This is a genomic window from Lacticaseibacillus pantheris DSM 15945 = JCM 12539 = NBRC 106106, from assembly GCF_001311175.1.
GTDB lineage: Bacteria > Bacillota > Bacilli > Lactobacillales > Lactobacillaceae > Lacticaseibacillus > Lacticaseibacillus pantheris.
Genome location: NZ_BBAI01000020.1, coordinates 1 through 45,355, shown reverse-complemented (window position 1 = coordinate 45,355; position 45,355 = coordinate 1). Strand labels below are relative to the sequence as shown.

Annotated in this window: 39 protein-coding genes and 9 pseudogenes; 7 read left to right on the top strand and 41 right to left on the bottom strand. The window is 51.7% G+C overall.

All coding sequences use genetic code 11. The features are described 5' to 3' along the window. Positions 1–301 precede the first annotated feature (301 nt). The 3 genes and pseudogenes from JCM12539_RS07680 (at position 302) to trpX (ending at position 3,854) form a co-directional block, all read left to right on the top strand. On the top strand, positions 302–946 hold the full coding sequence (locus JCM12539_RS07680; RefSeq protein WP_054650478.1) for an HAD family hydrolase: 645 nt from the start codon (positions 302–304) through the stop codon (positions 944–946). Between the two features lie 18 nt (positions 947–964). Beyond that, entirely contained in the window at positions 965–1,921 is a 957-nt protein-coding gene (locus JCM12539_RS07675; protein ID WP_054650476.1) for an NADP-dependent oxidoreductase, read from the top strand. Between the two features lie 934 nt (positions 1,922–2,855). Next, positions 2,856–3,854 (top strand): annotated as a pseudogene (trpX, locus tag JCM12539_RS07670) (tryptophan ABC transporter substrate-binding protein). A gap of 97 nt (positions 3,855–3,951) precedes the next feature. Here trpX and JCM12539_RS07665 read toward each other — a convergent pair. From JCM12539_RS07665 to JCM12539_RS07555, 26 genes and pseudogenes are all read right to left on the bottom strand, one after another. Then, entirely contained in the window at positions 3,952–4,782 is an 831-nt protein-coding gene (locus tag JCM12539_RS07665) for a DNA/RNA non-specific endonuclease (RefSeq protein WP_054650474.1), read from the bottom strand. A 100-nt stretch (positions 4,783–4,882) separates the two neighbouring features. Continuing rightward, positions 4,883–6,031, bottom strand: coding sequence for an acetylornithine transaminase (gene argD, locus JCM12539_RS07660; RefSeq protein WP_054650472.1), 1,149 nt, complete (start codon positions 6,029–6,031; stop codon positions 4,883–4,885). Between the two features lie 13 nt (positions 6,032–6,044). After that, positions 6,045–6,785, bottom strand: a complete 741-nt coding sequence (argB, locus tag JCM12539_RS07655) for an acetylglutamate kinase (RefSeq protein WP_054650470.1) — start codon at positions 6,783–6,785, stop codon at positions 6,045–6,047. 304 nt (positions 6,786–7,089) lie between these two features. After that, positions 7,090–8,283 carry a bifunctional glutamate N-acetyltransferase/amino-acid acetyltransferase ArgJ gene (argJ, locus tag JCM12539_RS07650; RefSeq protein WP_054650468.1) on the bottom strand — a complete coding sequence of 398 codons (1,194 nt, stop codon included), beginning with the start codon at positions 8,281–8,283 and terminating at the stop codon, positions 7,090–7,092. A gap of 10 nt (positions 8,284–8,293) precedes the next feature. Further along, positions 8,294–9,324, bottom strand: a pseudogene (gene argC / locus JCM12539_RS07645) (N-acetyl-gamma-glutamyl-phosphate reductase). A gap of 320 nt (positions 9,325–9,644) precedes the next feature. Further along, a complete protein-coding gene (gene rplT / locus JCM12539_RS07640) occupies positions 9,645–10,001 on the bottom strand; it encodes a 50S ribosomal protein L20 (RefSeq protein ID WP_054650466.1) in 357 nt (118 codons plus the stop codon). A 53-nt stretch (positions 10,002–10,054) separates the two neighbouring features. Continuing rightward, complete coding sequence (rpmI, locus tag JCM12539_RS07635; protein WP_054650464.1) at positions 10,055–10,255, bottom strand: 50S ribosomal protein L35; 201 nt, start codon at positions 10,253–10,255, stop codon at positions 10,055–10,057. Between the two features lie 27 nt (positions 10,256–10,282). Continuing rightward, on the bottom strand, positions 10,283–10,813 hold the full coding sequence (gene infC, locus JCM12539_RS07630; RefSeq protein WP_202812992.1) for a translation initiation factor IF-3: 531 nt from the start codon (positions 10,811–10,813) through the stop codon (positions 10,283–10,285). 834 nt (positions 10,814–11,647) lie between these two features. After that, on the bottom strand, positions 11,648–12,478 hold the full coding sequence (locus JCM12539_RS07625) for a YitT family protein (RefSeq protein ID WP_054650462.1): 831 nt from the start codon (positions 12,476–12,478) through the stop codon (positions 11,648–11,650). Positions 12,479–12,728: 250 nt separating this feature from the next. After that, entirely contained in the window at positions 12,729–12,947 is a 219-nt protein-coding gene (locus JCM12539_RS15565) for a sortase family protein (RefSeq protein WP_420835974.1), read from the bottom strand. Continuing rightward, complete coding sequence (locus JCM12539_RS14110; protein WP_056957169.1) at positions 12,914–13,579, bottom strand: hypothetical protein; 666 nt, start codon at positions 13,577–13,579, stop codon at positions 12,914–12,916. The genes JCM12539_RS15565 and JCM12539_RS14110 overlap by 34 nt, the downstream gene beginning before the upstream one ends. A 239-nt stretch (positions 13,580–13,818) precedes the next feature. Then, positions 13,819–15,803 (bottom strand): annotated as a pseudogene (gene thrS, locus JCM12539_RS07610) (threonine--tRNA ligase). Between the two features lie 639 nt (positions 15,804–16,442). Continuing rightward, positions 16,443–17,374: pseudogene (gene dnaI, locus JCM12539_RS07605) on the bottom strand (primosomal protein DnaI). Positions 17,375–17,376: 2 nt separating this feature from the next. Further along, entirely contained in the window at positions 17,377–18,582 is a 1,206-nt protein-coding gene (locus JCM12539_RS07600; RefSeq protein ID WP_054650456.1) for a DnaD domain protein, read from the bottom strand. Continuing rightward, positions 18,582–18,785, bottom strand: coding sequence for a hypothetical protein (locus tag JCM12539_RS07595; RefSeq protein WP_054650454.1), 204 nt, complete (start codon positions 18,783–18,785; stop codon positions 18,582–18,584). The genes JCM12539_RS07600 and JCM12539_RS07595 overlap by 1 nt, the downstream gene beginning before the upstream one ends. A 132-nt stretch (positions 18,786–18,917) precedes the next feature. Next, positions 18,918–19,391: a transcriptional regulator NrdR gene (gene nrdR, locus JCM12539_RS07590; RefSeq protein WP_054650480.1), complete on the bottom strand. Its 474-nt coding sequence runs from the start codon at positions 19,389–19,391 to the stop codon at positions 18,918–18,920. 2 nt (positions 19,392–19,393) lie between these two features. Continuing rightward, complete coding sequence (coaE, locus tag JCM12539_RS12725) at positions 19,394–19,999, bottom strand: dephospho-CoA kinase (protein ID WP_156302136.1); 606 nt, start codon at positions 19,997–19,999, stop codon at positions 19,394–19,396. Then, positions 19,996–20,097: a dephospho-CoA kinase gene (locus JCM12539_RS14735; RefSeq protein ID WP_156302135.1), complete on the bottom strand. Its 102-nt coding sequence runs from the start codon at positions 20,095–20,097 to the stop codon at positions 19,996–19,998. Before JCM12539_RS14735 ends, coaE begins: the two co-directional genes overlap by 4 nt. Positions 20,098–20,100: 3 nt before the next feature. Next, positions 20,101–20,946, bottom strand: a complete 846-nt coding sequence (mutM, locus tag JCM12539_RS07580) for a DNA-formamidopyrimidine glycosylase (RefSeq protein ID WP_054650452.1) — start codon at positions 20,944–20,946, stop codon at positions 20,101–20,103. A 32-nt stretch (positions 20,947–20,978) separates the two neighbouring features. Beyond that, positions 20,979–23,602 (bottom strand): annotated as a pseudogene (gene polA, locus JCM12539_RS07575) (DNA polymerase I). Positions 23,603–24,792: 1,190 nt separating this feature from the next. Next, positions 24,793–25,047: a Bax inhibitor-1 family protein gene (locus JCM12539_RS15685; RefSeq protein WP_500778463.1), complete on the bottom strand. Its 255-nt coding sequence runs from the start codon at positions 25,045–25,047 to the stop codon at positions 24,793–24,795. 20 nt (positions 25,048–25,067) lie between these two features. Next, on the bottom strand, positions 25,068–25,250 hold the full coding sequence (locus JCM12539_RS15680; RefSeq protein WP_500778462.1) for a hypothetical protein: 183 nt from the start codon (positions 25,248–25,250) through the stop codon (positions 25,068–25,070). After that, complete coding sequence (locus JCM12539_RS14105; RefSeq protein WP_225350294.1) at positions 25,222–25,494, bottom strand: hypothetical protein; 273 nt, start codon at positions 25,492–25,494, stop codon at positions 25,222–25,224. Before JCM12539_RS14105 ends, JCM12539_RS15680 begins: the two co-directional genes overlap by 29 nt. Before the next feature lie 92 nt (positions 25,495–25,586). Next, positions 25,587–26,898: pseudogene (gene murC, locus JCM12539_RS07565) on the bottom strand (UDP-N-acetylmuramate--L-alanine ligase). A 328-nt stretch (positions 26,899–27,226) separates the two neighbouring features. Further along, positions 27,227–28,565: pseudogene (locus JCM12539_RS07560) on the bottom strand (glucose-6-phosphate isomerase). Between the two features lie 165 nt (positions 28,566–28,730). Further along, entirely contained in the window at positions 28,731–29,582 is an 852-nt protein-coding gene (locus JCM12539_RS07555; protein WP_054650450.1) for a GRP family sugar transporter, read from the bottom strand. Positions 29,583–29,966: 384 nt separating this feature from the next. On the opposite strand from JCM12539_RS07555, the pseudogene JCM12539_RS07550 reads away from it, so the two are divergent. Further along, positions 29,967–31,009 (top strand): annotated as a pseudogene (locus JCM12539_RS07550) (tagatose 1,6-diphosphate aldolase). A 63-nt stretch (positions 31,010–31,072) separates the two neighbouring features. Here the strand turns inward: JCM12539_RS07550 and JCM12539_RS07545 are convergent. Further along, the gene (locus JCM12539_RS07545) at positions 31,073–31,708 is read right to left on the bottom strand and encodes a VanZ family protein (protein ID WP_054650448.1); all 636 of its coding nucleotides are present in this window, start codon (positions 31,706–31,708) and stop codon (positions 31,073–31,075) included. 147 nt (positions 31,709–31,855) lie between these two features. Here JCM12539_RS07545 and JCM12539_RS07540 point away from each other — a divergent pair. The 3 genes and pseudogenes from JCM12539_RS07540 (at position 31,856) to JCM12539_RS07530 (ending at position 35,981) form a co-directional block, all read left to right on the top strand. Further along, a pseudogene (locus tag JCM12539_RS07540) lies at positions 31,856–34,116 on the top strand (LTA synthase family protein). A gap of 532 nt (positions 34,117–34,648) precedes the next feature. Beyond that, complete coding sequence (locus tag JCM12539_RS07535; RefSeq protein ID WP_054650446.1) at positions 34,649–35,314, top strand: hypothetical protein; 666 nt, start codon at positions 34,649–34,651, stop codon at positions 35,312–35,314. Between the two features lie 97 nt (positions 35,315–35,411). Continuing rightward, positions 35,412–35,981, top strand: coding sequence for a hypothetical protein (locus tag JCM12539_RS07530; RefSeq protein ID WP_054650444.1), 570 nt, complete (start codon positions 35,412–35,414; stop codon positions 35,979–35,981). Positions 35,982–36,051: 70 nt separating this feature from the next. Here the strand turns inward: JCM12539_RS07530 and JCM12539_RS07525 are convergent, their stop codons facing one another. From JCM12539_RS07525 to JCM12539_RS07460, 14 genes are all read right to left on the bottom strand, one after another. Continuing rightward, a complete protein-coding gene (locus tag JCM12539_RS07525) occupies positions 36,052–37,419 on the bottom strand; it encodes an amino acid permease (protein WP_054650442.1) in 1,368 nt (455 codons plus the stop codon). A 241-nt stretch (positions 37,420–37,660) separates the two neighbouring features. Further along, positions 37,661–38,020: a hypothetical protein gene (locus JCM12539_RS07520; RefSeq protein ID WP_054650440.1), complete on the bottom strand. Its 360-nt coding sequence runs from the start codon at positions 38,018–38,020 to the stop codon at positions 37,661–37,663. A gap of 105 nt (positions 38,021–38,125) precedes the next feature. After that, a complete protein-coding gene (locus tag JCM12539_RS07515) occupies positions 38,126–39,319 on the bottom strand; it encodes an acetate/propionate family kinase (RefSeq protein ID WP_054650438.1) in 1,194 nt (397 codons plus the stop codon). 5 nt (positions 39,320–39,324) lie between these two features. Beyond that, a complete protein-coding gene (locus JCM12539_RS07510) occupies positions 39,325–40,344 on the bottom strand; it encodes a class I SAM-dependent methyltransferase (protein WP_054650436.1) in 1,020 nt (339 codons plus the stop codon). 332 nt (positions 40,345–40,676) lie between these two features. After that, a complete protein-coding gene (locus tag JCM12539_RS07500; protein WP_054650432.1) occupies positions 40,677–41,108 on the bottom strand; it encodes a prepilin-type N-terminal cleavage/methylation domain-containing protein in 432 nt (143 codons plus the stop codon). 282 nt (positions 41,109–41,390) lie between these two features. Further along, complete coding sequence (locus JCM12539_RS07490) at positions 41,391–41,666, bottom strand: hypothetical protein (protein WP_054650428.1); 276 nt, start codon at positions 41,664–41,666, stop codon at positions 41,391–41,393. A gap of 11 nt (positions 41,667–41,677) precedes the next feature. Continuing rightward, entirely contained in the window at positions 41,678–41,842 is a 165-nt protein-coding gene (locus JCM12539_RS12720) for a prepilin-type N-terminal cleavage/methylation domain-containing protein (RefSeq protein WP_082405403.1), read from the bottom strand. A 2-nt stretch (positions 41,843–41,844) separates the two neighbouring features. Then, positions 41,845–42,120 carry a hypothetical protein gene (locus JCM12539_RS07485; protein ID WP_054650426.1) on the bottom strand — a complete coding sequence of 92 codons (276 nt, stop codon included), beginning with the start codon at positions 42,118–42,120 and terminating at the stop codon, positions 41,845–41,847. Then, positions 42,117–42,185: a prepilin-type N-terminal cleavage/methylation domain-containing protein gene (locus JCM12539_RS15200; RefSeq protein WP_082405407.1), complete on the bottom strand. Its 69-nt coding sequence runs from the start codon at positions 42,183–42,185 to the stop codon at positions 42,117–42,119. The genes JCM12539_RS07485 and JCM12539_RS15200 overlap by 4 nt, the downstream gene beginning before the upstream one ends. 1,375 nt (positions 42,186–43,560) lie before the next feature. After that, positions 43,561–43,881, bottom strand: coding sequence for a hypothetical protein (locus JCM12539_RS07480; RefSeq protein ID WP_054650424.1), 321 nt, complete (start codon positions 43,879–43,881; stop codon positions 43,561–43,563). Positions 43,882–43,926: 45 nt separating this feature from the next. Then, positions 43,927–44,193, bottom strand: a complete 267-nt coding sequence (locus JCM12539_RS07475; RefSeq protein ID WP_156302133.1) for a hypothetical protein — start codon at positions 44,191–44,193, stop codon at positions 43,927–43,929. A gap of 10 nt (positions 44,194–44,203) precedes the next feature. Next, a complete protein-coding gene (locus JCM12539_RS07470) occupies positions 44,204–44,488 on the bottom strand; it encodes a type II toxin-antitoxin system HicB family antitoxin (RefSeq protein WP_054650420.1) in 285 nt (94 codons plus the stop codon). A gap of 46 nt (positions 44,489–44,534) precedes the next feature. Continuing rightward, positions 44,535–44,699 (bottom strand): type II toxin-antitoxin system HicA family toxin, encoded by a 165-nt coding sequence (locus tag JCM12539_RS15195; RefSeq protein WP_225350296.1) that lies wholly within the window; start codon positions 44,697–44,699, stop codon positions 44,535–44,537. Positions 44,700–44,944: 245 nt separating this feature from the next. Then, on the bottom strand, positions 44,945–45,355 hold a 411-nt coding region (locus JCM12539_RS07460), incomplete at its 5' end, for a LysM peptidoglycan-binding domain-containing protein (RefSeq protein WP_156302132.1).

Genomic DNA, 45,355 nt, shown 5'->3' with positions numbered 1-45,355 from the left:
GGATACACGTCATTTTTCGGGCTCTAAAATCCGTGGGAAACCCGGAACGGGCTGGAGCGTGCGGGTGAAGCAATCACGGCGCAGGACACGTAAATCGCAACCCCAAACTCCACCCGCGCGTTCTCGCCGCCCCATCCGACGCTGCCGTCTGTGGACAATCACTCCTCCTACAACAATTACCGCAATCTAACCAAATTTAGGCCGTTGCCACCGGAAAGCCTTGGCGGTGCGCGTCCGATAGGTTATGATGATAGTAAGCGGTTACAGTAACTCAAAAACCGCCCTAGGAGGTGTACCTTTTATGTATGCGACCATTTTATTCGACATCGACGGCACCATTATCGACACGGAAGACGTTATTATCGGTGCGCTACAGGACGCGCTGGTTCAAACTGTCGGTATGCACAAGACCCACGATGAATTAACCTACTCATTGGGCATCCCCAGCGACCAAACTTTGGCCGCTCTAGGCCTGACAGCAGCGCAACAGGACAAGGTAGCCTCGTTGTGGACCGAACTGACCAAGGAACGGCAGACCCAGGTCCATGTCTTTGCCAATATGCGCCGGACTCTAGCTCACCTGCAACACCGTGGCATCATGATGGGTATCATTACCGCCAAAACGGCTTCCGAATTGGCGCATGAATTCACGTGGTTCGGGTTGAACGACTACTTTGACACTATCGTCACCTACGCGAGCGACATCGCTCCCAAGCCGGCGCCCGATCCCATTCTGCGTGCTCTGGCCGAACTGCCTGCTAATCACGGGCGCACCTTGTATATCGGGGACACTGTAACGGACATGCAAGCCGCCAAAGCCGCCCACGTGGACTTCGCCGTGGCAACCTGGGGGGCACATAACCTCGCAGGATTTACCGAGGCCGACCATTTTCTGACCCGACCAGAAGCAATTCTTGATTTAGCAAACATTAGTGCACTTGCGTAAATTATTGAGGAGGTAGCCATGAACCGGTTTGGATTTAACCAATTTGGCGGTCCGGAGGTATTTACCACCATCGAGGCCGCAACACCAGAACCCCACGACGGTCAGGTACAAATCCACGTGCTGGGATTCGGGATTAACCCGTACGACGCAACGTTGCGGTCAGGCGCCGCCGCTAAGGACCGCCCACTCGACTTTCCGATTGTGCCAGGGGTGGACGTTGCCGGCGTGATTACCGCTGTCGGTCCCAACGTCAGCGACTTTGCTGTGGGCGACCGCGTGATGAATTACCGCCCCATTGGGGGATACAGCGAGTATGTGCGGGCTAGCACCAGCAAAGTTGCGCATATCCCCGACGCCATTTCAATTGCCGAGGCAGCTGGACTGCCCCAATCTACCGTGGTCGCCTACAGTATCCTCACCGACCTATTACGGACGGAGGCTGGTAAAACCATTGCGGTGATTGGCGCGGCCGGTGGTGTTGGTAGCGTTGTACTTCAGTTTGCCCAGTACTTGGGCCTTAAAACCAGCGCCATCGCTAACAGCCATCATCACGAAACACTAGCCAGCTTCAATCCAGGTGAAATCGGTCATTACGATCTGGAAGATGTGGGAGCCCGCTTTGCCGACCAGGCGGACTACGTGGTGAACGCCAGCGCCGGGGGCAACGATCACGGGATTGGTGTGCGGATGTTACAACGGCATGGCCAGTACGTGAGCGTGGCGTTTAGCACGGTCGATAAAACCATCAAGCCTAACGCAACTTACCTACAGGTGGGCGCGGGCCCCCGTCCGAACGTACCATCTGCGTTTGCGCTGCTCAATTCTGCGTGCGCAAATGACAACGGATTTCATCTACCCATTGCCACAAAGTTGCCCATGACCCTTGCCGGTGTTATCGCCGCCCACGAGCTAATTCTCACCCGCCACGGGGCCGGGAAGATTGTCTGCGTGGCGGAGGAATTGGAAGAAGATTAACGATTAGGACGGGAGATGACTTGTAAATGGCTTTAGCCGTATGCTAGTGCCAATGGAGTTGCTATTGCGGAGAATGCTAGAGCGCTCCCGCGTTAGTCTTACTTATTAAAACCAAAAACATGATAATACCGGGAACAACGCTTGACTTACGGCAGAAGACGAGCTGCGCGGACTTGTTACTGTGTTGGAGAATGCGGCAGTGGGCCCGATTTACTCGTGCGTATAAAAACGAGCTGCGCAGGCCAGAAAGCGACGTATAAGGGGTCCCAACCAAATGGCCAAGCCCACTAGCGCTTCAATCGCGAAAATACTACAGCGCTCCCGCGTTAGCCTTGCTTATTAAAACGAGCTGCGCGGGTCAGAAGACGCCACATAAGGTACTCCAACCAAAAGGCCAAGCCCACTAGCGCTCAATCGCGGAGAATGCTACAGCGATCCCGCGTTAGTCGTGCGTATGGAAACGAGCTGCGCAGGCCAGAAAGCGACGTATAAGGGGTCCCAACCAAAAGGCCAAAACCGGGCCTTTCGGTTGGGACCCTTATACTCTGCTTTCTAAACGGCCTGCTCCGCTCTCTCTCAAATTTCCCCTTGACAACCTTAAAACTCCATGGCTATACTTACACCAACAAATGACAGAGGAGGACGCCAAAATGAGTATTTTCACACAAAGTTCACTAAACCAATCATGCAAAGCTGGCGCTAGTCGGTTGTATTCGTTTCGGACGATACAACCTGGCAAACAGGATTGTATCCGCGCCGGCAACTTTTGTGTGATATACGCACAAGCCTGTCCGCGGAATCCGCGGCAGACTTTGGCGGCCCAACTAACTAGGGGCAAACCAGAGTAACTGCTGGTTTGCCCCTTTTTTTTGTACCCACTCAACCAGTCACACAGCTCGTGGGGTGTCCACCCCCACCAATGGAGGAAATATTTATGAAGAAGATTTATACCGCACTACTCACCGTTGCCACCCTCGCCACCGCCGCCCTGATCAGCGTTCGTGGTCCCCAAGCCCAGTCCGTTAAAGCCGCTAGCGTGCCCAAGGTCGGCATCCTGCAACAGCTTGAACACCCCGCCCTCGATGAAATCCACAAAGGTGTAGTCAAGGGACTGGCCGAAGAGGGCTACAAGGGTAAAAAAAGTCAAAATTGTTTTCCAAAACGCCCAGGGCGACCAGAGTAACATCAAAACCATGAGCGATCGCTTTGAAAGTCAAAACGTCGACCTGACCGTCGGTATCGCTACCGCTGCCGCTCAGGGATTGGCCACCGCCGCAAACGGCAAGCACCCCGTTATCTTGGCCGGTATTACCGACCCCGTTGGCGGGAAACTGGTGAAATCCAACAAGCGTCCCGGTGGCAACATCACCGGTACCTCCGGCGATTCACCAATTAAACAACACCTCAACCTGATCAAGCCATCGTGCCAAAGCCTAAGCAAATCGGAATTATTTACACTACTTCCGACCACGGTGGCACCTTCAACGCCAAACGAATGGCCGCCTTGTGCAAGAAGGAAGGCCTGAAGTACAAGCTGTACTCGATTACGAATACCAACGATATGCAACAGGTCGCTAGCAAGATGGCCAGCGAGTCCGACGTCATCTACGCCCCACAAGATAATGGTGTCGCCGCGGCCATGAAAACACTCGTGAACACTGCCAACAATGAAAAGGTACCCGTGATTCCTGCTGCCAACACGATGGTCAAAGACGGCGGCGTGGCGGCATACGCCGTGAGCCAATTCAAGCTGGGTGAAGAAGCCGGGAAGATGGCCGGCAAGGTGCTGAAGGGTAAGAACCCTGCCACCTACCCAGTCAAGATGGTGACTAAGGGCCACTACGTAATCAACAAAGCCGAAGCCAAAAAGATTGGCCTGAAGCTGCCCGCTAAAGTCGTTAATGGCGCCGAGAAGAACGGTGAAGTTTACTAATTAAGCGCCAAAATTACAACAAATGCCGCAACGCGTGCGACTACCAACCCCTACTGGTAGTTGCACGCGTTGCGGCATTTTGTTTGTTGCAAATAATCTAATTGTCCAAACCGGATTCATCAACCTTCATGGCTGAATCCGCCTGTGCGCTACCGTCAGTATAATTAAACTGATAGCCAGGCTGAACGTTATAAATATACACGTTGAAATTCACCGTACCATCAGTTGAAATTGCCTGCGCCCAGTAGCCCCGCGGCATTAATTCATCCCCGCGGAAAACTGTCGTCACCTGATAAATAACCTGTTTCCCGTCAACCAACGCTTGGCGAACTTTACCCTCATAGATCTGCATCAGCACCTGGTTGGAGTACGCCGATTGTGTGGCCAGGTTCTTCGGGTTGTCAGAACTGCCCTCCGCCCCCTGTTCGTGCTTACCATCACTATTAATGTTAAAGGTTAACGTGTAAGCAATCAGGTGCCCACGATTGTAGATTTCCGTCTGGCCACTACGATTATAATGCCAGCCGGTGGGAGTCCACTCCTGACTGGGACGGCCCTCACTTTTACCCAGATTGTCCTTACTCAAATACGCAGTCGCCGTAGTTGTGCGGTTGAGCCGGTCCAAGTTGCCATAGTCAATGTGACTGCTCTGCCAGGTACTGGCAGTCAGTGTGCTCTTACCGCCATTCACCTGAACAACTGGTGCCGATCCGGAACTAAAGGTGAGCTGAGTAAGTTGCTTGTACGCATCTTGGTCAACCGCGTTATTGCCACTAGTCTTGGCGGTAATGCTTTGGGTAATGCCCACGCGGTCCATAACACCATCCAGTGCGCCGGTCCGGTATAACCCCAGTAGGGCAATGACAATTACCGCCAGCACCCCACCAATCTGACTTTTGCGTACTCGCGTCTTGCGCTTGCGTGCCATGTTGTGTTTCCCCCAGATTCATTCTAATAGAACCATGATATCACGGGAGCACCGACAACACGTCCCTCTTTGCACAAAAATGCCACGGTCGCGACGACAATTAGTCGTTGGTTGCGAACATTATCGCGTTACGAATCATATCCACGCCGCGCTCCAGGTCGGCCTCCGACATGATTAACGGGGGTAATAGCCGCAAAGTATTATGCTTGGCGGACAGCGCCAGCATTCCCTGCTGCCGCAGTTTAGCCAGCACCGTGTTCACGGGTAACTCTGCTTTCAGATGAATGCCGACCATCAAACCACGCCCCGTCACGCCCGTCACCACAGACAAATTAGCCACGGCGGTGTCGAGCTCATTCCACAGCGTATCGGCCTTGCTTCGCACGCCGGCCAACATCGTTGGGGTCAGTTGCTGCAGCACGGCACGCGCTGCAGCCAACGCGACTTTGTTACCCCCAAAGGTGGAACCGTGGGCACCGGGACCAAAAGCGTCACCCAACGCAGTTTTGCCCAACATCGCACCGATGGGTAACCCGTTACCCAAAGCTTTAGCCACCGTCACAATGTCGGGGTCTAAGCCCGCTGCCATGTACGCGAACTTAGTCCCGGTTCGCCCAATGCCGGTCTGCACCTCGTCAACAATCAGCAGGACACCCTGACGCTTGCACTCCGCCCCTACCGCCTGCAGCCACTTAGTATCAGCGGGTATCACCCCGCCCTCACCCTGAATCACTTCCAGAATCACGGCGGCCAGGTGGGGGCCAATCGCCGTAAGGACATCAGGACTGTTGTAATCTGCAAAGGTGACGTCGGGGACAAGGGGTGCATACCCAGCCTGAATGTCGGGATTACCCGTCAGCGACATTGAACCGTACGTCCGACCGTGAAAACCATTGTTGAACGCCAAAACCTGGGTTCGACCGGTAGCCTTACGGGCCAACTTGAAGGCCGCCTCGTTAGCCTCCGTTCCAGAATTACAGAAAAAGGCCAGCTGATCAGGCGCCGTCAGGAGCGCCGCAACTTCTTCCTGCAACGCACTGTCATACAGATTGGAGGTGTGCCAAACGCGCCCAGCTTGCTGGGTGACAGCCTTCACCACCGGACCGTTGCTATAGCCCAGGCTACAGACGCCGATACCGCTCGTAAAGTCCAAGTACTCGTGCCCCGTGTCGTCAACCAAAAACCAGTCGTGACCGTCCACCAGGTCGATTGGTAGTCGGCCATAATTGTTAAACAAACTCGTTGTCATCTTTCCATCCCCCTTACATCGCAGCGGACAAGACCATCGTCCCCGGACGGGTCACATCATTCGTAATGTTCACCTGCGTGCCGGCGTGTACACAATCAATGGCCGCATTAATTTTGGCTTCCATGCCGCTAGTGATAATTCGTTGCTGCACCCAGCGGCTGGCCTGCTGTGGATCGATTGTAGCGGCTGTGGTCCCGTTCACAATGACACCGGGAACATCGGTCACCATCATTAACCTGGTGGCGCCCAGTGCACGCGCAACGGCGACTGCCGCCATGTCGGCGTTAACGTTCAACATCGTGCCATCACTAGTCTGTGCGAGCGGCGCTAACACCCCCACATAGTCGGCTAATACCCGGTTCAACACAGTCGTATTAACCTGAGTGATTTTGCCCACTGCACCGTAGAGCTGCTGGTCAAGCAACGTCCCCGTGAGCAATGCGTTATCGGTGGTGTTCAACCCCATGACCGGCAGTCCGTGTTGATGCAAAGTCAGGCACAAAGCCGGTTGTACCACGCCCAGCAACACCGCCTGGGTAACGGCCAACGTGTCCGCGTCAGTTACACGGATACCGCCGCGTTTGTGCACCGTCAGGCCTAGGCGTTCGCTCCACGCGTTAATTTGTGGCCCGCCACCATGAATCATGAGGACACGCACGCCGGCAGCTCGCCACCGGGCCAGTTGGTCAAAGAATTGCGGTGTCAGTTGCTCGGTGGCATTACCACCCAATTTGATTACAACGGTTTCGGTCATTTAGCAATTTCCTCCTTGACGTACGAATTTGCTCCAGTTTCTGAACGCGGGGCTCCGCTCTCTAACTCTAAAACGAGCTGCCCAGGCCAGAAAGGCTACACATAAGCAGCTCTAACCAAAAGGCCAAGCCCACTCGCGCTTCGATTACGGAAAATGCTACAGCTCTTCCGCGTTAGTCTTGCTTATAAAAACGAGCTGCGCAGGCCAGAAAGCGACGTATAAGTTACTATCACCAAAAGGCCAAGTACGGGCCTTTCGGTGATAGTAACTTATACTCTGCTTTCTAAACGGCCTGCTCCGCTCTCTAACTCCTATACGCCGCATTAATCTGCACATACTTATAGGTCAGATCACATCCCCAAGCCTGTCCGGTGGCATCACCCACATGTAGATCAACGTCCAGTACAACTTTGTCGCCCGCCATCGTGGCCTGCACCTGTCCCTCATCGAAGTCAGTGCCCAAACCAGCCGCCACCACCGCAATGCCGTTTATCGCGACGTCCACAGCGTGCACATCGACCTGCACGTCTGTCTGCCCAATCGCGGCTAGAATACGTCCCCAGTTCGGGTCCGCGCCAAAGACGGCCGCCTTCACCAAGTTAGAGCCCACAACCGCTTTGGCCGCCTGCTGCCCTTCCACGGCGTTAGCGGCCCCGGCAACATTCACCTCCACCAACTTGGTTGCACCCTCACCGTCAGCCGCGATATCCTGCGCCAACACCATCAGCACGTAGCGCAAAGCAGCCTTGAAGCTGTCGTAATCGTGGTGTTCCGGGGTTAATGGCGTGTTAGCCGCACAGCCGTTGGCCAGCGCAACCACCATATCGTTAGTTGACGTGTCGCCATCAACCGTAATCTGGTTAAAAGTCGTGTCGACTAACTCACTGATCAAAGTTTGGAGCCGTGGGCCCGCAATGGCCGCATCCGTGAACACAAACCCCAGCATGGTTGCCATTTTGGGATGAATCATGCCGGAACCCTTTGCAAATCCAGAAATAGTTACCGTTTGCCCGTCAATGGGCAAAGTCACACTCGCAGTTTTGGCGTGCTTATCGGTCGTCAGGATGGCCTCAGTGACCCTTAAATCCTGTTCGCGGGCCAATAAGTCAATGCCGTGTTGGATAACGGACATTGGCAGTTGTTCACCAATCACACCAGTTGAAGCCACCCCCACCATATGTACAGGCAGGTCGAGTTTAGCCGCGGCCAACTCGCGCATGGTGACTGCGTTCTCCTCACCCTTAGCGCCCGTGACTGCGTTGGCACAAGCGCTATTCATTATCAGCGCTTGGAGTTCATGATTCGTGCTGATGAGCTGCTTGGTTTGGCGGGTGGGGGCGGCCTGAAACTGGTTAGTGGTATACGTCCCAGCGGCCGCTGCCGGAACGGTGGAAACTAGCCACCCCATATCGGGCTTCACCTTGCGTAACCCGGCGTGCACCCCGTCCGCGTAATAACCCTGTGGCCAAAGAAACTCCGTACTAACTTGATATTCCATGCTAATCCCCCTATGGCAAGATAACGTTGACAGGTTCTCCGGCCATTTCCGGAAAACCAAACATTTGGTTCATATTTTGGATGGCCTGGCCGCCCGCACCCTTGATGAGGTTATCAATGACGCTCACTACCATAACCATGCCCGTGGTGGGGTTAAAGACAGCCCCCACATCGCAATAATCCGTCCCCACGACTTCCTTCAAGTTCGGCAACCGGTCGCCGGTATAGCGGACACCCGCCACGTCGGCAAACGTACTAGTAAAGGCCTCGTCGATTGCGGCCGCCGTGACGTCTGGCCATACCCGCGCGTAGATGGTACTCATCAACCGCGCGTAATAGGTAGCAACGTGGTATTAAACTGAATGGCCGCAATGGATTGATCCCAAACCTGTAACTGCTGTAATATTTCCGGAATATGCTGGTGCTGGTTCACCTTATACACTTGGAGGTTCTCATTAGCCTGACTAAAGTGCGTTAACTCACCGGGGTGTTTACCCGCTCCCGAAGTCCCGGACTTAGCGTCAACAATAATGCTATCAGTCATAATTAGTCCGGATTGAACCAGCGGCGCAAGTCCCAGCAAGGTCGCGGTGGCATAGCAGCCCGGGTTGGCAATAGCTGCCATACCCGCGCTACTTTGCAAATCGGATAATCCGTAGTGCGTTTGGGCCAATATTTGCTTTGCCGCAGCCGGTTTGTGGTACCACTGCGTATATAGATCTGGTTGCTTCAGCCGCAAATCCCCGGATAAGTCAATCATGGGAAAGCCGGCCGTAATGTACGGTACCGCGGCCGTCCTGGTCACACCGGCAGAGGTAGCGAAGAAAACGACGTCATCTTGAGCCATCACCACCTGCTCACTGTATGGTTGCAGCACGACGTCGGTGGCCCCAACAAATTGGGGCACTGCCGACGCCAATGCGACTGGCTCCGTGAGGTTATGACCGTAAAGATCCACCCCGTCAACATGCGGATGTCCTGCTAACATCTGGTACAAAACCATGCCGGAATATCCGGTTACTCCCACTAACGCTACTCGCACAGCAATCACCTTTTCCTAACAAATATACATTTTTCTGAATATTTTTAGTATACGGCGAATACCTGAAAATGCAAGTGGTTTTGTGAATTTAATTCTATTTAAGGGCACAAACGCCGTATTGCCAAGCCTCATTCGTCCCCGCTTGGAGTGGAACCCATCCGGTTTAAACTGTATATATACAAATGTTTATGCAGTACATCCGAGTATTCGCTTAAAAATCACAGAGCTTTTTGAAGATGATCAACGGTACTAAAAAAAGCGCCCTCCGAAGAGGACGCGTAAACGTACCGGCTAGACCGGAAAACGTTATTCAAGTACTATTACTTGATGGCTGCCTTGGCAGCATCAGCAACTGCCGTGAAGCCGGCAGGATCGTTGATGGCCAATTCGGACAGCATCTTACGGTTCATGTCGATACCAGCGACCTTCATGCCGTGCATCAACTTGCTGTAAGAAATGTCGTTCATACGCGCAGCGGCGTTGATACGAGCGATCCACATTGAACGGAATTCGCGCTTCTTTGCACGACGGTCCCGGAATGCGTAACGGTAAGAAACCATCAACTGGGTGTGAGCGGCCTTGAACAAACGGTGCTTAGAACCACGGTAACCCTTAACGAGCTTCATTACCTTCTTACGGCGCTTACGAGTAACTGTTCCACCTTTAACACGTGGCATAATTTATTCCTCCTAAAAAAATCACGAACTTCGAACAGTAATTGCCGGAACAATTACTTGATACCGGAAACCATCTTCTTGATACGACGCATGTCACTTGCCGATACCAAGCCAGACTTACGCAACTGACGACGCTGCTTCTTCGTCTTACCGTGGAAACGGTGGGATGTGTACGCGTGGCCGCGCTTCAGTAGACCACTAGCGGTACGCTTGAAACGCTTGGCAGAAGCGCGGTGAGTTTTGAACTTAGGCATGATTTTTCCTCCTAAAAATATGTGTTACTACTTGTTGTCCTGGTCAACCTTCGGGGTGAGCATCAAGAACATGCTCCGCCCGTCCATCTTTGGGCGTGTTTCAACCGTGGCGATATCCGCCGTGGCTTCCGCAAACCGGTCCAGGACCTGACGCCCAATTTCCTTATGCGTGATTGCACGACCACGGAAACGGACAGAAGCACGCACCTTGGCGCCCTTCTTCAGGAACTTAACGGCATTGTTAAGCTTGGTGTTAAAGTCGTTCTCCTCAATCACAGGACTAAGACGAACTTCCTTGATGCTGACGGTCTTTTGTTTCTTACGGGACTCGCGTTCCTTCTTCTGTTCTTCGAAGCGGAACTTCCCGTAATCCATGATCCGTGCTACTGGTGGCTTAGCCTTCGCAGCGACAAGAACCAAATCCAAATTTGCATCGTCTGCTAACTTCAGGGCATCCTGCTTGGACTGTACGCCCAGCTGGTCACCGTTTTCGGCAATAAGACGTACCTCGCGAGCACGAATCCCATCGTTAACCATCATATCTTTAGCTATAACGATTCACCTCCACTTAGTTTACCGAGAAAAAAACAAAAAGACAGCGAGACACAAGCGTCCCGCCATCCATGTATATCCGTACATTAGAGCCTAGAGGTCAGTGACTTGGGCGAGAAGCGGGCAACTTCTGCTTTTTCTCAACAGAAAATAGCATACCTGATAAGCCCACCAATGTCAAACGTAACTTATTCGTAACCGGCAGGAAGCGGAGGGCGAAACATGGTGACTTGAACGCGCGGGTGGGCGTTGGGACTGCGGCTTACGTGCCCTACGTCCCAACGCCCACCCACGGGTTCCCGATACAGAGTGGTAGTAGGTGGTTTCCGCTCCGCCCCCGCACGCCTCCGCTCACCAAGCCGACCGACGCGGCCTCACGCTACTATGGCAGTCACCGCTCCTGTCAGGTGTGCTGTTGGAAGCCTCGGCTGTGCGTTCTTGATTTTTCAATTGCTCTAATCTCAAGTGTCCTGGTGCTGTACTCGTACGTTATTCAGACTGGCTAGTTATTGATGCGGTCGTGGACGATTACCAGCTCATTAGTAGATTCGTGCGCAAGTGTGGTTCTGGCCGTTGGGGGTGCCGTGGGGTGCGGAGACGACTGGACCCGGAACGGTGACCGCTGTTTGGGGCTTGCCGCTGTAGGAACGGAGTGACGTACTGCGCGACGAACTTAGAGACTGGCTGCCCGGGCTTGGCAGGCAGGCTCTAAGTCGCACCGGAAACCGCGGTTTTTGCGGTTGGAGGTTTCGCCCTAGCAGCGGTCACCGTGGAGTGGTCCACAAAGGCGCAGTAGCCCATGGAACCCCCACCGGTCAGAACCGCCACCATAAGACTGTCTTACTGCCCATCATGGACGTCGGCGACCTCACCAGAGATAATGAGGGCCCGAGAATCCAGCTTGTGGATCAGCAAGACCACGTCTTTGTACTCGGGTTGGTCCGTCACAACCAACAGCACGTCCCGGCCATCACCCTCGTCATCACCAGCCACCAAAACCGTCGTCACCAAGTCACCATATACGGATTCAATGGCCCGCATAATCGTCGGTAGTTGCCGTTCACTCACAACGTGGAGCATGCGCTTGCGGTCCAACCCCGTAGCGATATAATTCATCACCATCCGCGTAATCAGCAGGGAGAATGCGGCCAAAATGAACGCTTCCCACCCCGACACAATAATGTTTAATGATGAAACGGCTACATCAATTACAAACAGGCTATTTTCCGTTTTAATACCGAAGTGTTTCTTCAAAATCAGTGGCGGAACTGTTGTCCCACCACTAGAGGCATCCACCATGTACAGCATGGCAAAGCCAACCGCGATTAAGACGCTACCGACAAGAATAGCCAGCAGCTTATCCTCCACAACTTTGGTAATCGGTAATACCGCCATAATCAGCGGCAACATGAGGCTTCCGTATAATATCCGGATGCTGGTTGACCTGTCCACCAAAAAGTAGGCCAACAACAATAAGGCCACGTTAATCACCATGGTGCTCATGGCCACCGGCACGTGCCAAACCTCGTATAAAATAATTGCAATACCGGTTGAACCACCAGCGGCAACACCGTGCGGGGCAAAGAACATGTTAATGCTCATCGCAATCACCGCTAGCGCTACCGTGATGAACCCCATCCGGTACCAGGCGTTAGTTTTGATTGTGCGCATAAGTTTCTCCTCTTTAACTGCTTTTGGTCACCATCACTTTTTACTAATACTAGTGTATCAATTTTACACCATAAAATCTAGTTAGATGAGCCTACCGTGAGTACAAAAGCCTATCAATCATCCTAATTTACTAAAAACATAAATTTTTACCGGACACAAAGACGGCCCCGCATCCACCAATTCAGGTGGTATACAGAGCCGTAATTAATCGTCGCGGGTGTTTAATTGTTACTCACTACTAAATCTTTCATTACCGGGCCCATACTAGGCGGTTAATGGTACCCGAGAGGCAGGTCTGCAAAACGATTTGCTCGCCTTGGCCCGCGCTAACAATGTGATTCCATGCGTCTTGACCAGTGTGAATATCGTAGCCCTGGTCGTTGACATCCGCCGTACTCGTTACGTGGTACGTCCGTACCTGTCCATCCACATCCGTTACGGTGATGGCACTACCGATACCCAGCTGGATAATAGCACCAAAGCTGGAGGTGTTGTGCCCAATAATGTGTGTGGACTGACCATCACTAACGGATAGCCGTGTCTGGCCGCCCCATGTCTCCACCAGGTTACCAGCGGGAGCGTTGTGACACTCATGTTGCCCTGAATTACAGGCATCGTGATGCCCAGAAAACTGATGCTAGGACCCGCACTACTTTGCTGCGGTGCGCTGGTTGCACTCTGACTTTGCGTGGTTGTCGGTTGTGTAACCTGCGTCGTTGAGCTAGTAGTACTACTGGTTGTGCTGGTGGCGCCCCCACCCGCGTTAACCTGATTATCCTGGGTACCAGCCGCTGTTGCGCTCGTGTTCGCTTGACCGGCCGGGGCGGTCGCTGCGGAACCCTCATTGACTGCCTTAGTTGTTGCAACACCAGCCTGCACTTTATTACCTGATTGGGTAGCGGACTGCTGAATGTCCTGCTTACGGGCCGCGCTTTGAACCAAAGCGTGTGCCAGTAAGTTGTCAGTAGGTTCAGGTTGCTGAATGCGACCCACACGAGCCGTTACTGCTTGCTCAGCATGAGCTTGTGGATGACCCACCCACAGCCCCACCGACGCGACAACTAAGGATACTGTACCTAAAACTGCATATTTAGTTTTCATAAATAACACCCCTAAACTCACACCCCGGCGAGCTGGTTCGCGGGAATTCCGGTGTTCCCCAACACCTCCTTTGAACATCTTAAGCATACGCGCCGTGGTATACGGCGACAACTTATTTCTTGTAAGTATTGTTTAGGATGCGTAAATTAAGGTAAAAAAAATTGCCCTACCATAACAGGCTAGGGCAACTTTGCACATGCTATCAGTATGATGTTAGCAAGCGCTAATAGAACAATCAGTCAATTAGACGATTTTTGTTGTGCATTACAAAACACATGATTAATTATTGGCGCGGGCGTCAGTCCGTGAGTAGTTGCTACGTCGGCCGCAATCGCCGAAATGAACATGTTGACCGACTGGCTCATCGAATCCTGCTCCCCGTAGCGACGAACGGACACGGATGCTGATGCCAGTTCGTCATCACCAACAACGACTGTGTACGGTACCTTCTGCGTCTGGGCTTCGCGAATCTTGTAACCCATCTTTTCGTTACGGTCGTCAACCTTCACGCGGATGCCCTCAGCCAACAGCTTAGCCTTCACATCGTTAACGTAGTCGAGGTGGGCATCGTTGTTCACCGGAATCATTACAACCTGAGTTGGAGCCAACCATGTTGGGAATGCACCCTTATAGATTTCAGTCAGGTAAGCGATGAACCGTTCCATCGTGCCGACAATCCCACGGTGAATCATCACGGGACGGTGTTCTTCACCATCGGCACCAACGTAACTGAGTTCAAACTGCTTTGGCAGCATGAAGTCAAGTTGGATGGTGGACATGGTTTCATCGTTACCCAAAGCCGTCTTGGTCTGGATGTCCAGCTTTGGTCCGTAGAACGCTGCCTCGCCTTCAGCCTCGTAGTACTCCAGGCCCAGGTCATCCATGGCGCCCTTCAACATGCTCTGGCTCCGGTTCCACATCTCATCGTCGTCGAAGTACTTCTCGGTGTTTGCTGGGTCACGGTAGGACAGACGGAACGTGTAGTCCGTGATGTTGAAGTCCGCGTACACACTCATAATCAGCTGCAAAATCTTCTTGAATTCGTCCTGCACCTGTTCCAAAGCGACAAAGGTGTGACCGTCGTTCAGCGTCATTTCACGCACACGCTGCAGACCGGATAGCGCACCAGACTTCTCGTAACGGTGCATCATACCCAGTTCGGCAATCCGCATTGGCAGGTCACGGTATGAGCGGATGTGGTGCTTGTAAATCTGAATGTGGCTTGGGCAGTTCATCGGGCGCAGTTCCAGCATTTCGCCTTCACCCATGTCCATTGGTGGAAACATGTCCTCACGGTAGTGCTGCCAGTGACCAGACGTCTTGTAAACGTCCAGGTTAGCTAGCACTGGCGTGTAGACGTGTTCGTAACCGGCAGCAACTTCGCGGTCGATGACGTAACGCTCAATGGTCCGACGGATAGTGGCACCGTTAGGCATCCAGTATGGCAAACCCGCACCGACTTTGGGGTCAACGAAGAACAGGTCCAAATCACGGCCAATCACACGGTGGTCACGCTCCTTGGCCTCCTGGCGACGCTGGGCGTCAGCTTCCAGGTCGCTTCTTTGTAGTACGCCGTCCCGTAAATCCGTTGGAGCATTGGGTTGGAAGACTTACCTTCCAGTAGGCGCCGGCAACACTGAGCAGAGCAAAGTGCTTGAGGGGCTTCAGGTCAGGTAACAGGGCACCCTCCTGGAAACCAACAAAGTCGCCCAGCTGGTGCGCAGCGATGGGGTCGCCGGCTTCTTGGGCCAACTGACTACGGTATGGGTCGTCGCCGAATTTTGCGGCTGCGTCAGCCTGACTGAGGCTAACGGACTTGATGGGATCGCTAGCGGCGATGATGGCCTTCATCTTGTCCTTGACGGCGGTCAGTTCATCGACGGAAATCTGGGCACCATCCTGATCGGTATCAACGTAGAAGCCATCCTCATCGGCGTGGGCTTCACCGAAGCGCATCTTAGGGTTGAGGTCGGCGAGTGCGGCTGCCAGAACAAAGGCGGCGGTGTTACGCAGAACGGCGAGGCCATCGTCACCATCTTTGGTGACAATTTCGATGGCGCCGTCGTGGGAGAGCGGTGCGTTAAGGTCAACGAATTGACCGTCCAGCTTACCGGCGATGGCCTTCTTGCCAAGGGTTGCTAATGGACTGGGCAACGGTTAATACGGTTGCGTCGTCGTCAAAGCTTTTAACGTTACCATCTGGGAACTTCAATGAAATAGACATATGTAACTCTTCCTTTCTTTTTGGCGGGAACAAAAAATCCCTGACGTCATTAATGACATCAGGGACGAATACACTTCGCGGTTCCACCCAGCTTGGCACAGCACGACACTGCGCCCACTTGTTCACCCGTAACCAGAGTTCAGGGCCTTGCGGCAGATCTCGAGAAGTGGTGCGGATCCTGCATGCACGAGTTCCAGCTAATATCGTGCTCTCTGAAGTTGCAGTTCCTTTTTGCTTCCGTCTTCGATACTTGTATTAAAACACAGATGTTTACGAAAGGCAAACAATTTAAGAGAGCGGTGCAGGCCGTTTAGAAGACAGAACATAAGCAACTCTAACCGAAAGGCCCGGTTTTGGCCTTTTGGTTAGAGTTGCTTATGTGGCGTCTTCTGGCCTGCGTAGCTCGTTTCCATACGCACGACTAATGCGGGAGCGTTGTAGCATTCGCCGTTAAGGTAGCAGTAATAGCCGAAAGGCCCGCACTTGGCCTTTTGGTGTTAGTAGCTTATGCGTCGCTTTCGGGCCTGCGCAGCTCGTTTTCATACGCACGACTAACGCGGGAGCGCTGTAGCATTCGCCGTCAATGTAGCAGCACTAGCGGCAGAATCTCCACACCGGCCTACCCTTTCGCACCGCCACCTACTGTGGCCGCCGGTTCCGTCCACCCACGGCAATTTCCCGGCTCAGGAACCGAATGCGCTGCATAATGCGCTGAGCTTTAACGGTCTCACTATTCCCCTGCTCGCGGCCGGCAAAAAAAAGTTTTCGAGTTCGTCCATCGTTTTGTTGGAGCTAAAGCAAGTCGGCAGGTCTTCCTGCATCCGGTACTGCAGAATGACGCCGAGCACATCGTCGCGCAGCCAGGCACTCCACGACTCAGCGCCGATATCGTCCAGCATCAGCACCGGCGCACGCTTAACCCGATCAATTTCCTGGGTTACGGTGTTGGTGGCAATGCTGCCCTTCATGTTCACCGCAAAGGTAGGAAAGTGTAGCAGTGTCGTGCCAACGCCAAAGTCGGCGAGGCCGTTAGCAATTGCTCCCAGTAAGTATGTTTTACCGACGCCAAAGGCACCAGTTAAGTAAAGTCCCTGCACGTGACCACGATCCGGTTTGGCCACCGCGTTAACAAACATCGTCGCTGCAGCAAGTGCCTCCGTTCGGTCCTGTTGATCATAGGCCAATAGGTCAGCACCACGGATATCCTTTGGCATGTTCATGACCGTTACCAAGCTAGCTTTGGCACGCTGGGCATCGGCCGCAACTTTATCCGCACTTGGCTGGTAGGCAATATCAATCTGGTGGTTACTCATAACCAACTGTGGTTCGTACCCCGGAATGGGTGGGGTCGCCCCCGCGTCCAGTTCCTCTCGCAACTTGACGTATTCAAACAGTTTGGCGGCACCCGCGTCCACGGTGGCCTCCGTGAGTTCGGCAGCATTGGCCGTCAAAAACCGCTGCACATCCCCGTTTTTGAGTACGCGATCAATCGTTTGCTGGTACTGGCGCCCCCAATTATGGTCGGCAAAGTGGCGCTGGAGGTACGCCGATAATCGTTCAAGTTGTGCCATAGCTACTGCTCCTTTTTCTGCTGACGTTTACGCGCTAGTTCTTGCAACTGGGCGTTTAACTGGGCCTGAGTATCGGCGGAAACCGCCTCTTTCGGAGCCACATAGTCGTTCTTAGCCCATTCCGGCACCGGTTCACTCCGGCCACCGCGCTTACTATTGGACCGCCGCTTGCTCCGTTGCTGTTGCTTAGTGTTGCCGGCAGCATATTCGTGAATTTGCGTTAACGCCTGTTCTGGTGTGTGGACGCCAGCCTGAGCCCAGCTGTTGGCGAGTAAATCCAAAAACTTTTCGCTGACGTTGCCGTTATCACTGGTTCGCAAAGCATAATCAACCATGACGTTAATCGTGGCCGGCGAGAAAATGCCACGGTCCGCTAACCGCTGCAAAGCCTTAATCTCACTCCGACTGGCAAACATCCGGCTATCTCGCGCCTGCTTGGCGGCATTAATAAACTCTCGGGGAGTCATTGACTTTGCCCTAGTCAGCATCTCTTGCTCCCGTTGATCACTGGGTTGACTCGGTTGTACGGTTACCTGCGCGTTAGCGTTAGTCGATGTCGCAGTGGCATCACTACCGCGCGGAGCAAAGTGGCGGGTGTGCCCCCGTTCAAACTGCTGCTCAACGTTACTGCGCAAACGGGCCATGTCGAGCTTGCCCGTTAGTAAATCCAGCGCCTGACCAATTTGTGCCGCTAACGTCGGTTCGTCCAAACCGTAGAATCCCGCCAGCTGCTGTAATGCGTGCTGATTCTGCGCGAGCGCCCCACTTTGGATATTGGTGTTGCCCACGAGGTTAGCCAACAGATCCCAGTCCAACCGCACACCAGCGATTTCCGGACTGCCAGTTCCCGCCGGTATTACCGCGTCTTTGGCCGCACTAACCGCAGCCGGTGGCTGGGTGGCTTGTGCAGCCACTAGGTTAAAGACGTCGCTAAACTGCAGGGACACGTTGTGCATATCCTGTCTCCGCACTGGTGTGAGTTCGAACTCGTGCACCAGCTCTTCATACCGTTCTTCGCCCACCGTATCAAACAGCAGGATGCCCAGTAAATCGTCCGCAAAGAAAGCACCGGGCGTAACTGGTGCGTGCATTTCATACACGTAATGCCGCTGCTGATCGACCTGCGAAAAGGTCTGCACCAGCTGCATAGCCTCTAGCCGCACGCGGGCATCGTAGAGCTCGTCAATGCTTACACCCAGTATCCCCATCAGCGCGTGTGTGGGTGCCGGTCCTGGGAGAACACGGGGTGCCGGGTACTCTCCGCCCAAAGGCTAGTATACAAAGCCGTAGCAACCGGGCCGATGATTGGCTGGTATAAGTACGTCAACGTCCGTCGGTCAACATCACTGTACTCAGTTGCTTGAGTCGCTAAATAATCATTTTGTGGTTGAAAACTTGCTGGACGTTGCACGAACCCCCGCCTCCTTTGCTTAGCTGTCGCCTAACTGGGCGATGCCTAATTCACGCACCCCCGTGAGGCGCAACAAACTTTGCGACCATAAGCGCGCGGGGCGCAACCGGAGCCATCCCCCGCTTGCGCCCACTATTTCTTATCGCCGTCGTGTTCCTTATCCATCATGCCCTGCAATTCATTCATGAACACGGACATATCCTTAAACTGGCGGTAAACGCTAGCAAACCGGATGTAGGCCACATCGTCGACATCAGCCAGCTTCTGCATCACGAACTCACCAATACTTTGGCTCGAAATTTCGTTCTCACCAATCGCCCGAATCTTGGCCTCAACCTGCTCGACAATCTGCTGCATCTGTTCCATAGTGACCGGCCGCTTCTCCGCCGCACGAATCAAGCCCTTCAGAACCTTCTCGCGACTAAACTCTTCACGCGTACCGTTTTTCTTGATGACTAATAGCGGTGTCTGTTCAACCCGTTCAAAGGTGGTGAACCGGAAACCGCAATTTTCGCATTCACGACGACGACGAATTGCCTCGCCGCCCTCGGTTGGCCGTGAATCCACGACCCGTGAGCTATTTTTATGACAATGTGGACACTGCACGTTCATACCCCCAGGGAATATTCGACCTGTGTTGACGTCACGAACGGCGCCACACGATACCTATTGTCACCATTATACCAAAACTCACAGCTTGTGCGTGTTGAGGATGTGCGCAATAAGCTGCTGAACCTCGACGCGTCGCAATTCGGCGGGAACGTCGGTGTTGATGCAAAGTCGGCGCGGGCCACTTTCTCGTCTAGTGGCAGTTGTGCGTCAATCCGCGCCAACGCCTCGTTAACGGTCAAGCCATCACGCACAGCCAGGCGTTCCTGTTGCTGCTTCGCTGGCACGGTCACCACCGCCACGCCGTCAAAGTAGTCCTCATACTTCTGTTCATACAGTAAGGGTACGTCAGCAACGACCAAGTCAGCTCCCGTTGCAACCGCCTCCGCTAGTTCCCCCTCAAACCGTTCGCGAATGGCGGGCTGTATAATTGCGTTCAGCTTCGACAAACGCCGTGGGTGCCCAAAAACAACTTTGCCCAACAGGCCGCGATTCAGCGTGCCGTCGCCCTGAATAATCATACTCCCAAATTCGTGCTGGAGCTGCGACAGAATCTTGCTGCCGGGAGCCGCAACCGCCCGCGCGATTACATCTAAATCAATCACGGGGTACCCGCCGCGCGAAAATCGTTGGCAACTGTCGTCTTACCCGTCGCAATACCGCCAGTAATACCTAACTTATACGTCATGCCCAATTCCTCCACTGACTACTCCGCCTTTGCGGGTGCCACCTGACAATGCGGGCAAAAATGCGTACCCCGACCGCCGACCTTAATTTTGACAATTTTGGTACCACAACGCGGACAAGGCTCACCCTGATGACCGTACACAGCCAGCCGGTCTTGAAAACCGCCGACTTGCCCCGCCGCATCGACGAACGAGTGGACCGTTGTCCCGCGTAACTTGATGGACTCCGCCATAATTTCAATAATGGCGTCATGTAGCCGCGTAACCTCGGCCAAAGTCAACGAATTTGCAGGACGTTCGGGGTGCACCCGGGCCCGCCACAAACTTTCGTCGGCGTAGATGTTCCCCACACCAGCAACCGTGGCCTGGTCAAGTATCACGGACTTAATCGCCTTTTTATGCTTGGCCAGCTTAGCGGCAAAGTCGTCCACGGTAAAATCCGACGCCACGGGTTCAGGACCCATGGACGCTAGACCGCTAATAGCGACGTTTTCGGTGCCGGTACGCACCACGTTCATACGGCCAAATTTACGCGAATCCATGTAGCGTAATTCGGACCCATCGGCAAAGGTGAACCAGACATGCGTCCACCGCTCGTGGGGCATTTCGTGGTCCGTGGCCAACATGTACTTACCTTCCATGCGCAAATGGCTCACTAACGTCCAGTCCCCCGTCAACCGGAGCAATAAATATTTACCACGACGATCCACACGGGTAAAGGTTTCGCCAACCAACCGGGCACGGACTTCATCCAACCCATCGCGTAGGATAGCTTCCCAGTTTGTCCCGATAGCCACGATTTGCTTGCCCTTAATCAATCCTGTTAACGTGCGCCGAACCGTCTCCACTTCTGGTAATTCTGGCATGATTGTATCCCTCTTTCGTTCTGTAGTACGTGCTACTTGGCGTCAAACCACGTCTGCCCGTGATTAGTTTCCACTTTCAGCGGTACGTCCAGCTTGACGGCAGCGTCCATCACGCCTGCAACCACCGTCCGCAAACGGTCCATCTCGCTAGCAGGCGCCTCAAAGATCAGTTCGTCATGCACTTGGAGTAGCATACGGGCCTGCAGGTGTGCCGCACTCACCGCGGCGGGCATCCGTACCATCGCCACTTTGATAATGTCAGCTGCACTACCCTGGATGGGGGTGTTCATAGCGGTACGTTCTGCAAAGCTGCGCAGGTTAAAGTTACGGCTGTGGATGTCGTGCAGGTAGCGCCGCCGGTGGAGCAGCGTTTCTACATAGCCCTGCTCGCGCGCGGTGGCCACCATGCGTTCCATGTATTCGTGCACTTGCGGGTACTGTTCAAAGTAGCCCGCAATGAAGTCCTTAGCCTGTTGCCGCGTAATACCGATGTTCTGGGCCAACCCAAAGTCGCTGATGCCGTAAACAATACCAAAGTTAACGGCCTTGGCTTGACGGCGCATATCCGGGGTGACCTGGTCGGCACTCGTGAGGTTAAAAATCTTCATGGCGGTGTTCGCATGGATATCGCGGTCCTCTTTGAACGCTTCCTGCATGTTGGCGTCGCCAGAAATGTGCGCGAGCACGCGTAGTTCAATCTGCGAGTAGTCGGCGCTGAAAAGTTCCCAGTCGGGATGACTAGGGACAAAGGCGTGGCGCACCTGCTTACCGTCGCCCCGGGCCGGAATGTTCTGCATGTTGGGGTCGACGGAGCTCAAACGGCCGGTCTGCGTTAGTGTCTGTAGGTAACGGGTATGAATCTTCCCGTCGGCGTGCACCGCCTCTTGAAGGCCGACCACGTACGTTGATTGAATCTTGCTAATTTTACGGTAATCCAGAATTTTTTGAATAATGGGGTGCGCGGTGCGCAGCTGTTCCAGCACCGAAACACTGGTTGAGTAACCAGTCTTAGTTTTCTTAACGACTGGTAGTCCCAAATCCTCGAACAGTACTACCCCCAATTGCTTAGGGGAATTAAGGTTAAATTCCTGCCCAGCATCGGCGTAAATCTGCTGTTCCAGGACGGACATTGACCCGGTCAGTTGCTTACCCATCTCCGCCAGGATGTTAGTATCCAGGCTAATTCCGGTATACTCCATATCGCCCAGCACCCGCGCTAGGGGCAACTCCAGGTCGGTGAACAACTGCGTTTCGTCCTGATCAGCGAGCTCCGTAGTTAGGCGCGGACGCAGCGCAAGCAACGCGGCACCCTTTTGCGCCATGTGGTTACAAAATTCATCGTGATCCGGCACGTGTAGTTTCGCGCCTTTGCCGTACACGTCCTCATCTGCCGGCAGGGCATCGTAATTATGCTGCCGAGCTAGTTGGCCTAAGTCATTACTGTTTTCATCGGGGTTCAGCAAGTAGGATGCGAGTAACGCGTCAAAGTCGGGGTGCAGGTCCAAACCGAGGTGTCGGCCGGCGACCAGGTTGCGCTTGGCATCGAAAACTGTGAGTTGACGCGACGCATCGCCCAACCACAAGGCAAATTCCATGTCCTGCAGTAACGAGGTATCGGTTGATACAAAGGTATGGTGCTCATCGGCAACGACAAAACCTTCCACCTGCGCGGTGTGGTAATTATCCGTCAACATTTCCAGTTCGAAAGCCACCGGGGCCTTTAACCGCATCGCGGCGTCTAAGTTCTCCGCCGCGAGTTCAGTGTATTCCACCTGCGTGGCCGGGGCGGCCCCCTGCGCACCCATACGCTTCAAAGCCTGACGCATATCCATGCGTTGGTAGAAAGCACGCAACTGCTCGTAGTCAGGGCCCGCAAAGTTAATGTCATCAAGCCCGATCGTAATTGGGGCATCCTGGCGAATAGTGGCCAGATCCTTACTCATGATTGCCTGGTCATGATCCTCAACCAGGTGTTTCTTCATCTTGCTGGCCTTCAGGTCGTTAATGTGTGCGTATAGGTCTTCCACCGAACCAAACTGCTGTACTAACTTGATGGCGGTTTTCTCGCCGACTTTGGTTACCCCCGGATAGTTATCCGAGGTGTCACCCATTAAACCCTTCAGGTCAATAATTTGACGGGGTGTCACACCCAGCTTTTCCTGAACGTATGCTGGCGTATACTCTTCGAGCTCGGTCACACCCTTCTTGGTAACGGCCACCGTCACCCGGTCCGTAGCAAGCTGCGTCAAATCACGGTCACCGGTCACCACCAGCACCTGGTCCCCCTGCTGGTCAGCCTCGCGGGCCAACGTGCCGATAATGTCGTCGGCCTCGTAGTTCGCGAGTTCATAGTGCACAATGCCGTGGCCTTCCAACATTTCTTTGACCAGCGGCAACTGCTCCAGCAATTCATCGGGTGTCTTTTGGCGTCCAGCTTGTAGTCATCATACTTGGCGGTGCGGAAGGTTTTGCTGCCGGCATCAAAAGCCACCAAGATTTTATCGAAATCCTGGCTAGCCAACAGGTTATCCAACATATTGTTCACACCCAGAATGGCGTTGGTGTGCACCCCATCGCTATTAGTGAAGCGATCTAACGAAGTATAGGTTGCGTAGAAGGCCCGAAACGTAATTGAATTACCATCGATTAATAAAATATTTTTTTTGCCACGGTGTGCACTCCTTTGCCAGCACGAGTTTCTTAACTAATAACATTGTACCAAAAGCGGCGCCCCGCTAATAGGGCTACGCGTGGAAGCGGCGTAACGTGTTCGTTAGCGGCGGCGTCGGCCGACCGGTGAGCTGCGGCTTTCGTGCCCTGCGCCGTGATTGATACGGTAGTGGTTGACGGCAGCATCGGTCGGATTGGGGAGCTGCGGCTTCTGTGGGGTACTCCATGGTAATCCACTGCTAGGGCGAAACCTCCAACTCACCAAGATCGGGTGAGTTTCCGGTGCGATTCTGAGCCTGCCCGGAAACCCACCGGTCAGTCTCAGAAGTCGTCGCGTTCTAACGGCTAAAGCCGTAAGAACGTTGCACCCCGGCAGTGTTACCATTCCGACCCCACACGCCTCCGCTCCCCAATCCAACCGACGCGGCCCCACGCTACTGTACCAGCTCCGTCTCCAGACATGACGCCTCCGTTCCAAAACCCACCCACGGGTGACCGATATTTCGTACTATCTAATCACAGGGGTCCGAAACCGTACCCCATACTTTTATCCGGCCGCGTTGGTTATCTGTACAGTCTTCATTTTTACCGCAAGTATGCAAATAAGTTCCCTCTGGCAGGTTTTACCAGCTGAGTTTTGGCGTATGCTGCCTTGTAAGCATACCGGCGATTGTGTACCGCTGTCTGACTAGTGTGGTGCTGACGTTTGAGGCCGAGCAAGTCATTCATAGATTCGTTCGCAGCGTGGTTCTGCCCGGTGGGAGTGCCGTGGGGTGCGGAGACGACTGGACCCGGAACGGTGACCACTGTTAGGGAACGCACGCAGTTAGCGCTTCAGCGCTTAGTACGTGCTTCTCGCAGGAATGGCGTAGCAGTCCGAGAGCCTCATTTGCAGGCGATGTACAGCGCGACGAACTTAGAGCCTGGCTACCCGCATTTGGCAGCCAGGCTCTAAGTCGCACCGGAAACCGCGGTTTTTACGGTTGGAGGTTTCGCCCTAGCAGCGGTCACCGTGGAGTGGTCCACAAAGTCGTAGAACACCACGGCACCCCCGCCGGTCAGAACCGCCACCAATCCAGTACCTCCAGAATCGCCAAATTATTGCTCAGACAAATAAAAAGCACCAGCCACTCCATCTTGTGAAGTTGCTAGTGCATAACAGTTTAGTTAGTTGGACTAGTTGCGGTCCGAACCCATCCCAAAGATTTGTAAAATCGCGATGAACAGGTTCAAGAAGTCCAGGTATAACGATACGGCCCCAGAAACGGCCAAAGCGTTAATCGAACTCATACCCTGGGCATCTGCCTGCGCGTATAAACGCTTCAGGGTTTGATTATCGTACGCAACCAGCACAATGAAAATTGCCAGAATCGCGTAGTTAATCAGCATTGCCATTCCGCTTGAACGCAGGAACATGTTGACCAAACTCATCAATATAATCCCGAACAAGCTCATGTAGCAATTGACCCGGCACGGCTAAGATCCTTTTTGCCAAAAATCCCCACCATCGCCATGGTGCCAAAGACCACCGCTGTCGTCAGTAGCGCCGCAATCACCGTAGTCCCGCTGTACAGGGACATGATTACCGCGAGGGTAAATCCTTCACTAGCAGCTAGTAGCAGGAAGAATACCAACGCTCGACGCGTGCGCCATCGACCGACCAGTACTACCAAGAATCACAAAAATTATTGGCATGAAGGTCATTACGTAAAACACAATGGTATTGGAGGCAATGAAGTTAAAGTACTGCTGGCGGAAGACATAACCCAACAGGTAAGTAACGGCCGCCGTAACGACCATCCCCCCACCCATGACTCCGTAAACCCGACCAAAGAACTGGGATAACCCCGACTCATTGACGGCACGACGTTCTTGCATATCATCAAATCCTTTCATCGATACGTTACCGTACCAATAATTCTATCTTTGAAAAATATTGTAACATGAATCCACGTCATACCCAATGGTACTTAAGACCGATTTGCGGTCAGCGCATCAGTGTAGGCCTTTTCGTACTTCTGCACATCCCCTGCGCCCATGAAAACAAGGACGCGTCGTGGAAGTCAACAAGCGGCTGCATGTTGTCCAACTGTAACACCTTACCGCCGTCAATCTTGGCCGCTAAATCCTCTGCACTGACGCTACCGCTCTTCTCGCGGGCTGAACTGAATATAGGAGTAATGAAGGCGTGGTCCGCCGTGCCCAAGATTTCAGCAAATTCGTCCAGGTACGCAATGGTCCGGCTAAAGGTGTGCGGCTGGAATACCGCAACAATTTCCTTATCCGGAAATTTCTGCCGGGCTGCATCTAGGGTCGCCTTAATCTCGCTTGGGTGGTGTGCATAATCATCAATGACGGTCATGTCAGCCACGTCAGTTTCGGAGAACCGCCGCTTAACCCCATCAAAGGTGGCCAATTCACGGGCAATCAGGTCGCTGACAGGTGTTCAGTGTAGGCCACCGCCACCACGGCCAAAGAGTTCAGCACGGCGTGTTCACCATACAAAGCAACTTTGAAATGACCAATCAGTTCATCTTTGTGGTAGGCATCGAATTCGGAACCTGCTGGCCCCCGTTGCACGTTGCGCGCAATGAAGTCGTCGCTATCTTTCAGCCCGTAGTAGTACACCGGCACGTCAACATCGAGTCGGCGAAGCCACTGGTCATCGCCCCAGGCAAAGATGGCCTTTTTGACCTGCTTGGCCTCCGTTTCAAACGCATCGTAGACGTCCTCGATCCCCGTGTAATAGTCCGGGTGGTCAAAGTCGATGTTCGTCATGATGATGTAGTCAGGGTGGTAAGCCAGGAAGTGACGACGGTACTCATCGGCTTCAAACACGAAGAACTTCGAGTCCGGAATCCCCTTACCACTGCCATCGCCAATCAGGTAACTAGTTTTGGCAATGCCGCCTAACGTGTGTGCCAGTAAACCGGTGGTACTCGTCTTACCGTGGGCACCCGCGACGCCAATGCTAGTATAATCGCCAATCAGCTTGCCCAGGTATTCGTGGTAACGGTAAATCGGCAAGCCAAGTTCCTTGGCCCGCACGACTTCGGGGTGCTCATCCGTAAAACTATTTCCCAGAATTACGGTGTACCCCGCCTTCAGGTTAGCTGGATCAAAAGGCAGCGTTTCAATTCCCGCAGCCTCCAGGCCCTTCTGGGTAAAAGTGTACTGGGTAATGTCGCTGCCCAGTACCTGATGACCCAAATCGTGCAAAATCAATGCCAGTGAGCTCATACCGGAGCCCTTAATACCAATAAAGTAGTCAGTTTCAGTCATACGCTCAATCTCTTTTCCATGCCCCGCTTTGGCCCGGAGCAACTATGTAGGTTACCGCGTCGTTGGTAAACGACACCTTGCATTCTATGATAGCACAGGCGCCGCGCCGGGACGAGTATCGAAAGCAACATGTCCAACCGAAAAAGGCGAGCAAACCGGGTGCGCCGGCCACCGTGGCGCCCGGAAGCAAGACGTGAACTTTTTACGCGTTAAGGTGAACAAAATTGCACGTAAAGTTGCGTCCAGTAACCAATCCAACGCCAAACAAAAAAAACGTCCCTCTCTAGAGAAGGACGTTGTCAATATAGTCAGAGCGACTACCGCGCCATTACAGCCGGTCGTTCAGTTCCTTAGTCTGTTCTTCGTAGCCGGGACGGCCAAGAAGGGCAAACATGTTGCTCTTGTACGCTTCAACACCTGGCTGGTTGAATGGGTTGATTCCGTTCAGGTAACCAGATACGGCCACAGCGGCTTCAAAGAAGTAGATCATGTAGCCCAGCGTGTATTCATCCTGCTTGGGGATGGATACGGTCATCACTGGCACACCACCATCAGTGTGGGCCAGAACGACACCTTCGTAGGCTTTACGGTTAACTTCAGCCATGGTGCGGCCTTCGAGGTACTTCAAGCCATCAAGGTTGTCGGCCTCGGCAGGAATGTTGATGTCGCGCTTAGGTTGTTCAACCCAAACAACGGTTTCCATCAGGTTCCGGCGGCCTTCCTGGATGTACTGGCCCAAACTGTGCAGGTCCGTAGTGAAGTTAGCGGAAGATGGGTAAATGCCCTTCTGGTCCTTACCTTCGGATTCACCCATCAATTGCTTCCACCATTCGCCAAAGTACTGGAGTTGGTTCGTAGTTTTCAAGCAATTCAGTCGTGTAACCCTTGCGGTACAAGATGTTACGCAAAGCGGCGTACTGGTACGCTTCGTTTTCCTTCAGGTCAGCGCTACTGTATGCTTCGCGACCATCAGCAGCACCCTGCATCAAGGCGTCAATGTCGTAACCGGCAACGGCGATTGGCAGCAAGCCGACAGCGGACAGCACGGAGAAGCGACCACCCAAGTCATCAGGAACGACAAACTCTTCGTAACCTTCAGCGTCGGATTCCGTCTTCAGGGCACCCTTGGCGCGATCAGTCGTTGCGTAGATGCGCTTAGCAGCTTCGGCCTTGCCGTACTTCTCGATCAGCTTTGCCTTCAAGACACGGAAAGCAATTGAAGGTTCTGTCGTCGTACCGGACTTGCTGATGATGTTCAGGGAGAAGTCACGGTCGCCAATGATGTCCAGCAGGTCAGCCAAGTAAGTTGAGCTAATGGAGTTACCAGCAAAGTAGACTTCTGGCAGCTTGCGGGCTGGGTCAGCGTTCCGGAACGTGTGGCTCAGAAAATCAATGGCCGCACGTGCACCCAAGTAAGAGCCACCAATACCAATGGCAACAAAGACTTCAGAGTCCTTTTGTACCTTGGCAGCCGCCTGCTTGATACGGCTAAACTCGTCCTTGTCGTAAGCAACTGGCAAGTCCAAGAAACCGCGGAAGTCGTTACCGGCACCCGTACCGTTACGTAATTCAGAGTCAGCAGCCGTTACCAACGCCTGCATTTCGGACAATTCGTTATCGTGCACGAACTTGCCCAGCTTCGACGAATCAAATGAAATGTGAGCCATGTTAAATCCTCCTATTGTGTACTAAACCATGAATAACTCTATCCGTAATATCCCTAAATTGCAAGGGCTCACAAGCACGTTACCCGCAAAAAAAACGCCACCACAGTGATGACGTCTTGCACGTGCATATTACACGCGTATTTATAGTAGTGATTTTAACGGCAGTTAGGCCTTCATGACCCCTAGGACCACACCACCCAGAATAACGAGCAGGCTACCCACGGTCACGTAAACCATCTCCTTGCGCGTCTTTTCTTCACCCAGCAAGAAAATCCCGCCAAAGGTGGAAATGACAATCCCCATCTGTGACATGGAGAACGCAATTGCTAAACCGACGGACTTCGTTGCCATCAGCATGAATAAGTTACCCACGCCCCACAACAGACCGGTAGCCACGTTTTTGGCCGTGGCCTTGGTTAGTACTTCATGACCAAACGACAGCACGATGGCGCCTAACAACATGCCGACAGCTTGCGGCAACACCACGGCCGCCGCGTCCAGGCCGGCAGCCGTATACACAACCGTATAGCCCGCGTAGCCAATCGTCGAGATCAGCAAGCTTTGGATACCTTTGCCCATATGGTTAGGCGCAGCCGCTTCCGACTTTTCTTTGCGCGAGGTCAGCGCGGCGCCGATTACTAAAATACCAACGGCGATAATTCCCAAAGTGACGTCGCGCCCGCTGTGCCATTCGTGGAACAACAAGGCGCCAGCCAAAGCGTTGGCGACCAATTGCATCCCCGTCGAAATCGGCACGGCAGTGGACACACCCACTTGTTGCATAGAACGGAACTGGAATCCCTGACCCAGTGCCCAAAGTAGTCCGGAAATAATCCCAAAAAGCCAGGTAGCACTAGTAATGCTTGGCTGCATGAATACCCACGTGCCAAAACCAAATACCAGTGCCCCAATGGTCATCCCCAATGTCTGCTGGTACGCGTTACCGCCGAGCTTCCCGCTCACCAGCCCGATTGATCCCCAGGCCAATGCCGGAATCAGTGCGATGATAATTGCCATGATGTGTGTTTCCTCTTTCTCGTTCGGTGTAGTGTGGTTGGATGATGTAATCCGCCAAGCCAATAAAAAAATGGGCGGATGGTTGGTCCGTCCTAGCTAGTGACACCACCGCGAATATTACGCGCTGCAACCCGAGTAAACATACTATCGGAAAATGCGCTTTCATGCAAGTGCCAATTGGTGCCAATCGGCAATTAAACACCTGAAAACTAATGAAAGGCCTTGTTGCGTTTACGTTTTCATAAATTCATTTTCTTGAAATTAATATGTAACTCGCAACCACAGACTCACGCATTATGAAAACGCTTGAATGTCAGCGATTTCTTTTGTACAATGACCGTGTTACCGATTACTACACTTTTGGATCTCTGGAGGGTTTTGCACATGGCTAAAAAGCTTTTGACACGTGGTAAGTTCGACAAGATGCAGCAATTATCTAACAAGGGTGGCGTCATTGCCGCTCTGGCTATCGACCAGCGTGGGTCGATGAAGAAGATGATGGCTGCTGCCGACGAAAAGGCCGGCAAGGAATACAGCTTGGACCAGATTTACGAGTTCAAGGAACTGGTTTCTTCCGAACTGACGAAGTACGCATCTTCCATCTTGATTGATGAAGAACTTGGTTTTAAGGGTATGAAGAGCAAGGACCCATCATCCGGCCTGATTCTTTCATACGAAAAGACCGGCTACGATGCTGACACTGTTGGTCGCTTCCCAGAACTGTTGAAGGACGAAAGCCTCACCCGTTTAAAGGCCAAGGCGCTGACGCAGCCAAAGTCTTGGTTTACTACGATCCACAGGACAAGGACGAGATTAACGACGTCAAGAAGGCCTTCGTTGAACGCCTGGCTAATGAAGCTAAGGGTGCTGACCTACCGTTCTTCTTGGAACTGGTCACCTACACCGACTCCATTCCTGATGCAAAGAGCCGTGAATACGCCCTGGCAAAGCCACGTCTAGTACTGGATGCCATGAAGGAATTCACTCAGGACAAGTACGGTGTTGATGTTATCAAGGCTGAAGTGCCAGTTAACTGGGACTTTGTTGCTGGTCACACCGCTGATGGCGTTGAACCAGCCTACACCGAAGAAGAAGCTGCCGGTTACTTCAAGGAAGCTAACGACATTGCTACGAAGCCATTCATCTACCTGTCTGCTGGTGTACCAACCAAGACGTTCCGTGAAGAATTGAACTTTGCCGGTGCTGCTGGAACCAAGTTCTCTGGTATTCTCTGTGGCCGTGCAACTTGGCGCGACGGCATCCAGGTCTTCGCGGACGGCGGACGTGATGCACTGAAGGAATGGTTGGACACGACTGGTAAGGGCAACGTTGAAGAGCTTAACGAAATCCTCGCCAAGTACGCTACTCCTTGGTATGATGTTTACGGTGGCTTGGACAACATCGAAGTTGTCGACCAGGCCGACTAACTAATACGCAAGCATAAGCCCAACCAAAAACACGGCATCCCACAAACGGGATGCCGCGTTTTTTTACGTCCGTGTATGTCTAAACATTCTAATTGCCCCGCGGAGTAGCTGGTATACTGCGTACCCCACCATACCGCCAACAAAGTTGAAGATGACATCATCAATATCGGCAATGCCAGTAGCCAGTAAAAACTGCCAGCACTCAATCGACAGTGATAATGCCAGGCTGAACACTGCCGTACCGAACCACCGGTGACCCCACCGGCCGAGCATCGGCCAAAGCAACCCTAGCGGCATGAACCAGAGGACATTGCCGATAGTTTGGTAATAAAAGTCTAGTCGACTCGTTGCGTGAAATAGTTGCAGGCTACCTGCCAGTGGGCGCAGATTAATCACGTTGGTACTCCGTCCCCAATCAGGATGAATATCCCAGGGGTAATAAAGGTGCGCCCCGCGAAAAACAGTTAGTGCTAACAATAAAATTAAGTAGGTTACGAAAACCAGTAAGGCCAATTCATGCGACCAACGTGGTCGGTCGCGTTTAAACAGCAGCCAAATAATCCGCAACGCAATAAAAATCAGGGCGTAAAGAATCGTTTTATCTACACTATAAACAATCAGTCGTATGAGTGGCCAATGATTCACTGTGGACGCCATCCTGCCGGCAATCCAACTATAAAACGGGCCTAAAAACAGCATGACGTCACCTCCCACCCCATATTTTACCAGAACGTTCACCCCTGCCCCCTTAAATATTGAGAAAAGGATAGTAATTTCGGTACCGTTTGCCCCGCCTTTGCCACTCGGGGTAAAATGATTACGATACTCTGAAAGGCGGTCACGACGTTGAAATACAGGCTAAAACAATTGCGTACCTCAAGGTGGGGATTTTTCACCATCCTGGTCTTCCTTCTATGTGCCAAGACCCTGTTAGCGTACGTATTTGAATTTAATTTGGGGGCTGAGGACCCGCTACAATACTTGCTCCTAGCCATCAATCCACTCGGTACCAGCATCGTGCTCATTGGGTTGGGGATGTATATTCGCAAACCCAAGCGTGCCTACATTACTGCTAGCGTCATTTACATACTGTTGTGTGTGTTACTAATCGCGAATATCCTCTACTACCGTGAATTCACCGACTTCATGACCATTAACACCATGTTAGGGTCCACAAAGTCGGTTCAGGGGCTCACGGCAGGTAGCCTGTCGTTGCGACCACTAGACTTAGTCTACTTTGGCGACTTCATAATCATCCTGGTCAGCTACCTGGTGTATGGCCTGCTCAACATCATGCGCTTCGTCAACCATCAGCAACTGATTTGGCCCCACTTCGGTTGTCAGATGGACCGCCGTCCGGTCGCCTACCACCGGCCACTGGCTACCACCGTCATCGGCTTGGCCATCTTCATGGTGACCATGGCTCTCAGTGAAGCCAATCGCCCACAGCTGTTAACGCGCACCTTTGATCGCACCTACATCGTGAAATATCTGGGCCTCGGACCATTCACGGTGTATGACGCTATGAAGACGGTACGCACTAACCAGGTCCGGAGCCAGGCTGATAGTGCCAGCATGGATAAGATTCTAAGTTACACACAAAGTCATTATGCCAGTCCAAACGCAACTTATTACGGCGCAGCTAAGGGTAAGAACCTCATCGTCATTCACCTTGAAAGTTTTCAACAATTCTTACTGGGGATGAAGATTGACGGTCAGGAAGTCACCCCCTTCCTGAACTCGCTCGTTAAGGACGACAACACCCTCAGCTTTGATAATTTCTTCAACCAGGTCGGGCAAGGTAAGACCAGTGATGCGGAAAACATGCTGGAAACCAGCACGTTTGGACTATCGACTGGTTCCCTCTTTGCTACCCTGGGCACCGACAATACATTCCAGGCCGCACCGGCGATTCTGAACCAAACTGCCGGCTACAGTACCGCCGTCATGCACGGTGGTTCCGGTTCGTTCTGGAACCGCGACAACACGTACAAGAGTCTAGGTTATAACTACTTCTTTTCCGGCGACTACTACTACCATAGTGCGGACATGAACACCCAGTATGGATCAAGGACAAACTCATGCTGGCCGAAAGCACCAAGTACCTTGAGCACTTGCAGCAGCCGTTCTACTCCAAGATCATTACCACCAGCAACCACATTCCGTACACCATTACCGACGAAGATTCCGACTTCCCGGACGCTGGGACGGACGACACCACAGTGAATAACTACTTCAAAACTGCCCACTACCTGGACGCGGCCCTGAAGGAATTTTTCACTTACCTCAAGAAGAGCGGGTTATATGATAACTCCATTATTATGATGTACGGTGACCACTATGGTCTCAGCAATGAACGTAACAAGGCCGTCGCACCACTACTGGGTAAGAACACCAGTGATTGGACGTCATTTGATGACGCCCAAATGCAACGCGTGCCCTTGATCATTAACATGAAGGGGCTGAAAGGCGGGGTCAACCATACGTATGGTGGCGAAGTAGACGTGCTGCCAACCTTACTCCACCTACTCGGTATTGATACCAAATCCTACGTTGAATTCGGGCAGGACCTACTTTCGACCCAACATCAACAGTTAGTGGCGTTCCGCGACCGCGACTTTGTCACGCAACGCTATACCGTCATCAACGGCCAGGTTTACGATAACAGTACCGGTGCGGTTGCTGACAACCTGTCGGCAGAAACCACGGCTCGGCTTAACCGCGACCAGAAGAAAGTTAACAAGGAGCTACGGCTATCCGACCGGTTGAACCAGCAAAACCTGCTCCGGTTCTACACACCGGCTGGCTTCACCCCGGTGAACTCTAAGTCAATCGACTTTACAACGAGTTTGCAACAAGTTCTCCAACTGGAACAAAATAGGGGTTCGGCCAGCACGTCAATGTACACGGAAAATAATGATCAAAGTACTACGTCGGACTACAAGACGGATGCCCCTGAATTGGACGGCCACGAATCGTACATCACGAAGTTCCCGGCTGCCGTCCAAAAGCAGACTAATTCAACTGGTAGTAGCGTCAGTTCATCCAGCAGCAGTACTTCCGCAACTAGTGATAGTTCAATTTTAGAAAGCGATAGTAGTAACTAGAGAGCGGAGCCCCGCGGTTAGAAACTGGAGCGTAACTTGCTACGGCGGTGAAGCCCGGGCCTGGCTTCATTGTCGTAGCGGGTTACGTGCAAGTTTCTGCGGGGCGCAGCTCGTTTAAGAGAGCGGAGCAGCCCGTTTAGTAAGCAGAGTATAAGGAAGCCCGGACGAGAATCCTGCACTTGGATGCTTGTCTGGGCTTTCTTATACGTCGCTTTCTGGGCTGTGGAGCTCGTTTAAGAGAGCGGAGCCCCGCGGTTAGAAACTGGAGCGCAAGTGTCCCCATCCCAACGCGCCGCTTGGCAGACACATTCAATATGCACAAACAATTGCATATTCTGACCGGAACGCGCCGTAGATGTCGGACTGGTTAAATATGTCAACATCGGGCAACAAACAGTTTTTAGCGCCGCCGTGATGGTCGTATTGCAAACACGAATAACATAATTAACCGGATATTCATTAATGAGCACACAGAAATTCATACATTGTTCAAAATCGGTCACTATAATATTAGATAAAGAGGTGATGATTGATGCGGTTCATGGAACGAACAATTATGGGACTCCGGTACCACCGTAAAATGAACATTTTAATTGCGGCGCTGACGGCGGTATACTCCATAATCGGTTTATTCCTCCGCACTAACGCTGCCAACACGATGTCCAACGCCACCAACTTTAGTCAGCGGATTGCAGAGTTGCCCGGTAGCAACACTAGCGGCGTTACCAGTGCGGTGTTGCGTGCGCACTCCACTCAGGCCGACTACTACAACATCGCGTTTGCAGCGGCAACTTTGATTTACCTAATATTGCTAATCGTCATCGCTGCAATCTTCGTCCGCCGCCAGCAAGCAGAAACGGCTGCGTACATTGGGGCCGGCAAGCAGCCATTCGACATCGCCAGCCAAACCGCCTTAGAGGGTGGCATCAGCGCCACCGTTGGCTTTACGATAGTATCCGTCATCGTGAGTTTATTCAGCGCAACGGTTAGTCACTGGTGGGCCAAAGCCAACCAGTTCATCTTTGCCCACGCCATTGGTCAGCCCCGAGGCACGCAACACCAGGAGATGCTGCAGGGTATCAAAACAATGATGAGCAAACGCATGACCGACTTCAACCCCCAATCCCTACTGTTCGGGGACTCCGGGATGAGTAGCCAGATACCCAACACCGTTGTTGCTTTGCCACAGTCGGCGTAGCGGCGATTAGCGCCGTCGTAATTGTCAATTTAATTGTTATGATGGCCCAGGCCCGCACGGTACGTAGCCACCTTAACTAAGCAAAGGGGGTAACAGCATGCTCTTTAACACCCGCAAAATTAAAGCAACCAAACTAAACCCAATTTTTGACCGCCCCGGTGTCTACTTTGTCAGTCAATCAACACTGACGGCTGCATTTAGCACCTTTCACCAATATGTCCGTGCCCTCAACGATGCAGGTTGGGCCAAACGCGCCGGCGTCATCGCCGCTGAGAGTAGCTTAGTACCGTACCTCCCTGTACGTTCGAACCTCTTCCTGAATGGCAACGAACACAATTTGAACGTACTACCCCGACAGATGCGCAACAGTTCCTTTTTAAATCAACAGTCTTCCGAACTCCACGGAATCGATATACTAATCGTGCAGCTGTTCCGCGAAATTTTGGCCGGCAAACAAATAATTGTGACCGGCACCGTACTCGACCGTCTGAGCGGACCCGAAATTCGCGCCTTCCTCTCCGTCGCCAAAGCCGCCTGCACTGAGCAGGCAGTCAGCCTAATTATTATCACAACCAACGCGGACCTGGCCGCAACTGCCGGCCACTCCCTGACCGAAGCTCCCGAGATAATGGTTACTAACCGACTAAAACAAGGTTCACCCACGTAAAAAGCTTCCTCCTGATACCGATCAAGTACGGTACGGGGAGGAAGCCTTTTTTTTGATTCCACAATTTTTTTTATTCAACGTGACGATCCCGGCGCCAAACGCCAGTCAATACGCATACAACCAGGACAAAGGCCACGGCAACTATCAATGCGGCTCTAGTTGAAGGTAACCAGGCCATTACTACAAACACCATAATCAGAAATACCAAAACTAAATAATCAGTGAACGGCGCCCCCGGCAAGCGGAATTCATGCCCTTGGGGATTGGCCCGGCGATAGCGTAGATGGGTCAGCACGAGTGCCCCCCACACAAATAAGAAGCACGTCGTTGCGGCAGAGGAAGCAGCAGTGAAAATTGACGCCGGAATGATAATGTTCAAAATGACACCCAAAGCAATCATACCGGCACTAGCAGCAATGGCCCGCGCCGGAACCTGCCGGTGATTCAAACGGCCAAAATAACGTAGTACTGGGTGCTTCCCGGTCACGCCCATCCCAAAGAGTAGACGTCCCGTCGAATAAAGGCTAGAGTTGCAGGCACTAGCAGCAGCCACAAGCACCACGAAGTTAATAATATCGCCACCAGCAGAGATGCCAGCATTATCAAACACCTGCACAAACGGACTGGAACTGGTAGAGACCGCACTCCACGGGAATACGGACATAATTACGAGTAGCGCGCCCACGTAGAATAGAATCACCCGTACCGGAATTTCGTTGATGGCCTTCGGAATAACGTGATGGGGATCAGCCGTTTCGGAAGCGGTGAGCCCCACCATTTCGATACCCACAAAGCTGAACACCACCATTTGGAACGACGAGAAAAAGCCGCCAGCACCTTGGGCAAAGAAGCCGCCAAACGCGGTTAGGTTGCTAAAGGATGCGTTACCTTCCCGCGTTTTGACGTGCAGGAAGATTAATACTAGCCCCACAACAATTAGAATAACGATCGCTACGACCTTAATGAGTGCAAACCAAAACTCAGTTTCACCAAACGCACCGACACTAATTAGGTTGAGGCATAGTAGCAGAACTAACGTAATCAGTCCTGACACCCACTGTGGTGACCCGGGAATCCAGTACTTGACGTAGAGCCCCACCGCGGTAATTTCAGCGATCGCAACCGCAATCCAGCAAACCCAGTAAACCCAGCCAATGACCTTACCAGTTTTAACACCCAAGTATTCGGAAATAAAATCAATAAAATTGTGCTTAGTAGTATCGCTCAGTAATAATTCGCCCAGTGCGCGCATCATCAAAAAGCAAACCAATCCGGTCACAATATAGGCCAACAATATTGCCGGCCCAGCCTGATGGATGGTCTGTCCCGCGCCAAGAAATAACCCCGTCCCAATTGTCCCGCCTAGGGCAATGAGCTGCACGTGCCGGTTTTTCAGATCACGCGCCATGTGCACGTTATTCTTTTCAGTTGATTGCAAAACGATACCTCCAGTTATTAACCCTTTCAGTATACCGAAGCACCACTCCGCCACCCAGTAAAGTGTAATGAAACCTCATCAGCGATTGATGAACTAAATTCATGTATTTAGATATCATGATGAATAATGGGCAACAAATAAGCAAATTACGTTTTGGGTTGGGCCACCCGCCAGATATTCGACCATCGAAAAAGAAGCCGGCAATTACTCATGCCCGCTTCCCCTATTCGTACAACTTCGATTAATTTGTTCCCGTTATTACCGTTACCTGGCGCTCAGATAAATGATTCAGGAGGTAATCACGCAGGTCGCTGACATCGCGGTCAAATACCAAGCGGCTGACCTTGATGCTGCCTACGTAAGTCCATAGTTCGTTACGACCCTCAACGCGAGTGGGACGAATTTCAACTTTGCTAATCGCTCCCCACACACGCACTGACCCCAGTCCGGCAATCACTGCCCAAAAGGCTAAGCCCCTACGCCAGCACGCAAACAATAAACACATCCCCGCGACGAACCAACCCAGAACCTGAGTATCCACCGTTTGTGCGGTGCCCCAAGTAACAACCGCGGCCACAACCGCGACAACTAGCAGGAGCACTGTCCGTACCCAGCGTGTCCGTGCCGCAATTTTGATTGAACCGTCAACAACTACTGTCGTTATCAGCCAGTATCAATACCGCCAAATAAAACCAACTTAACCAGCTCATTTAGTCAGCTCCATTACGTCCCGCGCAATCATTAGTTCTTCATCGGTAGGCAACAATAGTACTTTCATCGTCGAGCCATCAGCGGTTAAATCCGTGTCCTCAGGTCGCACATCATTGTTGCGATCCTCGTGCATCCGCACCCCAAAAACGCGTAAGCCATCAATAATACGTTGTCGCATAGCACCGTCTCCTTCACCCATGCCAGCAGTGAAGACCAACCCGTCAACGTGGCCCAGCTCGGTAATGTAGCCGGCCACGTACTTCACCATCCGGTTCACAAATATATCGATGGCCAGTTGCGACTGGTGCCGCGTTGTGCGCGTCTCTTCAACTTTGCGCATATCCGGAGAAAGTTCCGAAATTCCAAAGACGCCGGATTCGGTGTTCAAAATTTTAATCACATCATCCGGATCAGTTAATTGCAACTTCTTCATCAACATGGCAACCAGTGAAGGATCAACATCCCCACTGCGCGTACTCATGGTGACCCCTGAAACAGGAGTGTACCCCATGGAGGTGTCGTAGCTCGCACCGTTCTTAACGGCGGTCACCGAAACACCACTACCCATGTGCATGACAATCAGGTTCAATTCAGACATGGGTTTGTGCAACATTTTCGCGGTGTGTGTCACCACGTAACGAATGCTCGTTCCGTGTGCACCGTACTTCCGGAGGCCAAAATCACGGTAGTACTGCATCGGAATGCTGTACAGGTAATTCATCTCGGGAATAGTTGTATGGTACGCAGTGTCGAAAACCCCCACCTCTGGTGTATCTGGTAGCACCTGCATGAAGGCCCGAATGCCCTTTGCTTCAGGTGGATTGTGCAACGGTGCTAGTTCAGACAGTGCCTCGATTTGGTCCAGTTCCTTTGGGCCAATTACGCTTGAAGCCTTAAACGTCTCCCCACCAGCAACGACCCGGTGACCAACACCGCCAATTTCATGGTAGTCCTCAATAATGTGCAGGTGTTTCAGCTCGTGGATTAACTTATCCACGGCCACGTCAACACTCTGGATATCTTCTTCCTCGACAAGTTGCTGACCATCACCGTACTTAACGGTGAAGGTAGTGCCCGGTAAACCCAGATTGTCCACCAGTCCACGGGCAATCACCCGTTCTTCTGGCATTGCGAACAATTTCCACTTAAGCGTTGAACTACCGGCATTGACTGCAAGAATTTTAACCACTGGTATTAGTCTCCTAGTTGAATGTTTGCTTGGTACCACGACTGCACTGCACTGACGAACTGTTTAAGCCCTTCTGAATTATCAAGTTGCGGAAATTCACCCAACAACACTTGGGTTGCTTGCCGTGCTCCAGCCCCAGGTTTCTGTAGGAAAAGCAAGGACTTTTGGGCATCCGGACTACTAAACATAGACTCTGGCAACGTCAACAAGCCTTGGAAAAAGGCGTGCTTAGTCAGCCACTGAGTCAATGTTGCCGACTCATCCGTTTTGAAGACGTTCGCCGGAACGTAGAACATCCCTAGTCCCCCCGGCTTTAACTGCCGCAATGCCTGTTCAATGAGCAAGTGATGGGCATATGAATGACCAGACTTGGCCGCCAGTTCAAATCCTGCAGCGCGTTCATCCAGCGGATAATAACCCACGGGTAAATCTGACACCACAACGTCCACTTGACCAAACACTAGTGTATCCAGCGCATCCTGATGGTACAAATCAACATCAGTCCCCTGGAGAGTGGCGCTCACGCCTGCTAACGCCAGTACATCCTCATCATTATCCACACCATATCCGTGAACGCGCGCTCCGGTCTGTTCCTGCAACGCATTAATCACTGCAAAGAGCAGGTTACCTGTGCCCACTGCCAAGTCAGCTACGGCAAGTTCCTGTGGCTGTTGTGGCAGCATGAGTGTGGTTAGGTAAGTAGCCAGGGTTGCCAACGCATCAGGTGTAACCTGCTTGTTGGGTTCAGTGGCGTCAAACTGCATAACTTTCACTAATACTAGCTGGATAGCCTGCCGTATTTCTTCTGGTTGATATTGCTCCGCCCATAGTGGCGACAATAGTTCCTGTAGGCGGGCCGTCGTTTCAGCATCTGGAAGACCGTCCTCATGGTGGATATCTCCAGCATGTAAGTCCTCAGCCACCTCAGTCAGCGCCGTTAACATTGAACCGTCGATATTCCGTTGTAATGTGGAACTGGCCATGCTCATCGCATTGTACAGTTCTTCCATGTGCTCATTGGCCACTCAGACACACTCCCTATCGGTAAATTTACTACACTAATCTTACCGGTGTAGGACGTGGTTTTCAAGGCTATCACGGCGTTATTTCCGTAATGTTGACATTAGCGCTTACTAATACCAAGACAAACTTTCATTGCCCCAATGGCTGTTTTTCCGTGATAGCGCCACGTTTTGACGATTCTGTAACTTTATCCAGCCGAACCCAATTATTTAACGCGTTACGGTTGGCACGCTCCTCTAACTCGTATTGTGTGCGCCAACGCAACATTTGCGGCACCATCCAAAAAGTCATCGCACCGATTACCAACAAGATTAGTAGTGCACTCGCTAACACGCTACCTTGATGTCGTCTGCCCATTGGTCAACACCCCCCTAAAAGTTAGTCCATCGTCCATGGTCACCTTATAGACCCAGGTATTGTCTGCCAAAGTATCAATGAGTAACTTGCGGGCGTGCATTAATATCGGCACGTAGCCACCGTTATCGGTTTCTACCCGCAGAATGTTCCCGTTAGCTTGAGAATGATACTGTGCAATCGTTCTTCTGACCCCATCCTGATCCACTAACACCAGGGTGTCGTTCCCCTCACCAGATACACTGCCCCCAGTGCAATAGCGTTCTAATTGCCGTTGTGCCGCTTGTAGCTCAACCATCTCTTCATCTTTGGTCGTCATGTGGCTGGCAATTTGAACTAGTGGCGACCACAGACAAACCGTCGCAGCCAGAACTGCCAAAGCCGCCAAGCATTCAACCATTGTGAAGCCCATACGTAAACGTCCACGTCTCCGTCGTACCATCCTTTTGCACCTTCACCTGATGGTCATTTAGTATCGTTGCCTGATAGTACGCGATACCCAACTGACTCCGTTCCTTCATCAATCCATTTGCGGCATGACCCCGTAGGCAATTGATCGCCGCCCGGCCAGCCATCGCCCTATCCCGGGGGATTAGTACAAACTCACGGTGCGTTCGTGCAACCACGGATACCATAAGTGCACACATAGCAATTACCATAATGGCAGCGATGTGTTCCACTAATAATGAACCAGCTAATCGACCGTGCCAATATCTAATTGCCCCCACTCCATTTCTATCGCAACCCGATGCGGCGGTCCAACCGTCGATGACAAAATCGTTTCATGGGGTTGGGTAACTTTGCCTTTCGCGGTAATATCCCAATGAAACGAGCCACCCCCAATTACTAATGTCCGTGGAATTACCACCCGAACGGTGCCCGTCGTATCAACCAGCGGCCGTTTAGGGTTTGAAAATTCGACGACATAATTTTGTACATCCCAGTTGACCACCACCGCTTTGCCATTCACCTTAGCTGCCGCTAGTTCATACTGCCATTCAGTCCGCACACGCTCAAAAAAAAGGCGTCTTCAACACGTCGCTGTTCCCATCGCTGTCCCACCGTAATGGTAAAAACGGCCAGTGTGGCTACCACAACCAACACCATCAACACTTCAATCATGGTAAAACCCGGGCGTCGCCGCATGTCTACTTACCAGCCGGCGCCTTCAAAGCCACGTCAGTACCCGTCTGCGCAACTTTGACACCTGCATCCACTAGTTGCGTGTATTGAGCAGCACTAATTAAACCCTGGTCCCGCAACTCGCCTAGTGAATTAAGACCCCCAGCATTCTCCAAGTCGGGTGTTTGCACCGCCAACTGCGCGTTAACACTCCGCACGATTGTTGCAACATTCTTGGTTTCCGCGTGGTCCATTTGCCCCTTAACGGTCGCAATCAACGTAATCGTCAAAATTACAATCACGCTAGCGCTGCCAACACCTCAATGAGCGTAAATCCCTTACGCTGACGCTTTAATTTTACTTGCATTTAATAACTCCCCCCAATGTTTGAATAAAAGCGAAAAGGACGTACAAGTGCCGCAAAATGGCACTTTGTACGTCCTTGTTCCGTATTTACTCCGCCCTGCCTAGTTATCCACAGGAAAAGTGGCCCAATCGACTGCCCCCTAAAGCTCGTTTCTTTTGTATGGAGATTACACAAAAACAGCGACGCCGACTATATCGGTATCGCTATTTTTAATTAGTACAGCCTCGCTTAATTAATACTACCAAGCGCTAAATTAAACCATACACAAATATGTATGGGCGCATAAATTGAGTGACGTTGTTTGGGTAATATTTACCATTGGGGAGTGGTTTGTGAGGGGTGCATTATACTACCATGACCGAATATGTGGCTACGCCCTGACCACAAACAAAGATTACACCAAATTAAAGATCCAATCAATAAAAAGAGACTTCCCACGTGCAGTAGAGAAGTCCCCAAGAGGCGTTGCCGACTTTGCAATTTGTGGTTAAAAGCATTTTCAGCATAAAAACCACAGGCGTTGTCTGATATCTACCAAATCGTAAACGAACAAAAGAAGTAGAACCCCCGTTAGACGGTACCTAAACTTGCATACAGTGTTGTTGAACAGATAATTTGGAGTCTTAGCAACGCCTCTGAACTGATTATACACATGTTTTACTAATGCGTATACAATTTTATAATATGTTTTTAAACAAAATACCCCTAGCATTTCTGCTAAGAGTATAGAGGAGTAGGAACGAAAGTGTTAACATGCTGGAAGGTGTGAAAACACTCGTTCGAACGACTTGATTATAGCACCGCTCAAATTAAATGTCGAAATTATTAAAAAAAAGCCCCACCCATCAGGGTGAGGTTACTTAGTCATGCAATTGTGTTACCGGAATGCTCCCAGTGCCGCGCCATTGTCGCGCACCGCTAGGTAGTGAGTCAGTCCATCGCTCGCGTGGTACGCGGTGTATACAGCTCTTCGTAACTTAGTAGCTGCTGGTATACCCGCTAAGGCACGATCAATCTCCTCCAGCTCGCGCAGCGCCGTACTTGATGCCACGCCAGTTCATGCCGCGAGCGCTCGCACTTGCTTGACCGTCCAGCGTTCTAGCGGCCGTGAGTTGAAGTTAAACCAGGTCGTTTGACTGATGCCGCTATCTTTTGCTAGCCGATAGCGTGTGAGGCTGTGTGCCTCAAGATACTTATCTAAAATTCCCGCCATTGCTGGTAGGAGGCCTATTTTCAATGTCAAGCCGACATTATTTTTTTATCTCCGTCTATGGTGGGTTTCTCGCTCAACTCCGGAAAAGTTGCAATTTCTCGTGCCTCAGATGAAAGCAAACCAACATAAACTCTAAACTTATCAATTAACAATCTCATTATTTCAGTAGACGATTTTTTTATTTTCTTCAGTAATCTCTCGAGAATTACTTTCATCTTCGACATACTTATAAAACTCGTCAGAAACTAAGAAGTTGCCAACGATTGTCCCTGAAAGAACAAATTCACGCGTCCGATAATCTGTTGTGACAGTTCCCTTAATAAACTTTTTCCCTTTTTGTTCTTTAAAAATGTTGTTATTAGTAGCTGGTTCCATTTTCAGAACTGATTTTCCAGCATCATTAACTTGATCATCTTCTTTGAAAAATGGCTGTGTTCTAAACTCAAGTGTCTGAATTGAAATGTCTACTACACCTATCCTCATTATTAACCTCACAATACGGTCATTGTTACGCCATTAGCACTCACGTCATTTATTGAATACGTATTTTCTGTTTCTATAACTTTGGTAGCCTTTTTTTATAGGTCCTTGTATTTTTAGTGGTTTGATACCCTTATCGTTAAAGCTTGTATTGCTTATAAAACTTGCCGATATTTGAAACATTTCCTTAAAAACTGACAAACCAACTTGCAAGCCGGACTTAACCGCCTCACTAGTGGACTTTTGAGTCAGTCCCACTTGTAATGTCTCATTCAAAAAACTATTCAAACTAACATTTTCTCGTTCAGCATTCATAACGAGCTCTCTATGCAAGTTTTTTTGATGTTCGTAACGTTATTCTTCCTGAATATTCTTTCTTCATTAAAACAGGTTCAGGTATTGGAAGATTTCTTTTTAAAGCTACTGCGATCCAAGACCTTTTAGCATCCTCAAGACTGGTCAAAGCCTCTTCGATAGTATCTTCAAAAACCTCAAGACCTGGCAATTCCGGAATTGAAGCGCTGTAGTAATTTTCACCTTCGTCATCAATCGGTGAGATATCAATTTTGTATTTCAAATTTATATAATAATCTAAGCTTTTGTTTTCCATGATGTTCCCCCACTTATTTAAAAAAACTATTTAGTTCTTCAAATCGTCAATCGCATTTAAAAAAATATCTGACAAGATACGATTTAAGGTCCTTCCCGTGATCAGGAAGCGGCTTCATCGGGTAATCAAGACTAGGATTATATACAATAAAGTGACTGCCACCGGTATCGTTTACAACTTTAAATCCGTAGTTTTCTAAAAGTCGTCTCATTTCTCGAAACGTAACTTGGCGCGGATTCCGTCTTATTTTTACCTCTAGCTTATCAATTTGACTCACGTCAGTTCCTCCGCACCACATTTAGTGTCACCCATGTCACTGTCAACATCATATACTTCTGATTTTCGTAATACAACACTTTTGACTGATTGTAAACAAATTTGTTAACTTTGTTCACCACTAAATTTGCAACATCACAAAAAGTCCTCCACCCGCGTTAGCGAGCAGAGGACTTTTTGTTACCGGATATACAGACTTTCGCCGGGATAGATCAGGCTATAGATTGATTTGCCGTTGTTGGCTGCCAGTGTGTAAATACTGATGCCGTACTTGCTGGCAATACTCCAGAAGCTATCACCAGAGCGGACTGTGTAGTACGTGTGGCTTGCTACGCTTGAATAGCTTGTGCCAGATACTCGGAGAACGTCTCCGGGATGAATAACACTGTTGATAGTCTTGCCGTTCTTAGAAGCCAAAGTATACATGCTCATGCCATATTTGTAAGCAATCGACCACCAACTATCACCCGACTGAACCGTGTAGGTCGAGCCAGAGCTTACTGACGGCACACTGGTCGTCGCCAGAATCTCCACATCACTGCGGTTAGCCCAGCTCATGATGCCGCCAAGCAGTACCCGCGTGCCGGAGAC

What these genes read in the sequence shown, in the direction of transcription:
- JCM12539_RS07680 (WP_054650478.1), top strand. Translation starts at nt 302, where the DNA reads ATGTATGCGACCATTTTATTCGACATCGACGGCACCATTATCGACACG.
- JCM12539_RS07675 (WP_054650476.1), top strand. Translation starts at nt 965, where the DNA reads ATGAACCGGTTTGGATTTAACCAATTTGGCGGTCCGGAGGTATTTACC.
- JCM12539_RS07665 (WP_054650474.1), bottom strand. Translation starts at nt 4,782, where the DNA reads ATGGCACGCAAGCGCAAGACGCGAGTACGCAAAAGTCAGATTGGTGGG.
- argD (WP_054650472.1), bottom strand. Translation starts at nt 6,031, where the DNA reads ATGACAACGAGTTTGTTTAACAATTATGGCCGACTACCAATCGACCTG.
- argB (WP_054650470.1), bottom strand. Translation starts at nt 6,785, where the DNA reads ATGACCGAAACCGTTGTAATCAAATTGGGTGGTAATGCCACCGAGCAA.
- argJ (WP_054650468.1), bottom strand. Translation starts at nt 8,283, where the DNA reads ATGGAATATCAAGTTAGTACGGAGTTTCTTTGGCCACAGGGTTATTAC.
- rplT (WP_054650466.1), bottom strand. Translation starts at nt 10,001, where the DNA reads ATGCCACGTGTTAAAGGTGGAACAGTTACTCGTAAGCGCCGTAAGAAG.
- rpmI (WP_054650464.1), bottom strand. Translation starts at nt 10,255, where the DNA reads ATGCCTAAGTTCAAAACTCACCGCGCTTCTGCCAAGCGTTTCAAGCGT.
- JCM12539_RS07625 (WP_054650462.1), bottom strand. Translation starts at nt 12,478, where the DNA reads ATGCGCACAATCAAAACTAACGCCTGGTACCGGATGGGGTTCATCACG.
- JCM12539_RS14110 (WP_056957169.1), bottom strand. Translation starts at nt 13,579, where the DNA reads ATGAAAACTAAATATGCAGTTTTAGGTACAGTATCCTTAGTTGTCGCG.
- JCM12539_RS07600 (WP_054650456.1), bottom strand. Translation starts at nt 18,582, where the DNA reads ATGGGGATACTGGGTGTAAGCATTGACGAGCTCTACGATGCCCGCGTG.
- mutM (WP_054650452.1), bottom strand. Translation starts at nt 20,946, where the DNA reads ATGCCAGAATTACCAGAAGTGGAGACGGTTCGGCGCACGTTAACAGGA.
- JCM12539_RS15685 (WP_500778463.1), bottom strand. Translation starts at nt 25,047, where the DNA reads ATGAGTTTGGTCAACATGTTCCTGCGTTCAAGCGGAATGGCAATGCTG.
- JCM12539_RS14105 (WP_225350294.1), bottom strand. Translation starts at nt 25,494, where the DNA reads ATGCAAGAACGTCGTGCCGTCAATGAGTCGGGGTTATCCCAGTTCTTT.
- JCM12539_RS07555 (WP_054650450.1), bottom strand. Translation starts at nt 29,582, where the DNA reads ATGGCAATTATCATCGCACTGATTCCGGCATTGGCCTGGGGATCAATC.
- JCM12539_RS07545 (WP_054650448.1), bottom strand. Translation starts at nt 31,708, where the DNA reads ATGCTGTTTTTAGGCCCGTTTTATAGTTGGATTGCCGGCAGGATGGCG.
- JCM12539_RS07535 (WP_054650446.1), top strand. Translation starts at nt 34,649, where the DNA reads ATGCGGTTCATGGAACGAACAATTATGGGACTCCGGTACCACCGTAAA.
- JCM12539_RS07530 (WP_054650444.1), top strand. Translation starts at nt 35,412, where the DNA reads ATGCTCTTTAACACCCGCAAAATTAAAGCAACCAAACTAAACCCAATT.
- JCM12539_RS07500 (WP_054650432.1), bottom strand. Translation starts at nt 41,108, where the DNA reads ATGGGCTTCACAATGGTTGAATGCTTGGCGGCTTTGGCAGTTCTGGCT.
- JCM12539_RS12720 (WP_082405403.1), bottom strand. Translation starts at nt 41,842, where the DNA reads ATGCGGCGACGCCCGGGTTTTACCATGATTGAAGTGTTGATGGTGTTG.
- JCM12539_RS07480 (WP_054650424.1), bottom strand. Translation starts at nt 43,881, where the DNA reads ATGAGGATAGGTGTAGTAGACATTTCAATTCAGACACTTGAGTTTAGA.
- JCM12539_RS07475 (WP_156302133.1), bottom strand. Translation starts at nt 44,193, where the DNA reads ATGAATGCTGAACGAGAAAATGTTAGTTTGAATAGTTTTTTGAATGAG.
- JCM12539_RS07470 (WP_054650420.1), bottom strand. Translation starts at nt 44,488, where the DNA reads ATGGAAAACAAAAGCTTAGATTATTATATAAATTTGAAATACAAAATT.
- JCM12539_RS15195 (WP_225350296.1), bottom strand. Translation starts at nt 44,699, where the DNA reads ATGAGACGACTTTTAGAAAACTACGGATTTAAAGTTGTAAACGATACC.